At 70.9% G+C, this 41,348-nt stretch carries 27 protein-coding genes (1 of these 27 only partly in view); 18 read left to right on the top strand and 9 right to left on the bottom strand.

Annotation, left to right across the window (positions count from 1 at the left end):
• Positions 1 to 138: 138 nt before the first annotated feature.
• Complete coding sequence (locus ABZ664_RS36270) at positions 139 to 564, bottom strand: hypothetical protein (RefSeq protein ID WP_362520889.1); 426 nt, start codon at positions 562 to 564, stop codon at positions 139 to 141.
• Positions 565 to 745: 181 nt separating this feature from the next.
• Positions 746 to 2,035, bottom strand: a complete 1,290-nt coding sequence (gene entS / locus ABZ664_RS36265) for an enterobactin transporter EntS (RefSeq protein WP_362520886.1) — start codon at positions 2,033 to 2,035, stop codon at positions 746 to 748.
• 78 nt (positions 2,036 to 2,113) lie between these two features.
• Here entS and panD point away from each other — a divergent pair, with 78 nt between their 5' ends.
• Positions 2,114 to 2,521 (top strand): aspartate 1-decarboxylase, encoded by a 408-nt coding sequence (gene panD / locus ABZ664_RS36260; RefSeq protein WP_362520883.1) that lies wholly within the window; start codon positions 2,114 to 2,116, stop codon positions 2,519 to 2,521.
• A gap of 3 nt (positions 2,522 to 2,524) precedes the next feature.
• On the top strand, positions 2,525 to 4,093 hold the full coding sequence (locus ABZ664_RS36255) for an AMP-binding protein (RefSeq protein ID WP_362520880.1): 1,569 nt from the start codon (positions 2,525 to 2,527) through the stop codon (positions 4,091 to 4,093).
• Positions 4,094 to 4,362: 269 nt separating this feature from the next.
• Here ABZ664_RS36255 and ABZ664_RS36250 read toward each other — a convergent pair whose 3' ends face one another.
• Positions 4,363 to 5,766: a salicylate synthase gene (locus tag ABZ664_RS36250; protein ID WP_362520877.1), complete on the bottom strand. Its 1,404-nt coding sequence runs from the start codon at positions 5,764 to 5,766 to the stop codon at positions 4,363 to 4,365.
• Positions 5,767 to 5,860: 94 nt separating this feature from the next.
• On the opposite strand from ABZ664_RS36250, the gene ABZ664_RS36245 reads away from it, so the two are divergent.
• From ABZ664_RS36245 to ABZ664_RS36230, 4 genes are all read left to right on the top strand, one after another.
• Complete coding sequence (locus ABZ664_RS36245) at positions 5,861 to 18,589, top strand: amino acid adenylation domain-containing protein (protein ID WP_362520873.1); 12,729 nt, start codon at positions 5,861 to 5,863, stop codon at positions 18,587 to 18,589.
• A gap of 92 nt (positions 18,590 to 18,681) precedes the next feature.
• A complete protein-coding gene (locus tag ABZ664_RS36240) occupies positions 18,682 to 19,713 on the top strand; it encodes an iron-siderophore ABC transporter substrate-binding protein (RefSeq protein ID WP_362520870.1) in 1,032 nt (343 codons plus the stop codon).
• Between the two features lie 76 nt (positions 19,714 to 19,789).
• On the top strand, positions 19,790 to 21,064 hold the full coding sequence (locus ABZ664_RS36235) for a lysine N(6)-hydroxylase/L-ornithine N(5)-oxygenase family protein (RefSeq protein WP_362520867.1): 1,275 nt from the start codon (positions 19,790 to 19,792) through the stop codon (positions 21,062 to 21,064).
• A gap of 121 nt (positions 21,065 to 21,185) precedes the next feature.
• Positions 21,186 to 21,491, top strand: coding sequence for a hypothetical protein (locus ABZ664_RS36230; RefSeq protein ID WP_362520861.1), 306 nt, complete (start codon positions 21,186 to 21,188; stop codon positions 21,489 to 21,491).
• Between the two features lie 96 nt (positions 21,492 to 21,587).
• Here the strand turns inward: ABZ664_RS36230 and ABZ664_RS36225 are convergent, their stop codons facing one another.
• Entirely contained in the window at positions 21,588 to 21,998 is a 411-nt protein-coding gene (locus tag ABZ664_RS36225; protein ID WP_362520855.1) for a DUF2000 domain-containing protein, read from the bottom strand.
• Between the two features lie 66 nt (positions 21,999 to 22,064).
• Here ABZ664_RS36225 and ABZ664_RS36220 point away from each other — a divergent pair, with 66 nt between their 5' ends.
• The 6 genes from ABZ664_RS36220 to efeB all read left to right on the top strand — a co-directional run bounded on the left by ABZ664_RS36220 (position 22,065) and on the right by efeB (position 27,886).
• Positions 22,065 to 22,895: an AraC family transcriptional regulator gene (locus ABZ664_RS36220; RefSeq protein WP_362520849.1), complete on the top strand. Its 831-nt coding sequence runs from the start codon at positions 22,065 to 22,067 to the stop codon at positions 22,893 to 22,895.
• Positions 22,896 to 22,975: 80 nt separating this feature from the next.
• Positions 22,976 to 23,761: an SDR family NAD(P)-dependent oxidoreductase gene (locus tag ABZ664_RS36215; RefSeq protein WP_362520846.1), complete on the top strand. Its 786-nt coding sequence runs from the start codon at positions 22,976 to 22,978 to the stop codon at positions 23,759 to 23,761.
• Complete coding sequence (locus ABZ664_RS36210) at positions 23,751 to 24,404, top strand: TetR/AcrR family transcriptional regulator (protein ID WP_362520843.1); 654 nt, start codon at positions 23,751 to 23,753, stop codon at positions 24,402 to 24,404. The genes ABZ664_RS36215 and ABZ664_RS36210 overlap by 11 nt, the downstream gene beginning before the upstream one ends.
• A 181-nt stretch (positions 24,405 to 24,585) precedes the next feature.
• Positions 24,586 to 25,437, top strand: a complete 852-nt coding sequence (gene efeU, locus ABZ664_RS36205) for an iron uptake transporter permease EfeU (RefSeq protein WP_362520840.1) — start codon at positions 24,586 to 24,588, stop codon at positions 25,435 to 25,437.
• A gap of 21 nt (positions 25,438 to 25,458) precedes the next feature.
• Positions 25,459 to 26,604, top strand: coding sequence for an iron uptake system protein EfeO (gene efeO / locus ABZ664_RS36200; protein WP_362520837.1), 1,146 nt, complete (start codon positions 25,459 to 25,461; stop codon positions 26,602 to 26,604).
• Between the two features lie 28 nt (positions 26,605 to 26,632).
• A complete protein-coding gene (gene efeB / locus ABZ664_RS36195) occupies positions 26,633 to 27,886 on the top strand; it encodes an iron uptake transporter deferrochelatase/peroxidase subunit (RefSeq protein WP_362520834.1) in 1,254 nt (417 codons plus the stop codon).
• A gap of 42 nt (positions 27,887 to 27,928) precedes the next feature.
• Here efeB and ABZ664_RS36190 read toward each other — a convergent pair whose 3' ends face one another.
• Complete coding sequence (locus tag ABZ664_RS36190; RefSeq protein WP_362520831.1) at positions 27,929 to 28,540, bottom strand: helix-turn-helix domain-containing protein; 612 nt, start codon at positions 28,538 to 28,540, stop codon at positions 27,929 to 27,931.
• Entirely contained in the window at positions 28,541 to 30,193 is a 1,653-nt protein-coding gene (locus tag ABZ664_RS36185; RefSeq protein ID WP_362520828.1) for an MFS transporter, read from the bottom strand.
• Between the two features lie 110 nt (positions 30,194 to 30,303).
• On the opposite strand from ABZ664_RS36185, the gene ABZ664_RS36180 reads away from it, so the two are divergent.
• Both ABZ664_RS36180 and ABZ664_RS36175 read left to right on the top strand, forming a co-directional pair.
• Positions 30,304 to 30,945, top strand: coding sequence for a TetR/AcrR family transcriptional regulator (locus tag ABZ664_RS36180; protein WP_362520825.1), 642 nt, complete (start codon positions 30,304 to 30,306; stop codon positions 30,943 to 30,945).
• The gene (locus ABZ664_RS36175; RefSeq protein ID WP_362520822.1) at positions 30,942 to 32,099 is read left to right on the top strand and encodes an acyltransferase family protein; all 1,158 of its coding nucleotides are present in this window, start codon (positions 30,942 to 30,944) and stop codon (positions 32,097 to 32,099) included. Before ABZ664_RS36180 ends, ABZ664_RS36175 begins: the two co-directional genes overlap by 4 nt.
• Before the next feature lie 105 nt (positions 32,100 to 32,204).
• Here ABZ664_RS36175 and ABZ664_RS36170 read toward each other — a convergent pair whose 3' ends face one another.
• Positions 32,205 to 33,533: a transposase gene (locus ABZ664_RS36170; RefSeq protein ID WP_362520819.1), complete on the bottom strand. Its 1,329-nt coding sequence runs from the start codon at positions 33,531 to 33,533 to the stop codon at positions 32,205 to 32,207.
• Positions 33,534 to 33,557: 24 nt separating this feature from the next.
• Between ABZ664_RS36170 and tnpA the strand changes: the two genes are divergently transcribed.
• Entirely contained in the window at positions 33,558 to 33,986 is a 429-nt protein-coding gene (tnpA, locus tag ABZ664_RS36165; protein ID WP_362520817.1) for an IS200/IS605 family transposase, read from the top strand.
• Positions 33,987 to 34,428: 442 nt separating this feature from the next.
• Positions 34,429 to 35,796 carry a family 16 glycosylhydrolase gene (locus ABZ664_RS36160; protein WP_362520814.1) on the top strand — a complete coding sequence of 456 codons (1,368 nt, stop codon included), beginning with the start codon at positions 34,429 to 34,431 and terminating at the stop codon, positions 35,794 to 35,796.
• Between the two features lie 214 nt (positions 35,797 to 36,010).
• Here the strand turns inward: ABZ664_RS36160 and ABZ664_RS36155 are convergent, their stop codons facing one another.
• Both ABZ664_RS36155 and ABZ664_RS36150 read right to left on the bottom strand, forming a co-directional pair.
• Positions 36,011 to 36,772, bottom strand: a complete 762-nt coding sequence (locus ABZ664_RS36155) for a Mut7-C RNAse domain-containing protein (protein ID WP_362520811.1) — start codon at positions 36,770 to 36,772, stop codon at positions 36,011 to 36,013.
• A 214-nt stretch (positions 36,773 to 36,986) separates the two neighbouring features.
• Positions 36,987 to 38,882: a ricin-type beta-trefoil lectin domain protein gene (locus ABZ664_RS36150; RefSeq protein WP_362520808.1), complete on the bottom strand. Its 1,896-nt coding sequence runs from the start codon at positions 38,880 to 38,882 to the stop codon at positions 36,987 to 36,989.
• Positions 38,883 to 39,836: 954 nt separating this feature from the next.
• On the opposite strand from ABZ664_RS36150, the gene ABZ664_RS36145 reads away from it, so the two are divergent.
• Positions 39,837 to 41,192, top strand: a complete 1,356-nt coding sequence (locus tag ABZ664_RS36145) for a PHB depolymerase family esterase (protein ID WP_362520898.1) — start codon at positions 39,837 to 39,839, stop codon at positions 41,190 to 41,192.
• A gap of 59 nt (positions 41,193 to 41,251) precedes the next feature.
• Positions 41,252 to 41,348, top strand: the start of a protein-coding gene (locus ABZ664_RS36140) for a DUF397 domain-containing protein (RefSeq protein WP_362520805.1). The gene runs 335 nt beyond the window's last position; only the first 97 of its 432 coding nucleotides appear in the window; its start codon is at positions 41,252 to 41,254; the stop codon falls past the right edge of the window.

The raw sequence follows: 41,348 nt of genomic DNA, 5'->3' as shown, positions 1-41,348 counted from the left end.
GCCCGGCTGACGGTCCGCGACCGCCCCCGGCGGGACGTGACCGCCGGGGGCGGTCGCGGACCGTCAGCCGGTCGCCCGGGACCGCGCCTCCGGTACGAGATCCCCTCCGCTCACGAGCGGAGGGAATGGTCGTCGCGGTCAGCGGACGGGGGAGAGCTTCAGCACCGCCTTGCCCCGGGAGAGCGAGACCACCCGTACGCCGATGCCGTTGACCGACCCCGTCGAACGGAGGCCGAGCACCGCCTGCGAGGTGACACCGGGGCCGGTGGCCCGCACCCGCACGAAATCCCGGCCGAAGGAGACGGACAGCCGGGTGACGCCGAATCGAGGGCTGACCCGGAACCGTACGGTCTTCGAGATGGTGAGCTTGCACCTTCCGTCGTAACACGCTCGGAGGTTCGGACCGGTGGCCTTCCCCCGCGCGACGGCGTCCGTCCCCAGGGCGGCCGAAACCGGTGCGAGGGCGGCCGTTGGTGTTTCCGCCGGTGTCAGGCCTGACTGCGCCGGTGCCGTGCCGCCGGTCAGGGCGACGAGCAGCAGGAGGGCGGCGGTCGTCTGAGCCATGGTCTTCCTCTCGTCGTTCCTGCGGGTTCCCCCCGAGGCCGGGCCGTGGTTCGTCGGGCGGGCGTCACCGGCGGTCCTGCGTCGGCTCGGGACATGAGGGGTTTGCTGCCACTTCTCACGATCTGACAGAGGCGGTTGTTTTTCCAGCCGTTTCTTCGCGGCGTCTTTGCCTGGGCGGTTCTCACCCGGGCTGACGCGGCTCGGCGTCCCGGGAGCGGGCCTTCCCCGATTCGGTGTCCTGCGGGTCGGTCTTCAGGGTCGCGCCGCGCAGGCCGGTGAGCGTGAGGGCGAGGCCGAGGGCGAGGGCGGCGCTGGCCGCGCCGTACACGACGATCGCGGTGCCGGGTGCGAGGTAGCGGCCGAGGACGCCCGCGCCGAGCGCGCCGACGGCCTCGCCGCCGGTCTCCTGGGCGGCCCACAGGGCGTTCACCCGTCCGAGGTAACCGTCGGGGGTGTGCGCCTGGATGAGGCCGTAGCGCAGGATCTCCTCGACGGACGCGACGAGGCCGTACCCGAAGAGGATCGCGACGGCGAGCGCCGGGTGGGTCGCCAGCCCGAGGCAGGCGAGCAGCGCGAAGCCGCAGACCGAGGCGACGAGCAGCGCCTTACCCGGCGCGCGCGACCGTCCGGCCCAGCCGCTGGTGATCGAGCCGAGCACCGCGCCGCAGGCGGGCGCGGCGTAGAGCAGGCCGATCGTGGCCGGGCCGCCGCCCAGCCGCAGGGTGGCGAACGCGGGCATGAGCACCGGGATACCGCCCGCCACCATGAACAGCAGGCCGAGCAGCATGAGCGAGCCGACCACGCGGTGCGAGGCCACGAACCGCAGCCCCGAGCCGATCGCCCTCAGCGGGTTCTCCGTGACCTCGACGGTCGGTCTGAGCGCGGGCAACCTCGTCAGCAGGCCGAGGGTGGCGAGCGTTCCCACGGCCGCGGCCGCGTAGTTCCACCCGACGCCGAACGCCGACACGGTCAGGCCGCCGAGCGCGGGGGAGAGCATCGAACCGAGCCGTACGGTCAGCGCGTTGAGCGCGCCCGCCGCGACCAGTTTGTCGGAGGGGACGAGGGCTGGGGTCGCGGCCAGCAGCGCGGTCACGCTGACGCCGGTCGCGAGCCCGTCCCAGGCGGCGAGCACGTAGATCGCCGCCAGAGAGGGGGAGGGCAGGAAGGCGTTCAGCGTCAGCAGCGCGAAGCCGATACCGGCGGCGGTGCGCGCGACGAGCATCAACCGGCGCCGGTCGTGCCGGTCGGCGAGCACGCCACCCCACAGGAACCCCGCGAGCAGCGCGAAGCCCTCGGCCGAGGAGACGGCGCCGACGTGCACGGTCGATCCGGTCATCGCGTAGACCTGCATGGGCACCCCGACCATCAGCATGCCGATCCCGAAAACCGACACGGTGCGTGCCACGAACACGTCACGGAAGGCTCTGCTGGTCCGGAGGGGGCTGATGTCCATGGCCAGACGGCGCAGCATCTTCGGGGTTCTCCTCGTCGGGCACAGTGGATAAGGTGAGGCTAACCTTAGTTGACCTTAGGGAAAGAGGACAGACCAGTGCAGCGGGTCCTTATGAACGGAAAAATCCACCGTGCCACCGTGACCCAGGCGGATTTGCACTACGTGGGTTCCCTGACGATCGACGCCGACCTGATGGCCGCCGCCGACATCGTCGAAGGTGAACAGGTCCATGTCGTCGACATCGACAACGGCGCCCGCCTGGTCACCTACGCGATCACCGGCGAGGCGGGCAGCGGGGTGATCGGCGTCAACGGCGCGGCGGCCCACCTGGTTCATCCGGGACACCTGGTCATCATCATCTCGTACGGGAACTTCGACGACGCGGAGGTGCGGGCGCACCGGCCCAAAGTCGTGCACGTGGACGGAGCCAACCGCGTCGTCGCGCTCGGTACCGACCCGGCCGAGCCGGTCGCGGGCGCGTTGGCCCAGATCGCGGGGAGGTGACCCGTGGAGGGATTCACCCCCTGGCCACAGGAGTTCGCGGCGCGCTACCTGGCGGAGGGCTACTGGAGCGACCGGCTGCTCGGCGACGTGCTGAACGGGGGCGACCCCGAGCGGACCGCGCTCGTGGCAGGGGACGAGCGGCTCACCTACGCCGAGCTGGACCGCCGCGCCGAGCGCACCGCCACGGGTTTCGCGCGGCTGGGCATCCGGCGCGGTGACCGCGTCGTGGTGCAACTGCCCAACACCACCGCCTTCGTCGTCGTCTTCCTCGCCCTCGTCCGGATCGGCGCCGTCCCGGTGCTCGCCCTGCCCGCGCACCGCAGCAGCGAGATCGGCTACCTGTGCGAGCTGAGCGAGGCGAGGGCGTACGTCATCCCGGACGCGCACGGCGGATTCGACTACCGCGACCTGGCCCGCTCGCTGGCCGTGGAGCACGTCGTGGTGGACGGGGACGCCCAGGAGTTCCTCGCCCTCGCCGACCTCGACCTCGACCCTGACCCCTCGTACGAGCGGCCGGAGCCGGCCGACGTGGGGGTGTTCCTGCTCTCCGGCGGCACCACGGGACTTCCGAAGCTGATCCCGCGCACCCACCGCGACTACGTCTACAACCTGGAGGCGAGCGCCGGGGTCTGCGGCTTCACCCGCGAGACCGTCTACCTCGTGGTCCTCCCGGTCGCGCACAACTTCGCGCTCGCCTGCCCCGGGGTACTGGGGGTGTTCGCCAAGGGCGGCACCGTCGTCCTCGCCTCCTCAGGATCACCCGACGAGGCGTTCCCCCTCATCGAGCGGGAGCGGGTGACGGTGTGCGCGGTGGTGCCGCCCATCGCGCTGCTCTGGCTCGAGGCGGCCTCCTGGTCGCGGGAGGATCTGTCGTCGCTCCGGCTGCTGCAGGTGGGCGGGGCCAAGTTCGCCGCCGAGCGCGCCGAGCGGGTTCCCGGCGTACTGGGTTGCGCGGTGCAGCAGGTGTTCGGAATGGCCGAGGGGCTGCTCAACTACACCCGGCTGGACGATCCTCGCGAGCTGGTCGACACCACGCAGGGCAAGCCGCTGTCCCCGGCCGACGAGATCCTCGTGGTCGACTCCGACGGTGCGGAGGTCGCCCCCGGCGAGGTCGGAGAGCTGCTCACCCGCGGCCCGTACACCCTGCGCGGCTACTACCGCGCACCGGAGCACAACGCGCGCTCCTTCACCCCCGACGGCTTCTACCGGACCGGAGACCTGGTGCGGGTGCTCCCCTCGGGACACCTCGTCGTGGAGGGCCGCGACAAGGATCAGATCAACCGGGGCGGCGACAAGATCTCGGCAGAGGAGCTGGAGAACCACCTGCTCGCCCATCCGGCGGTGCACGACGCCGCGGTGGTCGGCATCCCGGACCCGGTGATGGGGGAGCGGACCTGCGCCTTCCTGATCGCGCGGGACCAGGCGCCGACCCTGAGGGAGATCAAGAGATTCCTCAGGGAGCGCGGTGTGGCCGGATACAAGTGGCCCGACCGCGTCGAGCCGGTCGAGGTTTTTCCTCGCACCCCGGTCGGCAAGATCAGCAAGAAGGAGCTCGCCGCGAGCCTGCGCTGAACCCTTCCACGCGGAAGGCTCGCGGGGAGGTGCCGGGCGTCCTCGTGAGCCTTCCGTGTGGGGGATGCCGGGCGCTCTCAGCCGAAATTCGCATGCGACGGCGGGTGCCGGACGCTCCCTCGTGGGAGGCGCATGCGGCGAGTGCCGGTGCCCTCACGCGCGGGGACCCGCTCGTGGAAGGCGCATGCGGTGGCGAGTGCCGGCATCCTCACGCGCGGGGAAGGCGCGTGAGGGCGGATGGTGTGCGGAAAGACCGGAGCGACGTCTCCTCAGGCGCGCGGGACCACGTACGGAGCGATGCTGGAGAGCTTCTCGCAGGTCTCCTCGTACTCCCGTTCGGGCGTCGAACCCGACACGATGCCGGCGCCGGCCCGTAGCCAGGCACGGCCGTTCTCGCTGTAGACGGCGCGCAGCACCAGGGCGGCGTCCATCGCCCCGTCGTGTGAGACGGCGAGAACGGCTCCGGCGTAGAGCCCTCGGGGCTCCTCCAGCCTGGCGATCGCGTCGACGGCTCCCGCCTTGGGGATACCGGAGGCGGTCACGCCGGGGAACAGCGCGTCGAGCGCGTCCCAGCCGGTGCGGCCGGGCGCCAGCTCGCCGCTGACGCTCGACCCCAGGTGCTGCACGCTGCCGCGTTCCTTCACCGCCATGAAGCCGGTGACCCGGACCGTGCCGGGCACGCACACCCGGTACAGCTCGTCCTGCGAGGCGCGTACGGACACCGCGTGCTCGAAGATCTCCTTGGGGTCGTTCTCCAGCTCGCGGCGGGTCCGCGAGTCGGCGTTCTCGCCCTGGCCGAAGGCGCGCGTGCCGGCGAGCGGCTGGGTCGTCACCGTGCCGTGCCCGTCGACGCTCGCCAGCACCTCGGGGCTGAACCCGGCGGCCTGGAAGCCTTCCAGGTCGAGGAGGAACGAGCGGGCCGGGGTGTTGGCGGCACGGCCGCACGCGTACGTCGCGGCGACGTCGACGGGGAACGGGATCGGCAGCCGCCGGGAGACGATGACCTTCTCGTAGAGCCCGGCGTCGATCTCGGAGATCGCCTGGGCGACCCGCGACCTGTAGAGGTCGCCGCCGGTGCGCACGTCGACCGGCGACGGCGACGACGGCGATCCGGGGACGACCTGGCCCGACAGCAGCTCGGCGACCCGCTCGGCCTCCTCGGCGTCCGCGCTCACCACCAGCGCGCGCCCCGCCTCGACGCGCACCTCGGTACGTGGCACGACCAGGTGGGCGAGCCTGTCCGCCGGGGCGAGCGCGGCGAACTCGAACGCGATCCAGCCGTAGGCGTTCCACCCCGGCCACGGGGCGGTCCGCAGCGCCGCCTCCAGCGCCGCGGCCGGTCGGCCCGACCACGGCTCGTCGACCCAGTCCACCGGGTCCAGCGGGTCCAGCACGTGCAACGGATCCAGTGGGTCCAGTGGATCCGGCGCGCGCGCGGGGTCGGCGAAGGCAGGGGAGGGGGCGTCCAGCCAGCGGCTGCGGACGACTCCGGCTTCGAGGATCACCTCACCCGCCACCCCGCCCGCGAAGGTCCACAGGCCCGGCCGCTCGTACACGACGTAGTCGTCGAACAGCCCGGACCGGGCCAGGTGGGTGACCAGACGCAACGGGTCGGCCGCGCTCTCGACGACTATCTCCGTGCGCGTCTCATCCGTGCGGACACCAGAGGACAAGGAACCCACTCCTTTATGAAACCGGACAACTTCCAGCAATTTAGGTAAGGCTAACCTTGTGTGGATTTAAGAGGCAAGGCTAACCTAAGTTCCGATGCGGGACAGAGTGCCCGACCCCCGGCCCCTAAGGACGTTGAGCGTGCGGGAACAGCGGCAGGACGTCGCGCAGCGGCGCGAACTGATGCGGCGGATGATGACCGAGGCGGGGTTCGGACCCGGCAGGGACCGGATCACTCCACGCGCCTGCGGCGGTCCCGCCCCGCTGTCGTACGCGCAGCAGAGCATGTGGCTGCACCACCGGACGTTCCCCTCCAGCCCCGCCTACAACGTCTGCCTGCTGGTACGCATGTCGGGCGCGCTCGACCCCGAGGCGCTCCGCGAGGCGCTGCGCGCCCTCCTGCGCAGGCACGCGGTGCTGCGCACCGTCTACGACGAGAACGACGACGGGACGCCGGTGCAGTACGTCCTCGCCGACGACTCCCTCGACCTGCCGGTGCGTGACCACGCAGAGGACGACGCCGAGGCGTACGCCGAGCGGCTCGCGGCGATCCCCTTCGACCTGCGCGCCGAGCGGCCGATCCGGCTCGAACTGCTCAGGATCGGCGTCGACGGGTACGCCCTGGTCCTGGTCGTGCACCACATCGCCTGGGACGGCATGACCTGGGGTTCGCTCTCACGCGACCTGTCGGCCCTGTACCGCGCCGCCGTCTCCGGTGAGCCGGACGGTCTGCCCACGCTCACCGTCCACTATCCCGACTTCGCCGACTGGGAACAGGGCCGCCCGCACCCGGTCGAGGAGATGGACTACTGGCGGCGGCGCCTCGACCCGCCGCCCGCACCCCTGGACCTGCCCGCCGACCGCCCGCGTGGCGCGACCGCCTCCGAGCGCGGCGGGCGCAGGGCCCGCCGCTTCGACGACACCGTCACCGCAGGCATGCGGGAGCTGGCCGCGAGGGAGAACCTCACCCCGTACATGGTGATGCTCGCCGCCCACGCCGTGCTCCTGCACCGCTACACCGGCGCGACCGACATCGCGATCGGCTCGGCCGTGATGAACCGCGAGCACACCGAGATCGAGCGGCTGGCCGGGAACTTCGGCAACACCCTCGTGCTGCGCACCGACCTGTCCGGCGCGCCCACCTTCCGCGAGGTCCTGCGCCGGGTCCGCGACACCTGCACCGAGGGGTTCGCGCACCGGACACTGCCCTACGACACGATCGTGCGGGAGCTGCGGCCCGCCCGCAGGCGCGGCGGCTCGCCGTTCTTCGACACCATGCTGCTGTTCCTCGCCCAGGAGATCGGTGACCTGGACCTGCCGGGCGTCACCACGAGCTGGACGCACATCCACAACGGCACCACCCACTTCGACCTGTCGCTGGAGGCCTTCGTCAGGCCCCGGGGGATGACCGTCGAGGCCACCTTCCGGCGCGAGCTGTTCGACGACGAGCGCGTCGACGCACTCCTCGGCCACCTGGAGACGCTGCTCGGCGACGCGGTGAGCCGCCCGGACCGGCGGATCGCCGACCTGAAGCTGCTCGGTGCGGCCGAGGCGGCCCTGCTGGAGGAGTGGAACGACACCGCGCGCCCCGTCCGGGACACGACGGTGACCTCCCTGTTCGAGGAGCAGGCCGCCCGCACTCCCGGCGCGGTCGCCGTCGAGGGCACCGGCGGGGCCACGCTCACCTACGCCGAGCTGGACCTGCGAGCCTCGGGCCTCGCCCGAGTGCTGCGCGAGCGCGGTGCGGGACCCGGCCGGGTCGTCGCGCTGGCACTGCCCCGCACCCCCGACCTGGTGGTCGCGCTGCTCGCCGTGCTGAAGTCCGGCGCCGCCTACCTGCCGCTGGACCTGGACCACCCGGCCGACCGGATCGCCTACATGATCCGGGACGCCGCCCCGCTCTGCGCGATCGCGACCTCGGAGACGGCCGCCCTCATCCCGCAGGGAACCGAGACGCTGACACCCCAGACGCTGACAACCGAGAATCTGACACCGGACGGCGCGCTCCGCCCCGCCCATGTCCCCCCGGTGATCGCCGTCCCCCGCGCCGAGACGCCGGCGCAGGACGACGCGCACCCCGGAACACCCCCCGGGCCGACCGCAGGCCAGGAGTCGTATCCGGTCCGAGGCGGCGACCTGGCGTACGTCATCTACACCTCGGGCTCGACCGGCCGGCCCAAGGGCGTGGCCATCCCGCACGCCGCGCTCACCACGTTCCTGCTCACCATGAGGGAGCGTCTCGCCCTGGACGCCGACGACCGACTGGTCGCGGTGACCACGATCGCGTTCGACATCGCCGCGCTGGAGCTGTACGCGCCGCTGATCAGCGGCGCGACCGTCGTGCTCGCCGGGCGCGAGAGCGTTCGCGACCCGGCGGCGCTGGGCGCGCTGCTCGCCGGGGCGACGATCGTCCAGGGCACCCCGTCGCTGCTGGGCTCGCTGGACCCGGCCGCGCTGCGCGGGCTGCGGGTGCTCGTCGGCGGTGAAGCCCTTCCGGCCGCGCTCGCCGGAACCCTCCACGCGGTGGCGGCGTCGGCGGTCAACGTGTACGGGCCGACCGAGGCGACGATCTGGGCGACCTCCACCGAGCTGCCGTCCTCGGGGATCGGCAGGCCGTTCCCCAACACCCGCGCCTACGTCCTGGACGCCGCGCTGCGCCCCGCCCCGGTCGGCGTCCCCGGCGAGCTCTACCTCGCGGGGACGCAGCTGGCGCGCGGCTACGCGGGCAGGCCGGGACTCACCGCGGAACGCTTCGTCGCCGACCCCTTCGGCCCGCCGGGCGAGCGCATGTACCGCACCGGCGACCTGGCCCGCTGGGCCCGCGACGGATCGCTGGAATACCTGGGGCGTACCGACGACCAGGTGAAGATCCGTGGGTTCCGCATCGAGCCCGCCGAGGTGCAGGCCGTGCTCGCCGCCCACCCCGGTGTCGCCCAGGCCGCCGTCGTGGTCCGCGAGGACGCGCCCGGCGAGAAGAGGCTCGTCGCGTACGTGGTGCCGAACGGAGACCTCGACGAGGCGGACCTGCGGGCGACGGCGGCCGAGACGCTGCCCGAGTACATGCTCCCCTCGGCGATCGTCCTGCTTGAGGCACTGCCTCGTACCGTCAACGGCAAGCTCGACCGGGCCGCGCTGCCCGCGCCCGAGGCGCGGGTGTCGAGCCGGGGGCCGCGCGACGACCGCGAGGCGGCGCTGTGCGCGGTCTTCGCCGAGACCCTCGGCCTGCGCACCGTGGGCATCGACGACGACTTCTTCACCCTGGGCGGCCACTCCCTGCTGGCCACCCGCCTCGCGGGGCGGGTGCGCGCCGCGCTCGACGCCGAGCTCACCATCGCCGACGTCTTCGAGGCGCCCACGGTCGCCACGCTCGCGCCCAGGCTGGTACGGGGCACCCGGCCGAGGGTCCGCGACGTGACCAGGCCCGAGATCGTCCCCGCCTCTCCCGCCCAGCGCGGCTTCTGGTTCGAGGAACGCCTGCGCGGCCCCTCGGCCGCCGACGCGCTGCCGCTGGGCCTGCGCCTGTACGGGCCGGTCGACGTCGACGCGCTGCGCGCCGCGTTCGCCGACGTCGTCACCCGGCACGAGGCGCTGCGCACCCTGCTGGAGGAGGGCCCCGACGGACTGCCGGTCCAGCGCGTCCTCGACACCGTCGAGATCGCCTTCGACGTGGTGGACGCGCGCGGCCGGCCGGAGGAACGGCTGCGCGCGGCCGAGACGAGGGCCGCCTCGCACGTCTTCGACCTCGGGGCCGACCTGCCCATCCGGGCCACCCTGCTGCGGGTCCGTGCCGAGGAGTCCGTGCTGGTCGTACTCCAGCACCACGCCGCCGCCGACGAGTGGTCGTTCACCCCGCTGCTCGCCGACCTGTCGCGCGCCTACACCGCCCGCAGGACGGGCACCGCGCCTGACTGGGCGCCGCTGCCCGTGCGGTACGCCGACTACGCCGTCTGGCGGAACGAGTTCCCGGCCCCCGCGGACCAGCTCGACTTCTGGGAGCGGACGCTGCGCGGGCTGCCCGAGGAGAGCGCGCCACCGGCCGACCGGCCCCGCCCCGCCGAGGCGAGTCACCGGGGCGGGCTGGCATCGTTCCGGCTGCCGTCGGCCGGGGCGCGACGGCTCGCCCTGGAGACCGGAACCAGCGTCTTCATGGTCCTGCACGCCGCCGTGGCCGCGCTCCTGCACCGGGCCGGAGCGGGCGACGACGTGGCGCTCGGCTCGCCCGTCGCGGGCCGCACCGACGCCGACCTCGCGGACCTGGTCGGCGTGTTCGTCAACCTCGTCGTGCTGCGCACCGACCTGAGCGGCGACCCCACCTTCACCGAACTCCTGGAGCGGGTCCGCCGCACCGACCTGGCCGCGTTCTCCAACGCGGACGTGCCGTTCGAGCAGGTCGTGGAGCGGCTCGCCCCCGAACGCTCGCTCGCCCGCAGCCCGCTGTTCCAGGTGATGATCGTCCATCAGCGGCTGGAGGACGTGCGGCTGCGGCTGCCCGGCGTGCGCGCGGAACCTTTCCTTCCCGAGACCGGCGGCGTCAAGTTCGACCTGGACATCTACTTCGCCGAGGGCGAGGAACTGATCGAGGGGTTCGTCGCCTACGCCACGGACCTCTTCGACGCCGAGACCGTCACCGGCATGATCGCCGACCTCGGCGAGCTGCTCGACCAGGTCACCGAGGATCCGGCACGGCGCCTGTCGTCGCTCCGCGCCCCGATCGGGCCGCTCGCGGGACCCGGCCCCGTGGACGAGTTCGCCCCGCTCGCCGTCGCCCGGCGGATCGAGGCGCAGGTGGCGCGCACCCCGCACGCCGCCGCCGTCGTCTGCGGTGACGTCTCCGGCGACGGCGGGATCACGCTCAGCTACGCCGAGCTTGACGAGCGCGCCGAGGTCCTCGCCGACCGGCTCGCCGCGGCGGGGGCGGGCCCCGAGGAGATCGTCGCGATCGCGCTGCCCCGCTCGGCCGAGTTCGTCGTCGCCCTGCTCGCCGTGCTCAAGACCGGCGCGGCCTACCTGCCGATCGACACGACCTACCCGCGCTCCAGGATCGACCTGATGCTCGACACCGCCGGGCCCCTGCTCGTCCTCGGCGCCGACGAGCGGCTACCGGACGCCCCGCCTCGCGCGAAGACCCCGATCCTCCCCGACCATCCCGCGTACGTGATCTTCACCTCGGGGTCCACCGGGACCCCGAAGGCCGTCGTCGGCACCCAGCGTGCCCTGGCCAACCGGCTCGCCTGGGGGGCGGACCTCGCCACCGTCGGCGTGCGGGTCGCCAAGAGCTCACCGGCCTTCATCGACGGCAGCACCGAACTGCTCGGCGGCCTCGTCGCCGGTGACACCGTCGTCGTCGCGGACGACGACACCGCCACCGACGCGCTCGCCCTCGCCGAGCTGATCCACCGCCACGGTGTGAACCTGGTGACGGTCGTGCCGAGCCTGCTGGCCGCGCTCATGGAGAACGAGGAGACGGAAAAGGCAGGGGAGGCCGCGCGCAGCGGACGGTTTGGAGAAGTCGGTGAGTCCGGGGAGAACGCGCGACGTGGGGAGGTCGGAGAAGCCAAGGAGCCGCAGGAGTGTCGGGAGGCAGGGAAGAGCGCGCGAACCGGGAGGCTCGGCTCGGTGACCACCTGGGTGAGCAGCGGCGAAGCACTGCCCGTCTCTCTGGTCCAGCGGGTCCCCGCCCGGCTGGTCAACCTGTACGGCTGCTCGGAGGCGGCCGGGGACAGCCTGATCGCCGAGGGCGGCGGCGGACTGGTCCCGATCGCCAACACCGTGGCGTACGTCCTGGACGCCGGGCTCCGCGAGGTCGCGGTCGGTGAGCTCTACCTCGCCGGGGACGGTCTGGCGCGCGGCTATCTCAAGGACCCGGCCCGCACCGCAGAACGGTTCGTGGCCAGCCCCTTCGGCCCGCCGGGATCGCGGCTCTACCGTACCGGCGACCGGGTGCGCCGCCGCCGCGACGGAAGCCTGGACTTCCTGGGCCGGGCCGACGACCAGGTCAAGATCCGAGGCTTCCGCGTCGAACCGGGAGAGGTCGAGGCGGTGCTCGCCGCGCAGCCCGGCGTGCGTCAGGCGGCCGTGGCGGCCCGCTCGGGGCCACGCCTCGTCGGCTACGTCGTGGGTGACCCCGGTTCCGAACCCGACCTCGACGCGCTGCGGCTCCGGCTCCAAGAGATCCTGCCGGACCACCTCGTCCCCGCCGTGCTCGTCGGCCTCGACCGCCTGCCGCGCACTCCCAACGGCAAGCTCGACCGCCGCGCGCTACCCGAGCCCGTCGCCCGCGAGGGCAGGGCGCCGCGAACCGACACCGAGCGCGCCATCGCCCATCTCGTCGCCGAGACCCTCGGGCGGGACGGCGTCAACGCCGACGACGACTTCTTCCGCACCGGCGGCGACAGCATCAACGCGGCCCTGCTGGTGGGACGTGCCCGCCGGGCCGGGTTCCCCTTCGCCGTCCGCGACGTCTTCCGGCTGCGTACCGTCGAGGCCCTCGCCAGGGTCGCGGATCTTTCCCGCGCACCCGCCGAGCCCGCGACGGCTCCGCTCGGCGGCGTGTCGGCTGAGACCGTGGCGACCCCGTTGGGTGATGTGTTCGCGGAAGGTGCGACGGGGCGGTTCGAGGATGGAGAAGAGAAGGACGCGTCTGTCCCGCCCGATGGGACGGCCGCGATCCTGCCGGGTGAGGTCGTGGCGGGCGGGCCGACGTGGGCCGAGTCGCCGCTCTCGCCTTTGCAGGAAGGACTGCTCTTCCACCTGATGCTGGCCGGTGGGGACCGCGACGTCTACGTACAGCAGGCCGTGGTGACCCTGGCGGGGCCTGTCGATCCCGACCGGCTGGCCGGGGCCGCGCGAGAGGTGCTGCTGAAGTTCCCCAACCTGCGGGCCGGGTTCCGCACCGACGGCGGCCGCAGCGTGCAGTTCGTCCCCGAACGCTTCGAGGTCGACTGGACCTACGCCGAGACCGGTGACCAGCGGACGCTGGAGGAGTTCGTCGAGGTCCAGCGCGCCCGGCCGTTCGTCCCCGGCGAGCCGCCGCTGATCCGCTTCGCGCTGGCCAGGGTGGGCGAGGACGACTTCCGGCTGGTGCTCACCTCCGAGCTGATCCTGCTGGACGGCTGGTCGGGTGGCCTGCTCGTCACCTCGCTGCTGGAGTTCTACACCGACGCCGGCGCCGAGCGCGCCCGGCCCGTGGTCCCCTTCCACGCCTATCTCGACTGGGTGAACGGGCGGGACCGGCAGGCCACGATCAAGACGTGGGGCCGCGCCCTCGAAGGGCTCGACGAGCCGACCCTGCTGCGGCCGGACCTGATCGACCGGCCCGCCGACCTCGCCACCGCGGGGGAGATCCACCGCGCGCTGCCCGAGGACCTCGCCGCCCGGCTCGACGCCCTCGCCCGCGAGTCCGGCCTCACCCTCGGCACCCTGTACGAGAGCGCCTGGGGGCTGCTCCTGGCCGCTCTCACCGGCCGCGACGACGTGGTCTTCGGCGTCTCGGTGTCCGGCCGCCACCCCGACGTCGACGGCGTCGAGTCCGTCGTCGGCCTGCTGTTCAACACCGTCCCGGTCCGGGTGCGCGCCTCGGCGGCCGATCCGCTGCGCGCCGTCCTGGAACGAGTGCAGACGTTCACCTCGGAGCTGTTCGACCACTCCTACGTCGCGCTCGCCGACGTGCAGCGGGTGGCGGGCCTCGGGACCCTCTTCGACACCCTCTTCGTGTTCCAGAACTTCCCCGGCATGCCCACCGGGCGCGGCTTCGGCCCCGGCGGCGACGTGCGGGTGACCGGCCGCCAGGTGCGCGACGCGACCCACTACCCGCTCACCATGGTCGTCGAGCCCGGCGCGGGCCTGCGGGTCATGTATCGGGGCGACGCGTTCACCGAGGCCGAGGCCGGACGTCTCACCGACCGGTACGTAAGCCTCCTGGAGACCATCGCCGCCGAACCCGACACCCCCTGCCACCGGCTCGACCCGCTCCTGCCCGACGAGCACGACCGGATGCGCCGCGACTGGGCCGAGGCCGAACGGTTCGTCCCCGACCTCACCATCGCCGAGCTCCTCGCCGACCAGGCCGCGCGCACCCCGGACGAGCTCGCCCTGGTCTCCCAGCCGGACACGCGACTCACCTACGCCGAGCTGGACGCCGCCGCCAACCGCCTCGCCCGGCTGCTGAAGGCGCACGGCGCGGGTCCGGAACGGGTGGTCGCCCTTGCCCTGCCCCGCTCCGCCGAGATGATCGTCGCGCTGTTCGCGGTGCTCAAGACGGGCGCCGCCTACCTTCCCCTGGAGCTGGACTACCCGGCCGACCGGCTCGACTTCATGCTGGCCGACGCCGCCCCCGTCTGCCTGGTCTCGCACCGCGACATCGCCGCCGGGCTGGCGAACCCCGGCGCCTCGATCCCGCTCGACGACCCCGCCGTACGGGAGACGCTGGCGGGCCTGCCCGGAACCGGGCTGACGGACGAGGAACTGCCCGGCTTCGGCAGGGACGTGCCGGGACGGCTGGAGCACCCGGCCTACGTGATCTACACCTCCGGGTCGACCGGGCGTCCCAAGGGGGTGGTCACCCCCTACCGGGGCCTGACCAACATGCAGTTCAACCACCGGGCCAACATCTTCGACCCGGTGGTGGCCTCGGCCGGGCGGCGGCTGCGGATCGCGCACACCGTGTCGTTCTCCTTCGACATGTCGTGGGAGGAGCTGCTCTGGCTCATCGAGGGCCACGAGGTGCACGTCTGCGACGAGGAGCTGCGGCGCGACGCCGAGGCGCTCACCGAATACCTGCGGCGTCACCGCGTCGACGTCGTCAACGTGACGCCGACCTACGCCCAGCAACTCCTGGAGGAAGGGCTGCTCGACGGCGAGCACCGCCCGCCGCTCGTGCTGCTGGGCGGCGAGGCCGTCCCGGCCGCCGTGTGGGACCGGCTCGCCGAGGCCGAGGGGGTGCTGGGCTACAACCTCTACGGCCCGACCGAGTACACCATCAACACGCTGGGCGGCGGCACCGAGGACAGCGCCACCCCCACGGTCGGCAGGCCGATCTGGAACACCCGGGGCTACGTGCTCGACGGCTGGCTGCGCCCGGTACCGCCCGGCACGCCGGGAGAGCTCTACATCGCCGGGGCTGGTCTGGCCAGGGGCTACCTCGACCGGCCGGGCCTGACCGCCGAGCGGTTCGTCGCCGACCCGTTCGGCGGCGGCCGGATGTATCGCACGGGAGACCTCGTGCGGGTGCGCCAGGACGGCAACATCGACTTCCTCGGCCGTACCGACGAGCAGGTGAAGATCCGCGGTTACCGGGTCGAGCTGGAGGAGGTCGAGACCGCGCTGGCCGCCGAGCCGGGCGTGGGGCAGGCCGCGGTCGTCGCCGTCGGCACCGAGGTGCCCGGCGTGAAGCGCCTCATCGGCTACGTGGTGCCCGACGGAGCCGCGCGGCCCGACGCCGAGCGCGAGCACCTGGCCGAGTGGCGGCAGGTCTACGACGCCGAGTACACCGAGATCGGCACGGCCGTCCACACCGAGGACTTCGCGGGCTGGGACAGCAGTTACGACGGGTCGCCGATCCCGCTGGAGCACATGCGCGAGTGGCGTGACACCACCGCGGCCCGCGTCGAGGCCCTCGGCCCTCGGCGGGTGCTGGAGATCGGCGTCGGCACCGGCCTGCTGCTGTCGCGGCTCGCCCCCGGCTGCGACGAGTACTGGGCCACCGACTTCGCGGCGCCCGTCATCGCCAAGCTCCGGGCCGACCTCGGCCCCGACTCGCCGGTACGCCTGAGCTGCCAGGCCGCGCACGACACCACCGGCCTGCCCGCGGGCCACTTCGACACGATCGTCGTCAACTCCGTGGTCCAGTACTTCCCGAGCGCCGGATACCTCGCCGACGTGATCGCCGCCGCGATGGACCTGCTCGCCCCCGGCGGCGCGCTGTTCGTGGGCGACGTGCGCGACCTGCGGTCGGTGCGCTGCCTGCACGCGGCGATCCGGCTCGGCCGGGGCGGCGGCGACGACGGTACGGCGGCGATCGACCGGGCCGTGCGGATGGAGAAGGAGCTCCTGCTCGACCCCGCGTTCTTCACCGCCCTCGGCCTGGCCGCGCGGGTGGAGATCCGTACCAAGCGGGGCGTCCACCACAACGAGCTCAGCAGGTACCGCTACGACGTGACCCTCTGGAAGTCACCCGCCGCGAACCCCGCCGCGAACCCCGTGGCGAACCTCGCCGCGCAGCCCGGCGCACCGCTCGACCTGCGGACCGACCCGCGGACCGGTGCGCGGCCGGTCGCGTCGTACGCGGGGACCCAGGTCGTGGACTGGGAGGGGGTGGAGGAGCTGACGGCCCGGCTCGCCGCTCGCTCCGGGCCGCTGCGGGTCCGTGCCATCCCCGACCCCAGGCTCTCGGCCGAGCTCGCCGCGCTGCGCGCGCTGGAGGGCGGCGCCTCGCATCGGGAGGCACGCGAGCTGCTCCAGGAACCCCCGACCGGGGTCGAGCCCGAACTGCTGTACGCGCTCGATCCCGGCGTGGTGACCACCCCATCGGACGAGATCGGCCACTACGACGCCGTCTTCGGCGGAGGGGCCGCCTGCCTCCCCGCGGACCCGGAGCGTGGGCCCGCGTCGTACGCGAACAACCCGGCGGCGGCCCGCGACCACGGGGCGCTCGCCGCGCGGGTGCGCGAAGGACTCAAGAGGCGGTTGCCCGGCTACATGGTGCCGAGCGCGGTCGTCACGCTGGACGCGCTGCCGCTCACCGTCAACGGCAAGCTGGATCGGCGGGCGCTGCCCGCCCCCGACCGGCAGGGGCCGCGCGGTTCCGGCCGCGCGGCCAGGACCGCCGTGGAACACCTGCTGTGCACCCTGTTCGGCGAGGTGCTCGACGTCCCCGGCGTCGGCGTGGACGACGACTTCTTCGACCTGGGCGGGCACTCGCTGCTGGCGACCCGGCTCGTCGGCAGGGTCCGCGCGGTGCTGCGTACCGAGCTCGCGATCCGTGACCTGTTCGAGGCGCCGAACGTCGCCGAGCTGGCCACCCGGCTGCACGACAGGGCCGGTGTCACGCTCAGGCCCCCGCTGGCGCCGGTGAAACGGCCGGGGCGCGTCCCGCTGTCGTACGCGCAGCGCAGGCTCTGGCTGCTCGACCAGATCCTGCGCGAGGACGACGGGCCGCGCGAGGCGTACCACCTGCCGCTGGCCGTGCACCTGAGCGGCGAGCTGGACGTGGACGCGCTGCGGGCCGCGATCGGCGACGTGACGGCGCGGCACGAGAGCCTGCGTACCGTCTTCGCCGAGCACGAGGGGGTGCCCTACCAGCGGATCCTGCCTCCGGAGGCCGCGCGTCCTGTCCTGGAGATCACCACCTGCTCGCCCGAGGAGGTGATCGCGCGGCCGTTCGACCTCGCCACCGAGATCCCGTTGCGGGTAGCGCTCATTCCCGCGAGGCCCGCAAGACCGCCCGCGAGGCCCGCCGAGGCCGTGGAGTCCGCGAGGTCCGCTGAATTCACGGAAACCGCGGAGCTCACGAGGGCCGAGGTGTTCAGGGGAACCGCGGAATCGGGCGGGGAGGACGAGCATCTACTGCTCGCCGTCTTCCATCACATCGCGTTCGACGAGTGGTCCTTCGGGCCGTTCGCCAGAGATGTGGCGCGCGCCTACGCCGCGCGGCTGGAGGGAAGGGCGCCGGACGAGGGGGCGGACGGCGCGTCGGGTTGGAAGCCGCCCGCCGTGCAGTACGCCGACTACACGCTCTGGCAGCGCGAGCTGCTCGGTGACCCCGCCGACCCCGGCAGCCCGCACGCCCGCCAGCTCGCCTACTGGACCAGGGAACTGTCGGGCATGCCGGAGGAGATCCCGCTGCCGGTGGACCGGCCCAGGCCCGCCACCGTCGGCCAGCGCGGCGGGTCCACGACCAGGCGGCTGCCGCCTTTGCTGGTCGGGCGGCTCCGCGAGCTGGCGCGTGGTGCCCAGGTGAGCATGTTCATGGTCTGCCAGAGCGCGGTCGCCGCGCTGCTGCACCGCACGGGAGCGGGGGAGGACATCCCGCTGGGCAGCCCTGTCGCGGGCCGTACCGACGAGGCGGCCGGTGACCTGGTCGGCTTCTTCGTCAACACGCTCGTACTGCGAGCCGACACCTCGGGCGACCCCTCCTTCGCCGAGCTGCTCGCCCGTGTCCGCGACACCGACCTGGCCGGGCTCGCCAACCAGGACCTGCCGTTCGAGGTGCTCGTCGAGGCGCTGCGGCCACCTCGGGTCCCCGGCCGCAACCCGTTGTTCCAGGTGATGGTCGGCTATGAGAACCAGGCGATGGGCGACGTGCGCTTTCCCGGGCTGCGGCAGCGGGAGGCGCTCTTCAGCCCGCCCGCGGCGAAGTTCGACCTCGACTTCATCTTCCGTGAGAGGGGGGAGGCGCTCCACCTGGTCGTCGACTACTCGGCCGACCTGTTCGACGCGGCCACGATCGACACGATGATCGGGGCGTTCGTCGGCGTGCTGGAGGCCGTCGCGGCCGATCCCGAGACGCGCCTGAGCGACCTGCCCGTGACGCTCACGGCCCGTACGGTCACCGGCCCCGGACACGGCGACGGCGCCACCGACGACGGTGGCGGTGGCGCGACTCGGCGCGACGACGACCGCGAGGCGATGCTGTGCAGGGCGTTCGCCGAGGTCCTGGAGGTGGACGCGGTCGGCCCGCACGACAACTTCTTCGACCTGGGCGGGCACTCGCTGCTCGTCATGGGGTTGGTGCGCCGCATCCGGCGGGAGCCGGGCTGCGCGGGAGTGAAGGTCGCGACGCTCATGACGGCCCAGACCGTCGCGGAACTCATGAATCACCTGGATTGAGGCGCTTCCCACGGCCGCCAAAGATTGTTAATTTAGGTGAGGCTAACCTAACTATTAAGGCCCTCTCGGGCCTCGGAAGGACACCCGTACCCATGCGCGACACGATGCGCCGCCTGGCCGCGACCGGAACGCTGCTGCTCGGCCTCGGCCTGGTGGGCGCGTGCGCCGGTGAGAGCGGCGGAGCCGAACAGCCCGCCGCGAACGCCCCCGCGGCCCAGGCCGCCCCCGGATTCCCGGTCACCATCACGCACAAGCTCGGCACCACCACGATCGAATCCGCCCCCCAGCGCATCGTCGCCCTCGGCGAGGTCGACCAGGACACCCTGCTCGCCCTGGGCGTGCAGCCCGTCGCCATGGCGGAGCTCACCGGCATCCAGGACGACGGACTCACCCCCTGGAGCGCCCCGAAGATCTCCGGCACCGCGCCGACGCTGCTGAAGGCCGGGGAGGCGGGCTTCTCGATCGAGCAGATCGCCGCGCTAGAACCCGACCTGATCCTCGCGGGTGGCGACTACTACATCGACAAGGAGTACGCCAACCTCTCCCAGCTCGCGCCGACCACCGCCTACGAGACCGGTCCCGCGGAGGACTCCTGGCAGGTGGTGGCCCGCCAGGTCGCCAAGGCGGTCGGCAAGGCGGACGAGGGGGAGAGGCTCGTCGCCGACGTCGAGGCGAAGATCGCCTCGGTCAAGACCGTCCACCCCGAACTGGACGGTAAGAGGTTCGCGCTGACCAGCGTCTTCCCCTCGGGGAACATCGGCGTGATGAAGTCCGACACCGACATCAGCGTCAAGCTGCTGGGCCAGTTCGGGCTAGCGCTGCCCGAAGAGATCAAGGCGCTTCCCGGGGAGGGCTTCGCGGCCGAGCTGAGCATGGAGAAGGTGAAGGTCCTCGACGTCGACCTGCTGCTCAGCCACTACAACGACGACGCCGCCACGCAAAAGAAGATCGAGGCCAACAAGCTGTTCGCCGGCCTCGACGTGGTCAGGCGCGGCTCGTACGTGCCGCTGGACCTCAAGGCGTTCTGGCCGCTGCGCACACCGACGCCGCTCGCGGTCCCCTACGTGATCGACCAGGTCGTTCCCCGGCTCGCCAAGGCGGCCAAGGCCGCGGGTGCCGCCTGAAACACCCCCGTTCCACACCGCCCCCGCCGCCGTCCCGGCCGCGGGGGACCACCCCTTCAGCACGTGAGAGGCGAACATGTCGAGCCCGGTCTATGACGTCGTGGGCATCGGTTTCGGCCCTTCCAACCTCGCGCTCGCGGTGGCCCTGGAGGAGGAGTACGGCTCCGGGGTGAACGCGGTCTTCTTCGAGAGGCAGCCGAGGTTCGGCTGGCACCGCGACATGCTCATCGAGGGCGCCACGATGCAGGTCCACTTCCTCAAGGACCTGGTCACCCTGCGCAACCCCGCCAGCCCCTACTCCTTCCTGTCCTATCTCCAGGAGAAGGGGAGACTGGTCGACTTCATCAACCACAAGACCATGTTCCCCACCCGGCTGGAGTTCCACGACTACCTGGAGTGGGCCGCGTCCTCCTTCGCCGGCCTGGTGCGCTACGACTCCGAGGTCGTCGCGGTGCGCCCGCACGACGACGACGCCCTTGAGGTCGTCGTGCAGCACGGCGACGAGCTGCACACCTGCCTGGCCCGCAACCTCGTGATCGCGGTCGGACTCGACCCCGTACTCCCCGATGGGGTACGGCAGGGCGAGCGGATCTGGCACACCGAGGAACTGCTGACCCGGCTCGAAACCCTCCGCGGGCGCGAGCCCACGCGGTTCGTCGTGGTCGGTGCCGGGCAGAGCGCGGCCGAGGCCGTCGAGCACCTGCACCGCACCTACCCGTCCGCGGAGGTCTATGCGGTCTTCACCCGGTACGGCTACTCGCCGGCCGACGACAGTCCCTTCGCCAACCGCATCTTCGACCCGCAGGCCGTCGACCACTTCTTCACCGCACCCGAGGAGGTGAAGCACATGCTGCTCGCCTACTCCCGCAACACCAACTACTCGGTGGTGGACCTCGACCTCATCGACGAGCTCTACCGGCGCTCCTACGCCGAGAAGGTCGCCGGGGTCCAGCGGCTGCGCATGCTGAACGCCTCCCGCCTGCTCGGCGTGCACGACGACGGCGACACCGCCCGCGTCCGGGTGTGCTTCCTGCCCACGGGCGAGGTGAGCACGATCGAGGCCGACGCGGTCGTCTGCGCCACCGGCTACCGCGAGCGCGACCCGCGAGACCTGCTCGGCGAGGCGGGCGAGCACTGCCTGGCGGGAGAGAGGGGCGAACCGCGGGTGGAGCGCGACTACCGGGTCGCCACCGTTCCCGGGCGGACCTGGGGCGTCTACCTGCAGGGGGCGACCGAGGGCACCCACGGGATCGCCTCCTCGCTGCTGTCCATGACCGCCGTCCGCACCGGGGAGATCGTGCGCTCCATCGCCCGGCGCTCGGCGCAGGTCCCCCAGGGAGCCGAGCCGTAACCGCCCGTGTGCGGCCTGCGGTCTCGTGTCGTCCCGACACGGGGCGAGCGGTTACGTGACTCTCTGTATTTGTTTGATTACCTTTGGTGGCGTTGTGTTCCACAGGTAACCGGGGAGAGTCATGAATACCTTCATCCGCAGTGCCGGTATCGGCCTGGCAGGGGCGGTTCTGGCCGGCACCGGCCTGTTCGGCGTGCTACCCATGACCGCCGCCCACGCCGCGTCGCCCCAGGTCGCACCGGCGACGGTCTGCTCGGACACGGTCGAGGACGGCTGGATCTGCTTCCTGCGGTACTGCGACAACTATTACTGCTACTACGACTGCTATCCGACCCTGACCGCGCGCAACAAGGGTGAGAGGCCTTCCGAGACCGTCCGCATTCCCAAGCCCGAGGGGAAACCTCCCGCGCAGATCAACAAGCCCTGACCGGGTGAGCCGTGCGGAGGCGGACCGACCGGGTCCGCGTGGCCATGCCGTCCGCACCGCGAGGGTTCGCGGTGCGGACGGGGGCTCCACCTCGGCTCAGGGGTGCAGGGCGAGCCCCTTGAGCACCTTGTCGACCCCGTTGCGCGGCCCGTGCACCGCGAGCCCGACCAGGCGAAGCTCGTCGGAGGGTACGGCGCGCACCGCGGCCCGGTTGTCCTCGTCGTGGTCGGTCTTGAACAGCTCCTCCGTGTACAGGGCCACCTCCAGCCCGCGTGCCAGCGCACGGGCGTGCGCCACGGCGAGACCTGCGCCGTCCGCGGCGTAGACCAGGACGGGCTGGCGGAACATCGCCAGATAACGGTTGCCGGATCCGTCGGCGTACGGTTCGCCCATCACCTCGGGCCCGCCGCCCGCCACACCGCTCGCCAGGAACGCGGTGACGTTGAGCTTCTGCCAGACGGCGAGGTCCGCGCGCACCACAATGCCGATCTTCGTGTCGAAACGCATGCCAGGCAGCATCGCCGGAACCGCCTCGCCGGGGCTTGAACGCTCGTGCGGCGCGAGAATAGGTCCATGTCCGGTGACTGGTCGCGCTACTGGCGCTCGCCCCGGCTGGGGCTGGAGGCGATGCACGCCCACTTCGAGCGGCACACCTACCACCGGCACAGCCACGAGACCTACTCCTTCGGGATCACCGACGACGGCCGGCAGGCGTTCACCTGCCGGGGGGCGGGCCACACGAGCACGCCGGGGATGGTGATGGCGTTCAACCCGGACGACCCGCACGACGGCTGGGCGGCCGACGAGCTGGGTTTCACCTACCGGATCGTGCACATCGGCCCCGAGCTCGTCTCCGCCGCGCTGGCCGGGGTCGCGGACCGTGCGGTCGGGCTGCCGCTGTTCGCAGAGCCGGTCGTCCACGACCCGGTGCTCGTAGGAGGGCTGGGCCGCCTGCATGCCGCGCTCCTAGGCGGAGCCCCGGCCCTGGTCGCGGACGAGCTGCTGGACGCGGTCATCCCCGCCCTGGTCCGCCGCGCGGCCCTCAGCGGTCCCGTCACGAGGGGCCCGAGGTTCCGGGCGGGAGGCCGGGGCGCGGCGGGCCTCGCGAGGCGCGTGGCGGAACTGCTGGAGGACGACCACCGGACCGACCACACCGCCGACTCCCTCGCCGCCCTGTCCGGATCCAGCAGGTTCACCGTCTATCGGGCCTTCCGCGCGGCGTACGGGATGGCGCCGAGCGAGTACCAGCGGCAGGTCCGCCTGCGCGCGGCTCGCGGGCTGCTGTCTCGGGGCCTGCCGATCGCGGACGTCGCCGCGGAGACCGGCTTCGCCGACCAGAGCCATCTGACCCGCTGGTTCGTCCGTTGCTACGGCATCACCCCGGGCGTCTACCGCCGAGGATGAACCGCCGGACCGTCAGCGGGTCCTCGTCCGGCGGTCAGTCGATTCTAGAGAGACTCTCTAGAATCGACTACGATTTCGCTATGAGACCTACCGTCGTCATCACCGGTGGCAGCCGCGGGATCGGTTTGGCCACGGCCGAGGAGTTCACCCGTCGTGATCACCGGGTGGTGCTCGTGGCCAGGAATCCCGCGGCGGCGGGCGAGGCCGCCCGGCTCGGCGCCGACCTGGTCACCGGAGACCTCTCGACGTGCAAGGGGGTCCGGGCCGTCGCCGAGGCGCTGGCCGAAACCTGCCCGAGGCTCGACGTGCTGGTCCACAACGCCGGGATCTGGCCGGCGGCGCGGCGGCTCACCGAGGACGGATTCGAGGAGTCCTTCGCCGTCAACCATCTGGCGCCCTTCCTGCTCAACCATCTGCTGGAGGATCGCCTGAGCGGAGTCGTCCAGGTCACCGCGGGCCTGTACGGTACGGGCCGGGTCGATCTCGCGCGCACCCCGACCGGTGCGGACTTCTCCCCGCTGCGGACCTACGCCACCACCAAGCTCTGCAACCTGACGCTGATGCCGCTGTGGGCCGAGCGCTGGAGGCCGCGGGACATCACGATCGACGCCGTCCATCCCGGAGTGATCAGGACCGGGCTCGGTGACCGGAGCGGTCTCGCGGGGGCGCTGCTGAAGGTCGCGAAGCGGCTGTGGAAGGCACCGGCCGACGGCGCGGCACCGGTCGTACGGCTCGCGCTCGACCAGGCCGGCACCGGACGGTACTTCGACGTCGACCGCGAGCTGCCTCTCGCCCCGGTGGCCGCCGATCCCGCACAGGCGGAGAGACTGTGGGCGCAGGCGGCGGAGCTGACCGGTGTCGCCTAGACAGCGGCGCGGCGAGGAGACCCGGGAGCGGCTGCTGGCGGCGGCGCTGGAGCTCTACGCGGAGAAGGGCGTCGACGGCTTCACCATGACGGCGGTGACCGCCACGAGCGGTGTCAGCGTCGGAAGTCTCTACCACCACTTCGGCAGCTTCGACGGGCTGGCGGCGGCCCTGTACGCCCGCTGCCTGGCCGACCTGCTCGACGCCCTCATCGCCGCGCTCGACGCGGTGCCGCCGGGGCGGGCGGGAGGCCCAGGCGAGGGCACCGAGGCACGGGCCGCCGCCGGTATCCGGGCCGTGGTCACCGGATATCTCGATTTCACCCGCGAACACCGGGCCGCCGCGCGATTCGTCCACGCCTCCGCCTACGCCGACTTCCTGACCGCGCACACGGGTTCGATCGCGGCGGAGAAGGCGCCCAGACTGACCGGGATCCAGGGCTGGCTGCGACCGTACGTCGAGGCGGGGCTGGTCGTGGGACTGCCCGACGAGCTGATCGAGATGCTGGTCATCGGCCCGGTCGCGGAGACGGCCCGCCGCTGGCTGGCCGGGGCCCCCGGCATCGACCTGGACGAGGCGTCCCGGCTGCTTCCCGAGCGGATCTGGCGATCCCTGCGGGATCCCGGGGCGCCGGCGCCGAGATAGGAGAGGGCGCTCACCCACTGCATCTGGAACGTCCTGAGCCGGTGTGAACCTTTGACCGCACACATACGGCGATATCGCCGTCTCGTTCACGTCTTACAGCCCTCGGTGGGAATTACCTCCTTGCGAAGAGTAAGGTTGCCCTGCCCTAATTTAGGTAAGGCTTTCCATCTATGGAGTGACGGTGTTCGCCAGCTACCTCATCGGATTGCGCGAGGGCTTGGAGGCCACGCTCGTCGTCTCCGTGCTCGTCGCGCTCCTCGTCAAGAGCGACCGGCGCGACCGGCTGCCCCTCGTGTGGGCCGGGGTCGGGGCCGCCCTCGTCCTGTCGGTCGCGTTCGGCGCGCTGCTCACCTTCACCGTCGCCCATCTGGAATACCGGCAGCAGGAGTTGTTCGAGGCGATCACCTCGCTGCTCGCCACCGCGTTCGTCACCTGGATGATCTTCTGGATGCGGGGCGCCGCCCGGACGATCTCCGGCGACCTGCGCGCCAGGCTGAGCGAAGCCCTGGAGGTCGGTGCGGTCGCGGTGGTCGTGATGGCCTTCCTCGCCGTGGCACGTGAGGGCCTGGAGACCGCGCTGCTGTTCTTCGCCTCCGTGCAGGGGGCGACCACCACCGCCGTCCCGCTGATCGGGATCAGCCTCGGCCTGCTCACCGCGGTCGCGCTGGGCTGGGCCATCTACCGAAGCGCGATGCGGATCAACCTGTCCAAATTCTTCACCTGGACGGGCCTGCTGCTGATCCTGGTCGCCGCCGGCATTCTCAAGTACGGCGTGCACGACCTGCAGGAGGCCGGTGTCCTGCCGGGCCTGTCCACCTACGCCTTCGACATCAGCGGCGCGTTGCCCGCCGACTCCTGGTACGGCGCCCTGCTGTCCGGGATGTTCAACATCACCCCGCAGCCGAGCGTGCTGGAGACGGTGGCCTGGGCCGCCTACGCGGTGCCCACGTTCATCCTCTTCCTGCGGCCGCGGCGCGACCGCCCGACCCCGTCAACCGTCGCCCCCTCCACCGACCCGCAGCCCGCGGGCTGAGACTTCCCGAACAGGACGATCATGCGTACCTCTCTTGCCGTCGCCGCGGGCGTCCTCGCCCTCGCCGGTCTCGCGGCCTGCTCCTCCGAGCCCACCGCCGCTCCGGGCGCGGGCACCTCCGCCGCACCGGCGAAGGGCGGCCCCATCGCGGTGGCCGCCACCGATACCGAGTGCAAGGTCGCCGTCACCGAGGTGGCCGCGGGCACCTCGACGTTCGCGATCACCAACGGCGGCACCAAGGTGACCGAGTTCTACGTCTACGCCCCCGGCGACCGGGTCATGGGCGAGGTGGAGAACATCGTGCCGGGCCTCACCCGCGAGGTGATCGTCGAGCTGCCGACCGGTAGCTACGAGACCGCCTGCAAGCCCGGCATGATCGGCAAGGGCGTCCGCGGCCCGCTCAAGGTCACCGGCGAGCACAAGCCGCTCAGCGACGACGCCCAGCTCGCCGGGGCGACCGCGAGCTACAAGCGCTACATCAAGTCGCAAAGCGACACCCTGCTGGTCAAGACGCAGGAGTTCGTCGACGCGGTCAAGGCCGAGGACATCGAGAAGTCCAAGGCGCTCTTCCCGGTCTCCCGCACCTACTGGGAGCGGATCGAACCGGTCGCGGAGATCTTCGGGGATCTCGACCCGGCCATCGACGCCCGGGAGAACGACGTGGCCGAGGGGGAGGAGTGGACCGGCTTCCACCGGATCGAGAAGGACCTGTGGGTCAAGAAGGACGTCAGCGAGGACGGCCCGATCGCCGACAAGCTGATGGTGGACATCAAGACCATCGTGGAGCAGTCCAACTCCGCCGAGCTGTCGCCGGTGCTGCTCGCCAACGGCGCCAAGGGCCTGCTCGACGAGGTGGCCTCCGGGAAGATCACCGGCGAGGAGGACCGCTACTCGCACACCGACCTGTGGGACTTCGACGCCAACCTGCAGGGTTCCAAGGCCGCGGTCCAGGCGCTCCGCCCCGTTCTGGAGGAGCGCGCCCCGGAACTGGTGAAGACGCTGGACGAGAAGTTCGCCGGGGCCGAGGCGGCGCTCGGCGCGCACCGGAAGGGCGACGGCTGGAAGTTGCACACCGAGCTGTCCAAGGACGACCTGAAGAAGCTGTCGGACGCGATCAACGCACTCGCCGAGCCGATCAGCAAGATCGCCGCAGTGGTGGCGAAGTAACGATCGTCCCAGCTGGAGGAGGGGTTCGGTGAGCGAGCGGATCAGTCGCAGGAAACTGTTCGGCATGGGGGCGGCCGGCGTGGCGGCCGCCGGCGCGGGTGTGGTCGCGGTACGCGGGATCGGTGGCGAGCCGGTTCCCACCACGGTCGCCGCCGTCTCCGACGCCGTCCCCTTCTACGGCGAGCACCAGGCGGGCATCGTCACCCCGGCACAGGACCGGCTGCACTTCGTCTCCTTCGACGTGACGACCGACAAGAAGGCGGAGCTGGCCGAGCTGCTGCAGGAGTGGACCGCCGCTGCGGCGCGGATGACGCAGGGTCAGGAGGCGGGCACGTTCGGCGCGATCGGCGGCCAGCCCGAGGCGCCCCCCGACGACACCGGTGAGGCGCTCGGCCTGCCCGCCTCCGGGCTGACGCTCACCGTCGGCTTCGGCGGGGCGCTGTTCGACGACAGGTTCGGGCTCGCCTCTCGCCGGCCGGCCGCGCTCGCCGACCTGCCGCACCTGCCCGGTGACGCGTTGCTGCCGGAGATCTCCGGCGGCGACCTGTGCGTGCAGGCGTGCGCGCACGACCCGCAGGTGGCGGTGCACGCCATCCGCAACCTGGCGCGGATCGGCTTCGGCCGGGTCTCGGTGCGCTGGTCCCAGCTCGGCTTCGGCCGCACCTCGTCGACGTCGCGCGCGCAGGCGACGCCGCGCAACCTGATGGGGTTCAAGGACGGGACGGCCAACCTCAAGCTGGAGGACGTGGAGCTGCTGAAGGAGCAGCTGTGGGTGGGACCCGGCGACGGCGCCGACTGGATGACCGGGGGCAGCTACCTGGTGACCCGCAAGATCCGGATGATGGTCGAGACGTGGGACCGGGCGCCGCTGGCCGAGCAGGAGCAGATCTTCGGCCGGGACAAGGGAGAGGGCGCCCCGCTGGGCAGGAAGAACGAGTTCGACGCGATCGACTTCGAGGCGAAGGGCGCCGACGGTAAGCCGCTCATCCTCGACGACGCGCACGTGCGGCTCGCGCACCCGTCCCACAACGGCGGTGCTCGCCTCCTGCGCCGCGGCTACAACTACGTGGACGGCTCCGACGGGCTGGGCCGGCTGGACGCCGGGCTCTTCTTCATCGCCTACCAGCGCGACCCGCACCGGCAGTTCGTCACCGTGCAGCGCTCCCTGGCGGGCAAGGACTCCCTCAACGAGTACATCAAGCACGTCTCCAGCGGCCTGTTCGCCTGCCCGCCGGGCGTGCGCGACGCGGGCGACTACTGGGGCCGCGCCCTGCTCTCCTGACCACCGAGGCCAGGGCTGAAGCGCACCCGGTGAAGTGGAGGGTCAGCGCAGGGTCCGGCAGAACATGTCGAGGGTGATCTCGATGATCTCGGTCGTGTCCTTCGCGCCGGTCTCGCCGGAGGACTCCGAGGCGAGGCGTCGGGTGCCCGCGCGCAGTACGCCCCAGGCGAGTTCGGCCCGCAGGGCGGGGTGGTCGTATCCCGCCTCACGGAGCACCTCGCAGAGCGGTTCGATGAGCGACGCGTGCAACTCCTCCAGGCGCGCCAGGCACTCGGCCGGCAGTCCGAGCGTCTGCATCGCCGGGACCAGCGCGTAGTCGGTACTGCCGACGAACTCGAGCGCGACCCTGCCGTACGCCACAAGCCGCTCGTCGAGTGGGGTGGCCGATCCGCCGGGCGAGGGGTCCGCCACGGTGGCGCGCAGACGGCCGGCCCAGCGGGGGAAGCCCTCCTCGGTGAGCTGGGCGAGGATGTCGGCGGTGGAGGAGAAGTAGCGGTAGACACTCGATCGGGCCAGGCCGATCCGGGCACCCACCGCCGCCGGGGTGAGCGCGTGCACACCTTGCGCGGCCAGGATCTCGCGCGCCGCCTCCAGTAGGGCGGCGTGCTGATTGGCTCGGTGGTCGGCGACGGTCGCCGCGCTGATCCTTGGCATCTACACCTCCTGTCGGCGCCCTCCGCCGTCCGGCTCGGGCGTCCCCGTTCCGTCACGGTCATTCTCCCCGTCTTCTTCCCCGTCCGCGCCCTCACGGCCCCGGGTGGGAGCGGCGGTACGCGGGAGCAGGAACGTGAAGCCGAGCCCGGCCAGCAGGATCAGCCCGGTGATGACCGGCACCCTGCGGGTCGCCTCGGTGGCACCCGCGACCGCCGCCGCGTGGACGGCAGGATCGCTCAGCCCCGGGATGGCCGCGCCACCGCTCTCCCGCACGGCGTTCGCCACGCTCGTGCGGACCTGCTCGGGGTAGGAGGCCATGGTCTTCTCGACCGACGAGCCGAGTCCGGTGACGAGCACGCCGCCCAGGATGGCGACCCCCAGCCCCGCACCGACCTGGCGGATCGCGCTCTGCAACCCGGAGGCCTGGCCCGCCTGCCGGGCGGGTACGTCGGCCATCAGCACGCTGGTGAGCTGGGCCGTGGCGAAGCCGATGCCGAAGCCGTAGACGACCATCCAGGGCACGATCCGCCACACGCTCATGTCGGCCTCCAGGGAGAGGCCGAGGCCGATGGCGCCCACGACCTCCAGGGCGAGGCCGATCTGCACGACCGTCCGTGAACTCACCTTCCTGGTCAGGGCGGGGACCGCACCGCCGGCGAGGAAGGTGCCCACGGCGAGGGTGGCGATGACGAGGCCGGCGGTGAACGCGCTGTACCCGAGCGCCGCCTGCAGGAACAGCGGCAGCACCAGGATCACGCCGAACTCGCCCAGCGCCACGATCATCGCGGTCATCGAGCCGTAGCGGAAGCCGGGCAGGGTGAACAGCGTCAGGTCGATCAGCACGGGACGCCCGGCCCGCCTGCGTCGCCGCTCCAGCAGGATGAAGACGGCTATGGCCAGGATGCCGACGCCGAACGCGAAGGGCACGGGGGAGACCTCCTCGAACCGCAGTCCGAAGAGTTCGGCGGCCCGCAGGGGAGTGAGCCAGCCGTACTTCTGCCCCTCGATGAGGCCGAAGACGATGGAGAACATGCCCAGCACGATCAGCACGATGCCCAGCGGGTCGTGGCCGGTGGTCCGATCCTCACGGGAGGCGGGGATGCGCAGTGCGCCGAGCAGGACCAGCGCACCGATGGGCAGGTTGATCCAGAACGCCGCGCGCCAGCCGTAGTCGGTGACCAGCCAGCCGCCGACCAGTGGTCCGATGGCGGCCATACCGCCGATGATCGAGCCCCAGATCGCGAATCCGATCACTCGCTGCCTGCCGAAGTAGGTGGAGTTGATGATCGCGAGCGTCATGGGCGTGGCCATCGCGGCGCCCACTCCCTGGATTCCCCGGGCCGCGATCAGCATCGCGCCGCTCCCCGCGATCGCCGCCAGCAGGCTCGCCAGCAGGAAGACCACGATGCCGGCGGCGAACAGCTGCGGCCTGCCGCGCTGGTCACCGATGCGGCCAAGCGGGATGAGCAGGGACGCGAACACCAGCAGGTAGAGGGAGTTGACCCACTCCACATCGGTGACCGTGAGCCCTAGATCGTCGATTATCGCCGGAACGGCGACGTTCACGATCGTCGCGTCGATGACGATCATCGACACACCGACCGCGAGCACGAAGAGAGGCAGCCAACTTTGACGAGAATTTGGCGACGACATGTCGCGAACTATAGCAACACGATGTGGCTATCTACCCGGACGCGTCCTGTCCCCGAATTTCCGCGCCCCGTCGGGTTGCGGCCTCTGGCCGTTCGCACTATTTTTTGACCATGCGGCCAAAAAATAAGTCGGGTGGCCAAAAATCGTTCATCGAGGAGGCCCGCCGCAAGCAGATCGTCGACAGCGCCATCGAGACCTTCACCGAGCTTGGCTACGCCAACACCTCGCTGGCGCGTATCGCCGAGCGCGCCGGGATCAGCAAGGGCGTGATCTCGTACCACTTCGCCGGCAAGACCGAGGTGATGGAGCAGATCGTCGAGCGGGTCTACCACGAGATCGCCGATTTCGTCCTGCCGCGGACGGACGAGGAGACCACGGTGGCCGGCGAGCTGCGGGCGAGCATCCGCGCCGTCGCCGAGTACATGCGGGGCCACCGTGCCCAGCTGCTCGCCCTCGGAGAGATCTTCAACAATCTCCGCACCCCCGACGGCAGGCCGCGCTACGGCATCGCCTTCAACGAACCCATCTACGAAGCACGGGAGGCGCTGTTCCGCCGCGGCCAGGAAAGCGGCGAGTTCCGCTCCTTCGATCCCCGCGTGATGTCCGTCACCGTGCAGGCCGCGATCGACGACATGTTCGCCTACTGGGTGGCCCACCCCGGCCACGACCTGGAAGCGCACGCCGAAGAACTGGCAGACCTGTTCGAGCACGCCGCTCGGGCCGAACCTCGTGGAGAGACGTCGAATCGATGACACAGTCCGTCAACCGGCCGACCGCGCCGCCCGGCACGTACCCGCGGCTCCTCCACGTCGACAACCTGCGCACCGCCCTGATGGCACTCGTGGTGGTCCACCACTCCGTGATCGCCTACAGCAACGTCCCGCGCTGGTACTACATCGAACCCCCGACCGACTCCTCGGGAACGCTGCTGGACATCCTGCTCGTGCTCAACCAGGCGTTCTTCATGGGCGCCTTCTTCCTCGTCTCAGGGCTCTTCGTGCCGGGCTCCTACGACCGCAGGGGGACCCGGCGATTCCTGAGGGAGCGGCTGCTGCGCCTGGGAGTCCCGCTGCTGCTCTGGCTGCTGGTGCTCCGTCCCCTGGTGACCGTCGGCCAGTACACCGCCGCGAGAGACGCCGCCCTCCAGCGGGGGAGTGAGCTGCCCTACTGGCAGTTCTACCTGCGCTCGTTCACACCCGGGCCGATGTGGTTCGTCGAGGTGCTGCTGGTGTTCAGCGTGCTCTACGTCCTCTGGCGGCACCTCACCGGCGAGGACCGGCGCGCATCCGAACCGGCCCCGGCCACAGGGCGGGCGCCCGGCGCCGTCGCGATCGTCGGGTTCACCGTCGGACTGGCCCTCGTCACCTACCTGTGGCGCATCGTGGTGCCGATGGGGATCTCCGTGCTGGGGTTGCCCTCACCCGCCTACCTGCCGCAGTACGTGGCACTGTTCGTCGTCGGGCTGGTCGCGGCCAGGCGCGGCTGGCTGGAGGGCCTCTCCAGAACGGCCGGCCGGGCCGGGTTCGCCGTCGCGGCCGTCGCCGCGGTCGTGCTCGTCCTCTGCCTGATCTTCGCGGGAGAGGGGATCCTGGGCCACGGCACCCCGGCGTCCCTGATAGCGGCAACCTGCGAGTCGGCGCTCGCCGTCGGCGTCATCCTCGGCCTGCTGGTGCTGTTCCGGGAGCGGCTCGGCCACCAGGGACGCCGCCGCCGGTTCCTGTCGGCGCACGCCTACGCCGTCTACGTCATCCATCCGGTCGTGCTCGTCGCACTGGGCCACGCCCTCCGCGACGTGCAGGCGCCCGCGGTCGCGAAGGCCGCGTTGCTCACCGCCCTCGCGCTGCCGCTGTGCTGGGCGACGGCGTACCTGGTCCGCGCCCTGCCCGGTGCGCGCAAGGTCCTCTGAACCGGGTAAATGAGCTGGGCAGGTGCGGGGGGATAAGGTGGCGATCAACAGCGATGACGGAGACGATTGAAGTGCTCTCTCGCCTGAAGGGCAGGAGATTCCCCCCTACCTTGCGGTGGCGGGCTTGACGCGGCGAGCGTGCCTGACGACTGCCCTCCCGGCAGCCGGGACGAGCGCGAGGCCCGTCCGGTACAGGTGCAAGATGTTTCGGGCGGCGTTGTGGTCGGCGTTGCCGGACCAGTCGCAGCCTTCGTTCTTGCACACGAACACGGCCTGGGACTCCCGGCTGCCCGGCGTGGTGAAGCCACACGCTGAGCAGCGGCGGGAGGTGCCGGGGGCGGGAACCTTGTACAGGGCGCCACCATGGCGGGCGGACTTGTACGTCAGCATCGTCACGGCGCGACCCCATGCCTCCTGGCTGATGGAGCGGTTCAGGCCGGACTTCTGCGCGACGTTCGTGCCCGGTTCCTCGACGGTGCCCTTGGCGGAGGTGACCATGTTCGGGATGTTCAGGTGCTCCACCACGATCACGCCGTAGGTGCGGGCGATCTCGGTGGTGGTTTGGTGCTGCCAGTCGATGGCCCGGCGCTTGGCTCTCGCGCGAAGGCTTGCGATCTGGTCATAGGTCCGCTTCAGCCGGTTGGAGGGGTGCCTGCCGGGCTTGTGGAGGCTTTTGCGGTGCGCGGCCCGCTGTTGCAGCCGCAGCAGTTTGGCTTTCTCGTCGGCGTTGAGCCACTTGTCCCGGTCGGCCTTACCGTCCGAAAGCCGGGCAGGGCGGCCGTGGTTTCGATGGCTGCCGTCGGACAGGGCCAGGGGGATGTTCACTCCGGCGTCGATGCCGACGTCGGGGCCGGTGTGGGGTTGGGGTTTCGGTTCGAGGGTCTGGACGCGCAAGGCGATGTGCCAGCCGAGGGCGTCCTTGACCAGCCGCGCCCCGGTGATCCGGTTGTCGGCGCCGGCCTTCTTGCCGACCGGTAGGTCTTTGGTCCAACGGAACCGGACCCGGCCCACCTTGGGGATATTCACCATGCCCCAGCGCCGGTGCACCCGCTGGAGGTGGAGGTCTCGGCCCTGCGGAATGTCCACGCCCATCACCGTGCGCAGGCGGGCCTTGAAGGTCGGTGCGTCGGCTCGGCCGTCCCAGCGGTTCTTCCACGCCTGGAAGTAGGTCTTCAGTACCGCTTGTGCGGCCTGAGCGGGAAGGACGGCGAGCCAGTCGATGTCTTTTCTGGCCTGCCGGATCGCGGCGTCGGCCGCGGCCAGGGAACGCTTGTGCTTGGGGAGCATCGTCCACCACTCGTGCAGCAGGTTCCACATCGTGCGGGCCGCGTGCGCCTGGTCGTCGATGAGCCGGACCTGCGCGGCAGTCAGCACCAGCCGAGCGCGATGCCCGAACTGCCGGTGCTCCACACCAAGCTCCACACCGAGTCCCATGCGGGGCATCGTATCGTTTGGTTTATGTCACCGCGCTGGAATTCGAATCCTGACGTACGCACGGGCCGTCACGTCGTCCACCACCTTCATGTCCATTTGGTTTTCGTTACCAGGTACCGGCACGGCGCCTTCACCGAGGCCATGCTCAACCGGTGCGAGGAGATCATGCGGGATGTATGCGCGGACTTCGAAGCGCAGCTGAAGGAGTTCAACGGCGGGGGCGATCACGTGCACCTCCTGGTGCACTACCCGCCCAAGGTGCAGCTCTCAAAGCTGGTCAACAGCCTCAAGGGCGTCTCGGCCCGACTCCTGCGCAAGGAGTACGAGGCGCACGTCCGCCGGTACCCGTGGGGCGGACGCTTTTGGTCCGGCTCCTACTTCGCCGGGTCAGTGGGCGGCGCACCGATCAGCGTCCTGCACCACTACATCGAACAGCAAAGTCGTCCGGCTTAGGGCACGCCCGGGCCTTGGAAGCCCTCCCGCGCGGGCCTTCACCCCGGTCCGAAGGCCGGAGCGCCGGCCCATATTTCGGTAGACGACTCGATCTCCGCCCTCCTGACTCCCATGCCATCCGGATGGCGATCGTCCCTGGAGGCTCGAAGGAGAGCTGACCGACAGGGTGAGATTTTCGTCAAAGATGCTGGTGAACGGCAGTATCAGAATGGAACCGTCCAAATTTTCAAAAAACGACAGATCCTGATTTTCACTGTTACCTTCATCCCGTTCACATGATCATGGACCGCTTGCAGCAGCGGTTCGATGACATCAATGGGGGAAGAAGATGACAGGTTCACGATCGGAAAACTCGCGGCCGAGAGGCTCGCGACTCCCGAGAAGGCGCGCTGTCGCGGCGTTCACCGCGACCTGTGCCTTCGTCACGATCTGGGGAGGTGGTGTGGCCTCGGCGGCGGCGCAGAGCGTCACGATCAAGCCGTCGGCCGACACCTCCTACTCGCAGGTGGCCCAGGACGGTAACGGCAGCGCCAAGACGACGCTCGCGACCTGCCCGCAGTCCTGCGAGGGGAACTCCGCCGGAGAGCGGCAGGCGGTCGTCGCCTTCACGGTCACCGGCCTGCCCGCCGGAGCCACCAACGTGAAGGCCCGCCTGGAGCTGTACTCCTGGAACGCCTTCGCCGCGACCACGACCACCGCCCACAAGGCGAGCGGCGGCGCCTCGGGCGCCGGAACCTGGGAGACCAGGCCGACGCTCGGCTCCGCGCTGGACTCCTCCACCGCGGTCACCAAGGGCTACAACGCCTGGGACGTGTCCTCGGCCGTCACGGGCAACGGCGCGGTGACCTTCGCCGTCCGCCAGTCGACCAGGAACACCCGCACCTACTGGGCCTCAGCCGACAACTCCAACGCGGCGATCCGGCCACGCCTCGTCGTCACCTACACCGCGGGCGGCACGGCCACTCCCACGCCGACCGTGAAGCCGACCGCGACGCCGACGCCGACGGTGAAGCCGACCGCCACACCCACGACCACAGCGACCGTGAAGCCGACCGCCACGCCCACGGCGACCTCCACGAACCCGCCCGGATGGAAGCTCGTCTGGTCCGACGAGTTCGACGGCACCGCGCTCGACACCAAGAAGTGGAACCCCAAGGACAGCTCCGTGGACTACGACCGCGCCTGCATCACCAGCCGGCCGGAGAACCAGTTCGTCCGCGACGGCAACCTGACGGTGCGGGCACTCAAGGAAGACTGGAAGTGCGCCGGCACGACCCGTCACTACACGACCGCCTACCTCGACACGAAGGGCAAGGCGTCGTTCGCCTACGGTCGCTTCGAGGTGCGCGCGAAGTCGCCGAACGGGCCGACCAACTCCACGGGCCTGTGGCCCGCCTTCTGGATGAGGCCGGACGACGGGGGCAACGGCGAGATCGACGTCACCGAGCTTCCCGGCGGTTCCAAGTACTACAAGGCCGCGACCGCCGCGATCTTCCGTGACTACACGCCCACCAAGAGCGACTTCCGCTACACCTTCCCGAGCGGTTACCCGGGCGACGGCTTCCACACCTACACCACCGAGTGGGAGCCCGGGGTGATCCGCTGGTACATCGACGGCAAGGAGATCTGGCGCCGGGAGGGCAACACGCCCGCCTGGCTGAAGGAGACCTTCGGCTCCGACGCGAGCTACAAGCGCAAGTTCCACCTGCGGATCAACTTCCAGGTCGGCGGCTGGCTGGGCGACCCGGACGCCTCGACCACCTTCCCGGCCGACTTCAAGGTCGACTACGTGCGCGTCTGGCAGCGCTAGCCCTACCGTCCCCGCACCGCTCGGGTGCGGGGACGGTTGTAGTGGGGTGAGGGCCTTCGGGGCCGGTGCGGATCCGCGACATCCGCAGCGCGACCCGAAGGTCCTCATGCCGCGCCGCGACATCCCGCAGCGTGACCCGAAAGCTCTCATACAGCGCCGCGACATCCCGCTGACCGAGACCGGCGAAAACCGGGTAAGCCGTGCCCGGCCTGCCTCAGCGCGACTCCCCGCCGGCCTGCGACTCCTGGCGGGTCGTGCGCAGGGCCGACCGTACGATCTCCTCCAGATGCTCGCTGTGCGCGCCACGCCAGTAGATCTGCCCGCACTCCGAGCATCGGCCGTAGACGTCGTAGGAGCGCCTCGTCCCGGTCTCCAGCAGGCGGTCGATCTCGCTCTTGTCGACGGGCGCCAGCTCCCCGTTGCAGGCGGTGCAGCGGGTCCACGGCCGCAGCGGCGGCGCGAACCGCTCCAGCAGGTCGCGAAGCTGGTCGTTCGCCTTGGTGCCTCGTACGTAGGCGCCGAGCCAGAGCGCCCGGCGGCACAGCAGGCCGTGATCCTGGGTGAGCAGCACGCGGCGTTCCCTGTTCGCCTCGGCGACGAGGGAGGGATCGTCCATGTCGTTGTGATAGGTCGCGTCCACGCCCAGTAGCCGGAGCCGTCGCGCGAGAGTACCCAGGTGGACATCGAGCAGGAACCGGGGTGCGTGCCGGCCGGGTTCGAGCGGCACTCGCTGAGGGCGGGGCATGGCGTGAACGTGGACCACGTCACCGGCGACGGGCTGGTAGGACGTGCCGACCTCCGCGCCCTCGACGATCAGAGGCCCCACCTCGGGCAGCGGAACGCCGATCGACTCCACGACATGGCCCAGCGTCGACGTCCCGTCCGGCGTCACCCGCTGCCACTCGCGCCGCCGGCGCGCGGGCAGGAACAGCAGCAACTCGGGGGCGATACGCAGGTGGACGTCGGATTCGCTCACACCCTCAGCATGCCATCCGCCCCAGGAGCCCCGACACGCATTCAGAGGAGGCGGCCCGTGATCATGCGCGCTCCCCGGTTCGTCGAATCGATCCGCGAACAACGGGCCCGGCGGCGAGAAGGATCTCGCCGCCGGGCCTCTCACAGCCGTCCCCGCCGCGAAGGCAGGCGCGGCCAGGTCCGGATGGAGTCCAGGCACTCCACGTGCCGTTGGGTCAGCTCCTGGTCCATTTCTGGCTGCTCGTGCCGGTGCAGGACCACAGCTGCACCTTGGTTCCGTTGCCGGTCCCGAAGTTGCTCGCCTCCAGGCATTTGCCGGACTGCACGCCGGTGATGGTGCCGTCGCCGTTGATGTTCCACTGCTGGTTGGTTCCGCCGTTGCAGTCCCAGATGATCACCTGGGTGCCGTTGGCGGTGCCCTGCCCGGAGGCGTCCAGGCACTTGTTGCCGTACACCTGCAGCTGCTTACCGGAGGTGGAGGTGAAGCGCTGGTTGGTGCCGCTGCCACAGTCCCACAGCTGGAGCTGGGTGCCGTTGGTGGTGGTCGCGTTCGGGACGTCCAGGCACCGGCCGGCGTTGACGTTGCGCAACACCGACGTCGACCCGGGGTCAGGGCCAGGGCCAGGGCCGGGGCCGGGGTCGGAGGGGGGCAGCAGCGTGACGGTGTAGGAGTCGTCGATGGCGGTGTGCGGCAGGTTGACCGTCGTGCCGTTGCCGGACAGGGTCACCACGGAGTTCTGGACGGTGACCGGGGCCGTGACGGCGCCGCCGCCGTTGTGAGGGATGCGCTCGGCCACGACCCTCACCTGGTTGTTCTCCACGATGCCGCTCGTGGCGTCCAGGCGCCGCAGGTTGACGGCGATGTTGCCGGTCGTGGTGCCGCCGCCGACCAGGATCTTGGCCGTCCCCGCCGCCTTGGTGGCGAACGCGTCGTACGAGGCGCTGGGGGTGACGGACACGATCTGGCCGGTCTGCGAGCCGTAGAAGCGGTAGGCCCACCATTCGCCCTTCGGCTGGTACTGGCCCGCCGAGTTGCGGACCAGCAGGTTGCCGAGGTCGTTGTGCAGGTTTCCTCCGCCCGCCCAGTTGGCGCGCAGGCCGTCGGCGCCGGCCCGCTCCAGGCGCGCGATGTACCAGGAGCCGTCGGCGGGGTTCTGCTCGTTGGACGCCCCGTATTCGTTGATCTGGTAGGGCCGTGGGTGCGGGATGCCACGGGAGTTCAACGTGGTGTCGGCCGCCGCCACGTTGGCCACCGGGTCGCCCGGCAGGGAGTGCCAGCTGATGATGTCGGGGACCACGTTGTTGGCCTTGACGTAGTCGAGGTACTGGTTCCAGAAAGCGTGGCCGGTGGACGGCACGCACGCGCAGCTCGGTCCGACGATGAGCTGCGTCGGGAACGCGGCCCGGACGCGCTGGTAGGTGCGGCGCCACAGTTCGAGGTACTGGGAGATCGGACGGTTCCAGAACAGGGTGATGTTGGGCTCGTTCCACAGGTCCCACTGCACCGGGGCGCCGGTGGCCTGCACGTCGTTGATCAGACGGGTGAGGAAGTTGTCGTAGTCCGTCCAGTTGCCGTTGTCGCCGGGGAAGCGCGAGATCGGGTAGCCGTCGGCGCCCCACAGGTCGTGGACGAGCAGGATGAACTCCCCGCCCAGTGACCGGGTGCGCAGCAACTGGGCACGGGTGGCGTTCCACCGTCGGTCATACTTGCCCGACACCCAGCCACCCGGGCTGTCGAGCTGTGCCCCACCGGCCCGCATGTACCGGAACTTCACGTCGGTGAAGTACTGGTTGGGCGGGCCCGACGCGTTCTCGGTCATGCCGTAGATCCAGCCGGAGGCACGGTAGGTCGGAGTGCCACTGCCGGCGGAGAAGTCGACGGCGATGGACTGGTCCGCGGCCTGGGCCGGCGTGGCGGACGTCACGACGGGGCCCGCGACGAGGGCGCCGACGGCGAGAAAGGCGGCGATCGCGCGGCGGCCTCTGTGCCGCCTGCCGGGGGTGATGTCCGCCTCTGGCGTCTCAGACGCGTGAGGGCGGGGCGGATGGGCTGGGAGCGATGGCGTGAGACGCCACAGTCGGGCTCGGCGGACGATGTCGCCAACGTTCATCTTGGGCTCTCCTCACTCGTGGGTGCTGCGCGCACATGTGAGTGGAATGGCTTCGTGGGGGGTGGGGGCTCGAAAACCAGGATGTCCCTGCATCGAATCGATTCGACCGAAGCCTAGATTTCGCTGTCAGTGATGTCAACAACGTGTGTTATAGAAGTAAACGCCTGGTTTCGAGCGCTACTGACTCCTGCCAGACGTCGGCCGGGTCCCGGTCGCCCCCCAGATTCCGTGGTTGAGGCGAACCGGTTCGATGATCCGGCTCGGAATCCACGGGGTGACGCAGGCCGTCAAGGACCCTCGATGACAACCCGCCGGTGGGTGCACGGAAGAGGAGCCGGTCCGACGGTCGTCGGCAGAATGATCACGCCATACCGTGCGGCAGGAAATCAGGGCGCGAGCCGGATCCGGGATCATGCTGATCTTCGGATGACTGAAAGTTTCATCACGGAGGCCCTGCCCGGGGCGCGACCGCCGCCGCGGAGGAGAACACTCCACGGCGAAGTGCACCCGGCGACCCTGCACGGTTCGACGCAAGGTTGTCCCATGGATGCACGCTCTCCAATTAGTACGACACATTTGAACGGTTCATATGAGGATGCTTGGCGCGGATACCCATGGTGCTGGGCATCGCCGCTGGTAAAGGGGTAAAACGGCTAACCATGGTCGGATTCTCGGTGTGCGAATGGTGAAATAAGCAGGTTTAAGGTCTTGACGGGCCTCATGACTCCGACCGTAATTAGAGGCGAGGCCCTGGGGGTGCGCTCCTTCCGGAACCTCTGCGCCCGATCACATGGGCGCAGTGTGGAGGCGCTTCGCGGCCCTCCGCATCGTGGCCGTCCACGTCGACATCCACAACCTCGCTTCGCCATGCGTCCTTTCATGGCGTCCCGGTGAGGAGCAGCGGGCTCAACCGGCGCGGGTCGACCGGAAACGAAAGGCGAACGAGTGAAACGCATGATCAGAGCGGTGCTGGCGGCCGTCGTCCTGTGCCTGGCCTCCGCCGGAGTCCTCGTCGGGCTACCGTCGGCGTCCGCCGCGGCCCTGACCCGGGTGACGAATTTCGGAACCAACCCGACGAACCTCAACATGTACATCTACGTGCCGGACAGGGTCGCGGCACGGCCCGCACTGCTGGTGCTGACCCACTACTGCGGCGGGTCGGCCGGTGCGATCTTCAACGGCAACGGGCACGACTACGTGACCGCGGCCGACAGGTACGGATACGTCATCGTGGTTCCGGAGGTCACTCGCAGCGAGAAATGCTTTGACGTGTCCACCCCCGCCGCGCTGCGGCGCGACGGCGGCGGCGACTCCACCGGTGTCATGGCGATGGTCGCCTGGGCGCGGCAGCGCTACAACGTGGATCCGGAACGGATCGTGGTCAGCGGGTTCTCCTCGGGGGCGATGATGACCAACGTGCTGGCCGCCCAGTATCCGGACGTGTTCGCCGCCGGTTCGGCGTTCTCCGGAGTTCCCGCGGGGTGTTTCGCGACCACGAACGGATCGCTGTGGAACAGCCAGTGTTCGGGCGGGCAAATCATCAAGACGGCGCAGCAGTGGGGTGACCAGGCCCGGTCGATGTATCCCGGATACACCGGGCGCTACCCACGGATGCAACTGTGGCACGGCAGCACGGACACGACGCTGCACTACAACAACTTCGGTGAAGAGATCAAGCAGTGGACGAACCTGCACGGGCTGAGCCAGACTCCGGCGTTCACCGACCGCCCGCAGTCGAACTGGACCCGGACCAGGTACGGCGTCACCTCGGCCCAGGCCACGGTGGAGGGGATCAGCATCAGCGGGGTCGGCCACCAGCTGCCGATGAGCGGCCAGCTCGCCTATGCCATCACCTTCCTCGGCCTCGACGGCGGCTCTTCCACACCGTCCCCCTCGCCGTCCCCTTCGCCTTCGCCGTCGGATGGCACGGGTGCTCTGCGGGGTGTGGGGTCGGGGCGGTGCCTGGACGTGGCCGGCGCCTCGCAGGCCAACGGTGCCGCGGCGAACATCTGGGACTGCAGCGGGCAGCCCAACCAGCGGTGGACCTCCACCGCCGCCGGTGAGCTGCGGGTCTACGGCGGCAAGTGCCTGGACGTCAACGGCGCCGGGACCGCCGACGGCTCCGCGGTGATCATCTGGGACTGCAACGGGCAGAACAACCAGAAGTGGCGCCTGAACGCCGACGGCACCATCACCGCGGTCGGAGCGAACAAGTGCCTGGACGTCTCCGGGTACGGCACCGCCAACGGCACCAGGGTGCAGATCTGGACCTGCACCGGCGCCACCAACCAGAAGTGGACCCGAGCCTGACCGACGCGTACCCGACGCGGCAGGGATGGGGAGGCCGACGTCCCGGACCAGGGGGAACAGTGACCGACGAACACGGTTGGATCACCAGCAGCTACACCGGTAGCGGCCAGCAATGTGTCCAGATGAAGCCGATGCCGTCCGGGGTCGCCATCCGCG

Origin of the sequence: Streptosporangium sp. NPDC006930, from assembly GCF_040635605.1 — a bacterium.
Lineage (GTDB): Bacteria > Actinomycetota > Actinomycetes > Streptosporangiales > Streptosporangiaceae > Streptosporangium.
Note: the sequence above shows the minus strand (reverse complement) of the source record. Positions and strands in the feature narration are given on the sequence as shown.

Excerpts from the sequence above, each read along its gene's own strand:
- ABZ664_RS36150 (WP_362520808.1), bottom strand. The coding sequence starts at position 38,882 with ATGAACGTTGGCGACATCGTCCGCCGAGCCCGACTGTGGCGTCTCACG.
- tnpA (WP_362520817.1), top strand. The coding sequence starts at position 33,558 with ATGTCACCGCGCTGGAATTCGAATCCTGACGTACGCACGGGCCGTCAC.
- efeO (WP_362520837.1), top strand. The coding sequence starts at position 25,459 with ATGCGTACCTCTCTTGCCGTCGCCGCGGGCGTCCTCGCCCTCGCCGGT.
- entS (WP_362520886.1), bottom strand. The coding sequence starts at position 2,035 with ATGCTGCGCCGTCTGGCCATGGACATCAGCCCCCTCCGGACCAGCAGA.
- ABZ664_RS36240 (WP_362520870.1), top strand. The coding sequence starts at position 18,682 with ATGCGCGACACGATGCGCCGCCTGGCCGCGACCGGAACGCTGCTGCTC.
- ABZ664_RS36175 (WP_362520822.1), top strand. The coding sequence starts at position 30,942 with ATGACACAGTCCGTCAACCGGCCGACCGCGCCGCCCGGCACGTACCCG.
- ABZ664_RS36185 (WP_362520828.1), bottom strand. The coding sequence starts at position 30,193 with ATGTCGTCGCCAAATTCTCGTCAAAGTTGGCTGCCTCTCTTCGTGCTC.
- ABZ664_RS36145 (WP_362520898.1), top strand. The coding sequence starts at position 39,837 with ATGATCAGAGCGGTGCTGGCGGCCGTCGTCCTGTGCCTGGCCTCCGCC.
- ABZ664_RS36190 (WP_362520831.1), bottom strand. The coding sequence starts at position 28,540 with ATGCCAAGGATCAGCGCGGCGACCGTCGCCGACCACCGAGCCAATCAG.
- ABZ664_RS36235 (WP_362520867.1), top strand. The coding sequence starts at position 19,790 with ATGTCGAGCCCGGTCTATGACGTCGTGGGCATCGGTTTCGGCCCTTCC.
- ABZ664_RS36225 (WP_362520855.1), bottom strand. The coding sequence starts at position 21,998 with ATGCGTTTCGACACGAAGATCGGCATTGTGGTGCGCGCGGACCTCGCC.
- ABZ664_RS36215 (WP_362520846.1), top strand. The coding sequence starts at position 22,976 with ATGAGACCTACCGTCGTCATCACCGGTGGCAGCCGCGGGATCGGTTTG.
- ABZ664_RS36230 (WP_362520861.1), top strand. The coding sequence starts at position 21,186 with ATGAATACCTTCATCCGCAGTGCCGGTATCGGCCTGGCAGGGGCGGTT.
- ABZ664_RS36220 (WP_362520849.1), top strand. The coding sequence starts at position 22,065 with ATGTCCGGTGACTGGTCGCGCTACTGGCGCTCGCCCCGGCTGGGGCTG.
- ABZ664_RS36270 (WP_362520889.1), bottom strand. The coding sequence starts at position 564 with ATGGCTCAGACGACCGCCGCCCTCCTGCTGCTCGTCGCCCTGACCGGC.
- ABZ664_RS36245 (WP_362520873.1), top strand. The coding sequence starts at position 5,861 with ATGCGGGACAGAGTGCCCGACCCCCGGCCCCTAAGGACGTTGAGCGTG.
- ABZ664_RS36180 (WP_362520825.1), top strand. The coding sequence starts at position 30,304 with ATGCGGCCAAAAAATAAGTCGGGTGGCCAAAAATCGTTCATCGAGGAG.
- ABZ664_RS36170 (WP_362520819.1), bottom strand. The coding sequence starts at position 33,533 with ATGGGACTCGGTGTGGAGCTTGGTGTGGAGCACCGGCAGTTCGGGCAT.